Raw genomic sequence first — 55,256 nt, 5'->3', positions numbered from 1 at the left:
CCGAGGTGTGCGCCAGCAGATGCCGTACGGTCGAGCCCTCGGGCCCGGCGGGCTCGTCCAGCTCGACGGCGCCCTCCTCGTACGCGACCAGCGCGGCGTACGCGGCGAGCGGCTTGGTGACGGAGGCGAGCGGGAAGCGCTGCCCGGTGGGGCCGTGCGCGCCCGCGACGGTGCCGTCCGCCCGGACGACGGCGGCGGCCGCGTGCGGCACGGGCCAGTTCTCGATCAGCGCCAGGCTCTTCATGCGTACGAGCCTAAACGGTCCCGCGGGGACCTCCGCGAACGGTCGCGCGGGTACCTCTGCCGCACAATCCCCTTGCTTGGAGTGCACTCCAACCTTCTAGGTTGGGGGTCATGACGGTGATCGAGAGCATCCCTGTGAAGCCGGCGGTCGTGGACCTGTGCAAGGCCCGCCCGACGCACCCGCGCCCCGAGGGCCAGGACCGCTACACGATCAGCGAGGTCGCGGCGCTGAGCGGACTCACCGCGCACACCCTGCGCTGGTACGAGCGGATCGGCCTGATGCCGCACGTGGACCGCTCGCACACCGGGCAGCGGCGGTTCACCAACAAGGACCTCGACTGGCTGGCCTTCGTCGGCAAGCTGCGGCTGACGGGGATGCCGGTCGCGGACATGGTCCGCTACGCCGAGCTGGTCCGGGAGGGCGCGCACACCTTCGACGCCCGGCAGGAGCTCCTGGAGCAGACCCGGCGCGACGTCCTGACGCGCATGGCGGAGCTCCAGGACACCCTCGCCGTGCTCGACCACAAGATCAACTTTTACGCGGACGCCCGCCGGGTGTCGGAGACGGCCTGAACAGCCTGAACAGCGGGGGAAGGGGAGACGCCCCGAGCGGAAGGACCGCGGCGAGGCGACGCCGGACCGCGGCGAGAGGCGGCCCCGTCCTCACAGCTCCGCCAGCAACTCCGCCTTCTTCGCGCTGAATTCGTCGTCCGTCACCAGCCCGGCCCGGTGGAGTTCACCCAGGTGCCGGATCCTTTCGGCGATGTCGGCGGGATCACGCCGCCCCGCGGGCACGGTCGCCACCGGGACCGGGGCGCCGGCCCCCTCCCGGATCGCCTGGAGGACGGCCGCCGCGAACGGCAGCGACTCGTGGACCGGCCCGTACCCGAGGCCGAAGACGACCGCGGCCGGGTCCTGGTCGGCCTGCGGCGCGGCGGCCTCGGCATCGCGCCGCAGCAGGCGCAGATAGCCGTCGAAGACCTCCGGCGAGCGCCACTCGACCCCGCAGAGCGAGGCCAGCGGGAACGTCTGGTCGCCCGCCTTCCACTTCGCCGAGGAGGCACCCGTCCAGAACCAGCGGAACGACACCTGGCGGCCGTCGAAGGACGCCTTCCCGTCGTACGCCTTGAAGCTCTGCGGCAGCTCCGGCGCGGCCACCACGTACCGCTCGGACGGCTCCGCCGCGTCCGGGCCCAGCAGCGCGCGCAGCTCGTCCGCGTAGTACTCCGCGAGCGTCTCGCGCTCCGCCGGCAGCACCAGGCGGTACGGATCGCACCCGTCCTTCAGCTGTCCCGCCGCGGCCTCCATCAACGGATCGGCGCCGGGTCTCGGCACCGCGTGCAGCACCACCGTGCCGCGCTTTCCCGGGGTCAGCGTCACCGACTCCAACGCCTCGTGGGGGACGCGCCGTTCGCGCAGCGCCGTGAACAGCTTCGGCGTGCGGATCCCCCGTTCGAAGCGGATGAGTACGGAGTCGGACGCGAACTCCCAGGTGGCATGAATTCCGGCCAGCACATCACCCATGCGCCTCATCGTAGGCGGCGCGCGCCCGCGCGTCCCCCCTCGGCGCCGGCCGCAATGTCACACGTATGTATGCGGCGGCACCGATTTCTACGCGCGTCAGGCCGCGTCCGCGCCGGAAATACCGCGCTGGCAGGCCACATTGCCTTTGAGACAGCTGACGGACTCGTACGAACCGACGCCGATGGCGGCGAAGTTGGCGAGGCTCTGGGTGCCGGGCACGAAATAACCCGCGTGGCCCACCGCGCCGGACGCGGAGAGCACCCGCGCGCCGAACCCGGAGGAGACCGGGTCCGCGCCGTGGCCCAGGCCCGCGACGTCCAGGTGCGGCACGTCCTCGATCCAGTCGTCGCGGTCCCGCGTCGCCCAGACCCGGGCGGAGGTGCCCAGGTGGGAGGCGCTCTGGGTGCGCATGCCGGGGCTGCCCGCGACGGCGATGTCGACGACGCGGGGCGGCAGCCGGTGCGCGGCGACGCCGCACAGCACCGAGCCGTAGCTGTGGCAGAACAGGGAGACCGGCGCGTTGCCGGGCAGGGCGCGGACCAGGTGGTCGAGCCGGACCGCCCCCTCCTCGGCCAGCCGGCCGATCGCGGAGTCGATGCCGAGCCCGGCCGGGGTGGTGTAGTCGGCCCAGGCGATCACGGCGGTGCGGGTGCGCGGGCCCGCCGCGCGCTCCGCCGCGTACAGCGACTGCGCCATGCCCACCGGGGCGGAATACTGGCGCGAGGTCCTCTCGAACGTCATGACGTTGGTGTCGACGCCCGGGATGACCACCGAGACCCGCTCGGCGTGTTCGAGGTCGCCGAAGACCTCGGCGACCCGGCCGCTGTCCCACGGGTCGAAGGCGAGGATCTGGCGGTCGCCCGCGATCAGCGACTCGTACCGGTGCATCCGGCGGGCCGCGCCGCGGCGGCCGTCGACGGTGAGCCGGGCGTCGTGCATCCGGGCCCGCTCGGTGTCGCGCGCCTCGGCCAGGGCCAGCCGGTTCGCCTCGTAGCGCAGCGGGACCGGGGCGCCGTTGAGGTTGCCGACGACCAGCGGGTAGCGCCGGGCCAGGTCGGTGCGCTCGGGGGCGCTCAGGGAGGCGAAGAAGCGGGCGAGCCGGCGCGGTGAGGTGTCCGGGGCCGGGAGCTTCTGGCCGTCGAGCGTGCCCCGCGCCCAGGCGGCGAGGGCGACGGCACGCGGCTCCGTCGACCCCTGGTGGCCGCGGACCGCGGTCCAGCCCGAGGTCGCGAGCATCATGAACACGACGCCGAGCGCGAGCAGCGCGCGCCAGACGTTGAGGGTGGGGGAGGAGTCGAAGGAAGTCACTGCGGTACAGAGTATGAGGCGCGGGAGGCGCCCTGGGGTGACAGTGACTCAGATCACGTTTGAACAGGTCGTGGAGGGTGAGCCGGTGTCACCGCCCGCGCGCGCGGGCGCACGCTCCGTGCGGCGCGCGCCCGCGGTGATCAAGTACGCCGGGGATGCGCCCGCCACTCGGCCGAACGCCCTTTCCCCTCGGCTGAACGCCCTTTCCGCCTGGTCAGGAGCGCCCATCGGCTTACGGGTGCCGGGACCGGACGGCCGGGCCGGGCTCCGGTCGGCCGCCGCGACGCGCTCCCGTCCATGCTTCCGCGCCGCCTCCCGGACCGGTCCGCGACTCTCGTCACACCCGGGTGCCCCGCCCCCGGGGAGGCGGTCGGCGCGGCACGCCGGCGCGGTTCGTCGCCGCTGCCGTCACCCCCGCGGCGCCCTTCACCGGTCCGGGTGAATCCGGGCCGTACGGAAACCCGGGGCCGCCGGGGTGCGTTCTGTGATCAAGGAGGCCGCGACAACCGGGGCCGACGACACGGGGGTTGACCGATGACACGTACGACCACGGCGGCCGCGGCTGCGGCCGTCCTCGCCACCACGGCGTTCCTGCTGCCCGCTCCGGCGCACGCGGCCCCGCCGCGGCTCGGTGCTTGCGCGCCCGGCGAGCTGTGCCTGTGGAAGCAGCCGGACTTCCGGGGCGGCCGCCAGGTGTACGACCTGCGGACCGTCGAGATCGAGGGCTGCACGGCGTTACCGGCCGGCGTGGACGCGGTCTCCCTCGCCAACCGGACGGGCCGCCCGGTGACGGTGTACCAGTCGGGGGAGTGCGCGGAGACGGCCGAGTTCGCCACCTATCCCGGCGGCGGCTCCTGGGTGCCGCAGAATCCGTACCGGGTGCGCGCCTTCAAGGTCTGGGAGAGCTGAGCTGCCATGGGGGCCCCGGCTCACCCGGGCCACCCGGCCCCGTCGGCCGTCTCGGCTCACCGGGGCGACCCGGCCCCGTCGGCCGTCTCGGCCCCGCCGGGCGCCTCGGCTCACCCGGCCGTCTCGGCCCCGCCGTGCGCCTCGGCTCACCTCGGCGTCTCAGCTCAGGGGCGCGCCCCGGGTGCGCTGCCCGCAGGCGCACTCCGCCGCGCCCGTCAGCGCCGACACCTGCCCGCGCAGCGACCGCACCTCCTGGGTGAGCGTCTCCAGGAGGGCGGTCTGGCGCCGCTCCTCCGCGTCGTCGCGCTCGAAGCGGGAGATGAACCAGGCCGCGATGTTCGCCGTGACCACACCGAGCAGGGCGATGCCGGAGAGCATCAGCCCCACGGCGATGAGCCGCCCGAGCCCGGTGGTGGGCGCGTGGTCGCCGTAGCCGACGGTGGTCATCGTGGTGAACGACCACCACACCGCGTCACCCAGCGTCTTGATGTTCCCGTGCGGCGCGTCCCGCTCCACCTCCAGGACGGCCAGCGAGCCGAACATCAGCAGCCCGACCACCGCCCCGCCGACATAGACGGTCAGCTGTATCTGCGGGGCCATCCGCGCCCGCCGTCCCACCAGGGCGAGCGTGGAGACGACCCGGAGCAGCCGCAGCGGCTGGATCATCGGCAGGACCACCGCGAGCAGGTCCAGCCAGTGCGTCCGGACGAACAGCAGCTTCCGGCCCGACAGGGCGAGCCGCACCAGGTAGTCGCAGGCGAAGGCGCCCCACACCACCCACTCCACGGCGGCACACGCCCGGTGCACCCCGTCCCCCGCCCCGGGATGGACCACGGGCACGGTGTAGGCGAGGGCGAAGGCGACGGCCAGTGCGAGCAGCGGCCACTGGGTCCACCGCTCCCATCGGGTCTGCGCGGAGAGGTGCTTCATGGGTGCATGGTAAAAGCGTCCCCGCGCCCGTCAGGGGCGCGGGGAACGGCGCGACGCGCCCGGCCGGGCGCGCGGCGCGACGGTCACGCCGTCCCGCCGCGCACCCGGACCACGCGCTTCGCGCGGGGGTTACGCGTCGCCGCCCGCCGCGCCCGGGTCGGCGGCCGTGACGTCGAGCAGCTGGTAGCGGTCGACGGCCTGCTTCAGCACCGAGCGGTCCACCTTGCCGTCCCGGGCGAGCTCGGTGAGCACCGCCAGGACGATCGACTGGGCGTCGATGTGGAAGTGGCGCCGCGCCGCGCCCCGGGTGTCGGCGAAGCCGAACCCGTCGGCGCCCAGCGAGGTGTACCGGCCGGGCACCCAGCGCGAGATCTGGTCCGGCACGGCCCGCATCCAGTCCGAGACCGCGACGAACGGACCCTCGGCGTCGGCGAGCTTGCGCGTGACGTACGGGACGCGCTGCTCCTCCTCCGGGTGGAGCAGGTTGTGCTCCTCGGCCTCCACGGCGTCGCGCCGCAGCTCGTTCCAGGAGGTCGCGGACCAGACGTCGGCCCGTACGTTCCACTCCTCGGCGAGGATGCGCTGCGCCTCGACGGCCCACGGGACGGCCACGCCGGACGCCATGATCTGCGCCGGGATGGTGCCCGAGGTGCCCGGGGCGTAGCGGTGGATGCCCTTGAGGATGCCCTCGACGTCGACGTCCGCCGGCTCGGCCGGGTGCTGGATCGGCTCGTTGTAGACGGTGAGGTAGTAGAAGACGTCCTCGCCCGGCTTGCCGTCGGCGGTCTCGCCGTACATCCGGCGCAGACCGTCCTGGACGATGTGCGCGATCTCGTAGCCGAACGCCGGGTCGTAGGCGACACAGCCCGGGTTGGTCGAGGCCAGCAGATGCGAGTGGCCGTCGGCGTGCTGGAGGCCCTCGCCGGTCAGCGTGGTGCGGCCGGCGGTCGCGCCCAGGACGAAACCGCGCGAGAGCTGGTCCGCCATCTGCCAGAACTGATCGCCGGTGCGCTGGAAACCGAACATCGAGTAGAAGACGTAGACCGGGATCAGCGGCTCGCCGTGCGTGGCGTACGCCGAGCCCGCCGCGATCAGCGAGGCCGTGCAGCCCGCCTCGGAGATGCCGTCGTGCAGCATCTGACCGGTCGGGGACTCCTTGTAGGCGAGCAGCAGATCGCGGTCGACCGCCTCGTACTGCTGGCCGAGCGGGTTGTAGATCTTCGCGCTCGGGAAGAAGGCGTCCATGCCGAACGTGCGGTACTCGTCCGGCGCGATCAGCACGAACCGCTTGCCGATCTCCTTGTCCCGCATGAGGTCCTTGAGGATGCGGACGAACGCCATGGTGGTGGCGATCGACTGCGTTCCCGAACCCTTCTTCGCGGCCGCGTACGTCTTGTCCTCCGGCAGCGCCAGCGGCTTCGCGCGCACCACACGGGTCGGCACATAGCCGCCGAGGCCCTTGCGGCGGTCGTGCATGTACTGGATCTCTTCGGAGTTGCGGCCCGGGTGGTAGTACGGCGGGGCGCCGGCCTCCAGCTGGGCGTCCGTGATCGGGATGTGCAGCCGGTCGCGGAAGCGCTTGAGGTCCTCGACGGTCAGCTTCTTCATCTGGTGAGTCGCGTTGCGGCCCTCGAAGTTCGGGCCGAGCGTCCAGCCCTTGACCGTCTGCGCGAGGATCACGGTCGGCTGGCCCTTGTGCGCCTTGGCCGCCGCGTACGCCGCGTACACCTTCTTGTGGTCGTGACCGCCGCGGCCCAGGTGCTGGATCTGCTGGTCGGTCATGTTCTCGACCATGGCCCGCAGCCGGTGGTCGTCACCGAAGAAGTGCTCGCGGATGTACGCGCCGGTCTCCGTGGCGTACGTCTGGAACTGGCCGTCCGGCGTGGTGTTCAGCTTGTTGACCAGGATCCCGTCGCGGTCCTGGGCGAGCAGCGGGTCCCAGGAGCGGTCCCACACCAGCTTGATCACGTTCCAGCCGGCGCCGCGGAACTGCGACTCCAGCTCCTGGATGACCTTGCCGTTGCCGCGCACCGGGCCGTCGAGGCGCTGGAGGTTGCAGTTGACGACGAAGGTCAGGTTGTCCAGGCCCTCGCGGGCGGCGATGGAGAGCTGGCCGAGCGACTCCGGCTCGTCCATCTCGCCGTCGCCGAGGTAGGCCCACACGTGCGAGTCGGAGGTGTCGGCGATGCCGCGCGCCTCCATGTAGCGGTTCATCCGGGCCTGGTAGATCGCGCCGAGCGGACCGAGGCCCATCGAGACGGTCGGGAACTCCCAGAAGTCCGGCATGAGCCGCGGGTGCGGATAGGAGGACAGTCCGTACGGCGCCTTGGACTTCTCCTGGCGGAACGCGTCGAGCTGCTGCTCCGAGAGCCGGTCCAGGAGGTAGGCGCGGGCGTAGATACCGGGGGAGGCGTGCCCCTGGAAGAAGATCTGGTCGCCGCCCTTGCCGTCGTCCTTGCCCCGGAAGAAGTGGTTGAAGCCCACGTCGTAGAGGGAGGCGGAGGAGGCGAAGGTGGCGATGTGGCCGCCGACGCCGATGCCGGGGCGCTGGGCGCGCGAGACCATCACCGCGGCGTTCCACCGGGTGGCGTTGAGGACCTTGCGCTCGATCTCCTCGTTGCCGGGGAAGAACGGCTCGTCCTTGGTGGCGATCGTGTTGACGTAGTCCGTGCTGCGCATCTCCGGCACGGCCACGCGCTTCTCGCGGGCGCGTTCGATGAGGCGGAGCATCAGATAGCGGGCGCGCTCACGGCCCCGCTCGTCTACCGCCGCGTCCAGGGAGGCGAGCCATTCCTCGGTCTCCTCCGGATCGAAGTCCGGGACCTGGCTGGGAAGGCCGCCAATGATGATCGGGTTGCGATCGGATCCGGAAGCCACGCTGTTCCTTCGCTGTCGGGGGGCGTGCGGGGGTGGTGCGCCGCATCCCATCGTGGACCGCGAGGACGGAAACGTCATCTCTACCGAGGGGTAACGGGATGTGCGGCAGCCCAAATCGCAACCTTACGCCCAGGGCGTGTGTGTGTTCCCCAAAGGGCGCGTCACCCCGATTGGCGTACGCACGGAGCAGAAGCGTGCAAACTATCTGCAAGGGTGTGGGATGAATCACCACCGGGCCCGGGTTCGCCCCTGACCCGGGGCCGACTGCACCCCAAAGGGCGGGTTCGGGGGTCTGGTACTTGCGCGATTCGTCCCGCCCGTGTGGACTACGCCCAAGCCTCGCGCGTGCGTGGGGCCGCATTACTTACCTAATCAAGATCAGGAGGCAAGCCGTGAGCGCGACCGCGGACCACGCGGAGGAGCGGACCAACCCGGCTGCAAGGCTGGGGTTCGAGCCCGGACAGGTGGTCCAGGAGATCGGCTACGACGAAGACGTCGACCAGGATCTCCGTGAAGGCATCGAGTCCATCATTGGCCAGGATCTCGTGGATGAGGACTACGACGACGTCGCCGACGCCGTGCTGCTGTGGTTCCGCGACGAGGACGGCGACCTTACGGACGCCCTGGTCGATTCCATCGGCCTCCTGGAGGACGGCGGCGTCATCTGGCTGCTGGCCCCCAAGACCGGCCGGGACGGATACATCGAGCCCAGCGACATGAGCGACGCCGCGCAGACCGCCGGTCTCTCGCAGACCAAGAGCATCAGTGTCGGAAAGGACTGGACGGGCAGCCGTCTCGTCGCGCCCAAGCGCTGATCCTCCGCTCTCCCAGGGCCCCCGCCGGCGCACGCCGGCGGGGGCCCTTGCGTAGGGTGGGGCCCACCAGGACGGTCCACGGCGGCCCGCCGCCCGGGCCCACAGAAGGGATGGCGTTTCCATGGCGATCGAGGTCGGCACCAAGGCCCCGGACTTCGAGCTGAAGGACAACCACGGCCGGGCCGTGAAGCTCTCGGACTTCCGCGGCGAGAAGAACGTGGTGCTCCTCTTCTACCCGTTCGCCTTCACCGGCGTCTGCACGGGCGAGCTGTGCGCGCTGCGGGACAACCTGCCGCAGTTCACCGACCGCGACACCCAACTGCTCGCCGTCTCCAACGACTCGATCCACACCCTGCGCGTCTTCGCCGAGCAGGAGGGCCTGGAGTACCCGCTCCTGTCGGACTTCTGGCCGCACGGCGAGGTCTCGCGCGCGTACGGCGTCTTCGACGAGGAGAAGGGCTGCGCGGTGCGCGGCACCTTCGTCATCGACAAGGAGGGCGTGGTCCGCTGGACCGTCGAGAACGGCCTGCCGGACGCCCGGGACCTGAACGACTACGTCAAGGCGCTCGACACCCTGTGATCCATCGGTTCGAATCGCCTGTTGAGGCGGGAACCGGTCACTAGGATCCACACGTTGATCCGATGCCAACGCACGACGGGGACGCTGCACTGAGCCGGCCCCTCACACCATTGGGAGGACTCGTGGGAGTCAGCCTCAGCAAGGGCGGCAACGTCTCGCTGACCAAGGCCGCCCCCAACCTGACCGCGGTCATCGTCGGTCTGGGCTGGGACGCTCGTACCACCACCGGGGGTGACTTCGACCTGGACGCCAGCGCACTGCTGACCAACGACCAGGGCAAGGTCGCCAACGACTCGAACTTCGTCTTCTTCAACAACCTCAAGAGCCCCGACGGCTCCGTGGAGCACACCGGTGACAACCTCACCGGTGAGGGCGAGGGCGACGACGAGGTCATCAAGGTGAACCTGGCCGGTGTCCCGGCCGATGTTCACAAGATCGTCTTCCCGGTCTCGATCTACGAGGCGGAGAGCCGCCAGCAGTCGTTCGGCCAGGTCCGCAACGCGTACATCCGCGTGGTGAACCAGGCCGACAACACCGAGCTCGCCCGGTACGACCTGAGCGAGGACGCCTCGACGGAGACCGCCATGGTCTTCGGCGAGCTGTACCGCAACGGCGCGGAGTGGAAGTTCCGCGCCATCGGCCAGGGGTACGCGTCGGGTCTGCGCGGCATCGCGCAGGACTTCGGCGTCAACGTCTGAGCCGTCGCTCTCCCTCGTCCGGCGCCGCACACCCGTGCGGCGCCGGACGCGCTCAACCCTTCGTTCGCCATTCAGGGGAGGACACACGATCATGGGCGTCACGCTCGCCAAGGGGGGCAATGTCTCCCTCTCCAAGGCCGCGCCGAACCTCACCCGGGTGCTGGTCGGTCTCGGCTGGGACGCGCGGTCCACCACCGGAGCCGACTTCGACCTCGATGCCAGCGCGCTGCTGTGCCAGTCGGGCCGCGTCCTCGGCGACGAGTGGTTCGTCTTCTACAACAACCTCACGAGCCCCGACGGCTCGGTCGAACATACCGGTGACAACCTCACTGGTGAGGGTGAGGGCGACGACGAGTCGATCATCGTCGACTTGTCCCAGGTGCCGGCCCACTGCGACAAGATCGTCTTCCCGGTCTCGATCCATGAGGCGGACAACAGGGGCCAGACGTTCGGCCAGGTCAGCAACGCCTTCATCCGGGTGGTCAACCAGGCGGACGGCCAGGAGCTCGCGCGGTACGACCTGAGCGAGGACGCCTCCACCGAGACCGCGATGATCTTCGGCGAGCTCTACCGCTACAGCGGCGAATGGAAGTTCCGCGCGGTCGGTCAGGGGTACGCGTCCGGACTGCGGGGGATCGCTCTAGACTTCGGGGTCAACGTTTCGTAAAGCCGCGCCCAAGTCGGGTGCGGCGCGGGGGGAGACCCTCCCCCAGACACCGTCTGGGGGGACCCCGCCTAGCTAGATGGGGAAGTCAGTGATTCTGAAAACCTTCGGCTGGTCATTCGTGATCACTGCGGTCGGTCTTGCCCTGGCAGTGCTCTACGACGGCTGGACCGCCTTCGGGATCGTGGCGATCCTGTCCATCCTGGAGATCTCGCTGTCGTTCGACAACGCGGTGGTCAACGCCGGAATCCTGAAGAAGATGAACGCCTTCTGGCAGAAGATCTTCCTCACGGTCGGCGTGCTCATCGCCGTCTTCGGCATGCGGCTGGTCTTCCCCGTCGTCATCGTCGCCATCAGCGCCAAGATCGGCCCCATCGAGGCCGTCAACCTCGCGCTGAACGAGAAGGAGCACTACAAGGAGCTGGTGACCGACGCGCACGCGTCGATCGCCGCCTTCGGTGGCATGTTCCTGCTCATGATCTTCCTGGACTTCATCTTCGAGGACCGGGACATCCAGTGGCTGCGCTGGATCGAGCGGCCGCTGGCCAAGCTCGGCAAGGTCGACATGCTCTCGGTCGCCATCGCGCTCGCCGTCCTGCTCGTCTCCTCGATGACCTTCGCGACCCACGCCCACCTGCACGGCGGGGCACACGCGGACAAGGGCGAGACGGTCCTCATCTCCGGCATCGCCGGTCTGATCACCTACATGATCGTCGGCGGTCTCTCCGGCTACTTCGAGGACAAGCTGGAGGAAGAGGAGGAAGCCGAGCAGGAGGCCGAGGAGGAGGCCAGGAAGAGCGGCAAGGGCGCCGGCGCGGCGGTCCTGCTGGCCGGCAAGGCCGCGTTCTTCATGTTCCTCTACCTGGAGGTCCTGGACGCCTCGTTCTCCTTCGACGGCGTCATCGGCGCCTTCGCCATCACCAACGACATCGTCCTGATGGCGCTGGGCCTCGGCATCGGCGCGATGTACGTGCGGTCCCTCACCGTCTACCTGGTCCGCCAGGGCACCCTCGACGACTACGTCTACCTGGAGCACGGCGCGCACTACGCCATCGGCGCCCTCGCCGTGATCCTCCTGGTCACCATCCAGTACGAGATCAACGAGGTCATCACCGGTCTCGTCGGCGTCGTGCTGATCGCCTGGTCCTTCTGGTCCTCGGTCCGCCGCAACAAGCGGATCGCCGCCGGGGGCGGCGGGGACTTCAGTGAGAAGGCGGAAGTCCCCAGCGGGGTCTGAATCCATGGTGTGACCAGCCGACGATTGCGGAACGCTCTGAGCGGGGCGGCCGGAGGTCCGTGCCTCCTGGCCGCCCCGTCGTGTGCGGGGTGCGGGGCCGTCGACGTGTTTCGTAGAGGGGTGGGGAAGACATGGCCTTCTGGGACAGCCTGCGCGGCAGGCCGTCGGCGCAGTTCGACACGGGCAGCGCCGCGAGCAACGCCATCGAGCTGACCAAACGGCACCCGGTGATCTCGCTCGGCAAGCAGGGCGCCAACTCCGGGTCGCTGCGCGTCAACCTGTCGTGGCGGATGCGCACCTCCGACTTCGGCGGCCGCTCGCGCCCCAGCGTGCTGCGGCATCCGTTCAAGCTCTTCAAGCCCGACCTGGTCCAGGCGCACACCCAGGGCGTCGTCAACGTCGACCTCGACCTCGGCTGCCTCTACGAGCTCGCGGACGGCAGCAAGGGCGTGGTGCAGCCGCTCGGCAGCTTCCTCGGCGCCACCAACGCGGCGCCGTACGTCCAGCTCAGCGGCGACGACCGGTTCGGCTCGCCGTCCGGCGAGACGATCTACGTCAACCTCGACCACCGCGAGTCCATCAAGCGCCTGCTGGTCTTCGTCTACATCTACGACCAGACGCCCGCCTTCGACCGTACGCACGCCAAGGTCACGCTCTACCCGAGCAACGGCCCGCGCATAGAGATCGACCTGGACGAGCACGCCCCGCAGGCCCGGTCCTGCGCGGTCGTCACCATCGAGAACGTCAAGGGAGACATGGTCGTGCGACGCGAGGTGAAGTTCGTGTACGGCTTCCAGGCCGAGCTGGACCGGCTCTACGGATGGGGGCTCCAGTGGGGGCGCGGCTACAAGACGAGGGCCTGAGAGTGCGCGCGTGACCGGGCCCGGCGGGTGCCCGCCCGCCCGGCCCCGTGCCTCAGCTCCGGAGGAACTGCGGCCCCATCGGGGGCAGCGTGAAGTCGGGGTCCGCCGGGTGCGCGGCCGCCGGCTGCGGATAGCCGTAGCCGGGCCCCGCCGAGGCGGGCTGCGGATAGCCGTACGAGGGCTGGTGCGCCGGCGGGTGCTGGGGCGGCGCGGGCTGCGGATAGCCGTAGGAGGGCGGCGAGGAGGCCGGCAGCGGCGGCACATACGGCTGGGTGGTCTGCGGCTGCGGCTGCGGCTGCGCGGCGACCGGGACGGCCGACGGCAGGGGCTGCGACACGTGCGCGGAGGGCGCCGGGGCCGACCGGCCGTGCGTCCTCGCCCCGTCCGGGACCTGGCTCCGGGCGCCGCCGGAGGAGCCGCTGTCGGATCCCTCCGCCTCGTCCTCGTCCACCGAGATCCCGTGCTCGGTCGCCAGCCCCACCAGACCGGTCGGATAGCCCTGCCCGACCGCGCGGAACTTCCACGTCTCGCCGCGCCGGTAGAGCTCGCCGCAGATGATCGCGGTCTCCTCGCCGGTCTCCGCCTTCACGTCGAAGACCGCGAGTGGCTCGGCGCCGCCCTGCCCCGCGTCGTACAGCAGGATCCGCAGGTCGCGCACGTGGCCGAAGCTCGCGCCGTCCGAGGAGGCGGTGACCAGGACGCGGTCGACGGACGGGTCGAGCGCGGCCAGATCCGCCTCGATGGTGTCGGTCAGACCGTCCCCGGCCCGCTTCTTCGGCAGCCGCCGCACCAGGCCGGAGGGGTGGCGCGGCTGGTTGTAGAAGACGAAGTCCTCGTCGGAGCGCACACGGCCGTCGGCGGCCAGCAGCAGCGCCGAGGCGTCCACGTCCGGGACGTCGGCGCCCGGCGTCCAGCGGAGCACGGCGCGCACCGCCGTGGCGTCCAGCGGGACGTTGGATCCCTTCAGCATCGCGTGCGTCATGGTCGCCATCCTGCCTTCCCGCCGCCCGCACGGACAACGCGGGGGCCCGAGGGCGGCCTTGTCCCGCAGTCGAGCGGTACGTACCTTACGTACCGCGTCCGCGCGCGGCACCGGAAGGGCGCGGGCGGGTTACCTCGATTTCACGCCCTCGGGGAACTCCCGTCATGCGTTCGTACGTACTATTACCGGCCACCCGTCGCACTCAGTCCGGGCCATCGTTGCAGTACAGGGGAATCCATATGCGTCACTTCGGGCACGTTCCGCCTGCTGCTCGTAAGGACCTGTTCCACCGGGAGCCCGCCGAGTTCACCTCGGACTCTCCCGCGCGCGTGCTGTCGGCGGCCCTCGGGGCCACGCTCTACAGCCCCGCCACCCGCCCCGCGCTCGCCGACGACGTCCTCAAGCAGGCCCGCCGGGGCGTGGTCTCCATGGTGCTCTGCCTGGAGGACTCGATCGACGACGCCGAGGTCGCGGGCGCGGAGGCCAATCTGGTGCGCCAGTTCGCCGACCTCGACGCGCGCGACGCGCCTCTCCCGCTGCTCTTCATCCGGGTCCGCGAGCCCGCCCAGATCCCCGACCTGGTGCGCCGGCTCGGCTCCTCGGTCCGGCTGCTGTCCGGATTCGTACTGCCGAAGTTCACCGAGGAGCGCGGGGTGCCGTTCCTGGAGGCGCTGAGCGCGGCCGAGGCCGCGAGCGGGCGGCGGCTCTTCGCCATGCCCGTGCTGGAGTCGCCCGAGCTGCTCCACATGGAGACCCGCTGCGAGACGCTGACCGGCATCTCCCGAACCGTCGACAAGTACCGCGAGCGGGTGCTGGCGCTGCGGCTCGGCGTGACCGACTTCTGCTCGGCGTACGGGCTGCGCCGCTCGCCGGACATGACGGCGTACGACGTGCAGATCGTGGCCGGGGTGATCGCGGACGTGGTCAACGTGCTGGGCCGCGCCGACGGCACGGGCTTCACCATCACCGGCCCGGTGTGGGAGTACTTCCGGCTCCAGGAGCGCATGTTCAAGCCCCAGCTGCGGCGCAGCCCCTTCCTGGAGGGGCGCGCGGAGGAGCTGCGCGCCACGCTGATCGAGCACGACATCGACGGCCTGCTGCGCGAGATAGAGCTGGACCGCGCCAACGGACTGCTCGGCAAGACCTGCATCCACCCCTCGCACGTGGTGCCGGTGCACGCGCTCTCCGTGGTCAGCCACGAGGAGTACAGCGACGCCCGGGACATCCTGCGCCCCGACCGGGGCGGCGGCGGAGTGCTGCGCTCCGCGTATACGAACAAAATGAACGAAGTGAAGCCGCACCGCGCCTGGGCCGAGCGGACCCTGCTGCGCGCCGAGGTCTTCGGCGTCGCCAACGAGGACACCGGTTTCGTGGAGCTGCTCACCGCCGGCCTCGCCGGATGAGCGGGACGGGACGGCCGGGACGGGATGATCGAGGCGGGATGACCGAGGAGGAGAGTATCGACGGCGTGGGTGTCTGGTCGGGAAGATGGGTCGCCGAGCGGCTCGGAGTCGAACTCCAGGGCGACGAGCGGTTGCCCGAGCTGCTGGGCCTCGCCCTGCGCCGCAACCCCAAGCGCGCGCATCTGCTGGTCTCCAGCGTGCTGGGCAAGCATGTGCCGCAGTGGCCCTCGCGGGTGTACGGGGCGGGGTTCGCGCTGGGCGAGGAGGTGCGGGAGCTGCTGGGCCCGCAGGCGTCCGGCGCGGTCGTCCTCGGCTACGCGGAGACCGCGACGGGCCTCGGGCACGCGGTGGCGGACGGCATCGGCGTGGTGCCCTGCCTGCACTCCACCCGGCGCCCCGTCGAGGGGGTCGCCCGCGCGGGCGGCTTCGAGGAGTCCCACTCCCACGCGACCTCGCACCTGCTGCTGCCCGAGGACCCGGGGCTGCTCGCGGGGGACGGGGTGCTGGTGCTGGTCGACGACGAGTTCTCGACCGGCAACACGGTCCTGAACACGATCAGGGCGCTGCACGCGCGCTATCCCCGGTCGCGGTACGTGATAGTCGCCCTGGTCGACATGCGCTCCCCGGCGGACCGCGGCCGCCTGTCCGCGTTCGCCTCGGAGATCGGGGCGGAGGTGAACCTGGTGACCCTCGCGGCAGGAACGGTTCTCCTGCCGGAGGGGGTGCTGGAGCGGGGCATGGCCCTGGTGGCGGCGCACGAGGGCGCCGCCACCGGCCTGCGTGAGCGGGACGGGGCGCAGGCCGAGGGAACGTCGCCCGGCGACGGGGTCCCGCTGTGTCCACCCGCCCCGGCCGGCGGGACGACCGCTCACAGCGGGGCCGGGGCCGGAGGCGTACGTGCCGCCGGGGGCGGTGCGGGCCCGGGGGAGGGCGGACGCGGCGGAGCGGTCCGCTCCGATCCGGTCACCGTTGACCTCGCCTGGCCGCCCGGTCTCCCCGACGGCGGCCGGCACGGGTTCACCCCCGAGCACCGGGCCGCGCTCGAAGAGGCGCTTCCCGGTATGGCCGCACGGCTCAGGCGCGCCCTGGGCGACACCCCCGGCCGTACCCTCGTCCTCGGGTTCGAGGAGCTGATGTACGCCCCCCTGCGCCTCGCCCTCGCCCTGGAACACCTGGGCACGGACGTCCGCTTCTCCACCACCACCCGGTCGCCCGTCCTCGCCGTCGACGACCCCGGCTACGCCATCCGCACCCGCCTGGTCTTCCCCGCCCACGACACCCCCGGCGACGGCCCCGGCGAGCGCTACGCGTACAACGTGGCGGGCGCCGGCTTCGACAGCGTCGTGGCCGTCGTCGACTCCGTCGCCGACACCCCCGCCCTGCACGCCCCCGACGGCCTGCTGGCCCGGCTCGCCGCGCACATCCCGCACGTCGTGCTGGCCGTCGTCCCCTCGTACGTACCCGAAGGTGCCCCCATGCCCGAACCCCTGCCCGACCCCCTGCGGGGGCCCGCCTTCTCCTCGTACGCGCCGGACGAGGTGGGCTGGCTGCTCAAGGACCTGTCCGGGGTGGAGCTGGAGGCGCCGACCGAGGAGCGCGAGGAGGCGATCCAGAGCGGCGGCGCCCACTACGCGGAGTCGCTGCCGGTCGAGTACCAGCCCTCGCCCGAGTACCAGGAGCTCTTCCGCGCCGCCCTGGACTCCTCGGCCGAGCGCATCGCCCGCGCCGTGGGCGTCGTCACCGAGACGGTGCTCGCCGAGCGGACGCCCCGCCCGGTCCTGGTCTCCCTCGCCCGCGCCGGCACCCCCGTGGGCGTCCTGATGCGCCGCTGGGCCCGGCACCGGCACGGGCTGGACCTGCCGCACTACGCCGTCTCCATCGTGCGCGGCCGCGGCATCGACGCCAACGCGCTGCGCTGGCTCGCCGCCCACCACGACCCCGCCGACGTGGTCTTCGTCGACGGCTGGACCGGCAAGGGCGCCATCACGCGCGAACTGGCCGCGGCGGTCGACGAGTTCGCCGCGTCCTCGGGGGTCGACCGCTTCGACCCGGAGATCGCGGTCCTCGCCGACCCCGGCTCGTGTGTGCGCACCTACGGCACCCGCGAGGACTTCCTGATCCCGTCCGCCTGCCTCAACTCGACCGTCTCCGGGCTGATCTCACGCACCGTGCTGCGCGCCGACCTGATCGGCCCCGGCGACTTCCACGGCGCCAAGTTCTACCGCGAACTGGCCGGCGCCGACGTCTCCACGGACTTCCTGGACGCCGTCGCCGCCCGCTTCGACGAGGTCGCCGCCGACGTCGACCGCGAGGCCAAGGCGCTCCAGGGCACCGACCGCAGCCCCACCTGGGAGGGCTGGGCCGCCGTCGAGCGGATCAGCGAGGAGTACGGCATCCACGACGTCAACCTCGTCAAGCCCGGTGTCGGCGAGACCACCCGCGTCCTGCTGCGCCGCGTCCCCTGGAAGATCCTGGCCCACCGCGGCGCCGGAGCCGACCTCGACCACGTACGCCTGCTCGCCGAGCAGCGCGGGGTACCGGTGGAGTGGGTCGAGGACCTGCCGTACAGCTGCGTCGGACTGATCCACCCCCAGTACACGCGCGGGGCGACCGGCGCCGACGGCAAGGCGGTGGCCTCCCGATGAGCACCCTCATCGCCAGCGACCTGGACCGCACGCTGATCTACTCGGCGGCGGCCCTCGACCTGACCATGCCCGACCCCCGGGCCCCGCGCCTGCTCTGTGTGGAGATCCACGAGCACAAGCCGCTCTCGTACATGACCGAGAACGCCGCCACCCTGCTCGCCGCCCTCAAGACCGACCCGGACACGGTCTTCGTGCCCACCACGACCCGTACCCGCAAGCAGTACCAGCGCATCCAGCTGCCGGGTCTGCCCGCGCGGTACGCGATCTGCGCCAACGGAGGCCAACTCCTCGTCGACGGGGTCGCCGACCCCGACTGGCGGCGGCAGGTGGACCGGCGGATCGCCGACGAGTGCGCCCCCCTCGACGAGGTGCGCGCCCACATCTCGGCCGCCGCCGACGCGTCCTGGCTGCGCAAGGAGCGGGTCGCCGAGGACCTGTTCGCCTACCTCGTGGTGGAGCGCGCGCTGCTGCCCGGCCAGTGGGTCGAGGAGCTGGCCGCCTGGGCGGGGGAGCGCGGCTGGACGGTCTCCCTCCAGGGCCGCAAGATCTACGCCGTCCCCGGGCCGCTCACCAAGAGCGCGGCCGTCCACGAGGTGGCCCGGCGCACCGGCGCCCGGCTGACCCTGGCCGCCGGGGACTCGCTCCTCGACGCGGACCTGCTGCTCGCCGCCGACGAGGGCTGGCGCCCCGGCCACGGCGAGCTCGCGGACGCCGACTGGCGGGCGCCGCACGTCGACGCCCTCGACGAGCGGGGCGTGCTGGCCGGCGAGGAGATCGTGCGCCGGTTCGCCGCCCGCGCCACGGCGGCCCGGGTCGCGCCCGTGCGCCCCTGACCGGTCCATACTCGCCCCCATGAGCAAGGGAAACACGACCAGGATCACCGACGAGCTGTACGCGTACATGCTGGCGCACAACCCGCCCCTGGACGCGGTGCAGCGCGAGCTCGTGGAGACGACGTACGCCCGGCTGCCCGGCCACGCGGGCATGCAGTCGGCCGAGGAGCAGGCGCCGCTGCTGGAGTTCCTCGTCCGGATGGCGGGCGCGCGGCACGTGGTGGAGGTGGGGACCTTCACCGGGTTCTCCGCGCTCGCCATGGCGCGGGCACTGCCCGACGACGGAACGCTGATCGCGTGCGACATCTCGCGGGAGTGGACCGACTACGCGCGCGAGGCCTGGACGAAGGCGGGCGTGGCGCACAAGGTGGACCTGCGGATCGCCCCGGCGGCCGAGACCCTGCGGGCGATGCCGGCCGAGCCGCACATCGACTTCGCCTACCTGGACGCGGACAAGGACAACTACATCGCGTACTGGGAGGAACTGGTGCCCAGGATGCGGCAGAACGGCCTCATCGCCGTGGACAACGTGCTCTTCCACGGGGAGGTCGTGGACCCGGCGGCGACCGGTCCCGCCGCCGGGATCCAGCGGTTCAACGAGCACGTGCGGCAGGACGCGCGGATGGACAGCGTCATGCTCACCGTGGCGGACGGGCTGACGCTGGCCCGCAAGCGCTAGCCCTCAGCAACAGCCCCCGCCGCCGCAGCAGCCGCCCCCGCCGCCACCGGCGGAGGGCGCGGGCGCCGGCGCGTTCCTGGCCATGCCGCCCACGGACACCGTGGACAGCAGCTTCACGGTGTCCTCGTGCCCGGCCGGGCAGGTCGCGGGCGCGGCGGAGTCGGCCATCGGACGGCTGAGCTCGAACGTGTCGCCGCAGGAGCGGCAGCGGTAGTCATAGCGAGGCATGGCCCCAGGCTAACGGGCCCGGGGCGGCGAGGGGGAGCCGTTCGCGGCCCGCCGCCTCAGCGGATGGGCCGCTCCCGCACGGCCCCCGGCTCCGAGCGCGCCTCCGCCTCGCGCCGCGCCCGCCAGTACGGGTTGTCGTGCGGCAGGGCACTGCCGACCCGGCCGTACATCCCGAAGACCATCAGCGCCAGGCCCACCAGGAAGCTGAAGATCACGTTCTGCATCTTGAAGGCGAGGAAGTTCGCCGAGCCGCGGTCGAGCAGGGCCAGGTTCACGAACCCGCTGATCAGGAAGAGCACGCCGAGCGACATGTTCATCCAGGAGGCCACGTTGCCGCCCTTGACCATGCCGTACAGCAGCAGCGCCCCCACGACGATCGAGATCACGCTGAGCGTGCCGTTGGTGCTCAGCCCCGCGACCTCCTTGCCGCCGGTGTCGAAGAAGCCGATGTTGTGGGTGAGGCCCAGGATGCCGAAGACGAGCAGGAAGAGCCCCATGAGCCCGGCGCCGAACCGGTACACCCGGCTCAGCCGGTGGTCGACCGGCAGGTGCTCGTCGAGGGACACGTGGGGCGCGCGCCGCGGGTGGCGCAGGTGGTGAAGCGGCTGGGTGGCCATGGGCGGCCTCCTCGTCTCGTCCGTACCACCAAGGATCCGCCCGTGACGCGGGGGCGACAACTCCTCCGGTGACGCCCCGTGACGGCGCTCAGGCCCCGTGCCCCCGCTCCTCGCGGATCAGGGCCACCACGCCCGCGGCCGCGCGGCGGACCTCCTCGGTCTCGGTGAGGAAGTGCCAGTAGTCGGGGTGGCGGCCCTCCAGCGTGGCGATCGCGCGCTCCAGGCGCGCCACGGCCCCGTCCAGCGGGCCGGCGTGCCTCGGGTCGGGGGTGGAGCGGCCCGCCATCGCCAGGCGCTGCGCGTCCCGGATCGCGAACCGCGTCCGCTCGATCTCCTGCTGCGGGTCCTTCGCCACGGCGTCGAGGCGCCGCAGCCGGTCCCCGGCGGCCGAGACCGCCTCGTCGGTGGCGTTCAGGAGCGCCCTGACCGTGCTGAGCCGAGAGGTGGCGTCGGCCCAGCGCTGCTCGGCGCGCGCGGCGGCGGCCTCCTTCAGCTTCTCCTCGGCCTGCGCGACGTTCACCAGCGCCTGGTCGGGGACCTGCTGGAGGTCCTGCCAGCAGGCGGCCGAGAAGCGGCGGCGCAGCTCGCTGAGGACCGGCTCGACGGTGCCGGCGCGGGTGGTCAGCGCCTGCGCGCGGGTGCGCAGCGAGACCAGCCGGCGGTCGATCTCCGCGGCGCGCTCGGGCAGCCGGTCGGCCTCGGCGCGCACGCCCTCGGCCTCCCTCAGCACCCGGTCGGCCCGCTCCAGGGTCTCGGGCACGCCGTGCTGTCCGGCGCCCTGGTTGAGGCGGGTCAGCTCGGGGCCTAGCGCGGCGAGCCGGGCGGCGAGATCGTCTGCTCTCAGTCCGGACGCCCGCACCGAATCGAGAGCGGTGCTCGCGGCGAGGAGCGCCTGTCGCGCCCGCTCCACGGCCGGCGCGAGGCGGGCCAGCTGCGTCTCGGCGGTCGAGAGCAGCGGCCCCAGGCTCTGCTCGAACCGGTCGAGCTCGCCCTTGACCCGGACGAGGTCGTCCTTGGCCTTCGTCAGCTCGCCCCGGGCCCGGGCGGCCACCGAGGCGTCCAGATCGTCGCGGTCCAGGTCGTGCGCGTCGACGGCGGTGATGTAGTCGTTGCTCACCTCGTCGATCCGCCGGCCGAGCGCCGCGAAGTCGTCCACGGCCTTGCGGGCGCGCGGCGAACTGTCCACGGCGGTGATCGTCTCGATGGAGATCCGCAGGTCGCGCTGGGCGGTGTCCAGCTCGTAGAAGGCGGCGGCCGCCGCGTCCTTGGCCGCCTGCGCGTCCGCCCGGACGCTCTCCCCGCGCCCGCCGAACCACCGCCGCGTCCCGCCGCCGGCGAAGGCCCCGGGCAGCAGCGCCGCCCCGAGCACCAGCGGCAGCGCGACGAGCGCGAGCGCGTCCGCGAGGGTCCGCCGGGCTCCCGCTCCGGCACCGGGGACGATGGCACCCGCTCTGCTGTACGGCCGCGCGTGTGTCGCCGTCACATCCCTCTCCCGTGCCGTGTCCGCCTGCCGGTTCATTCTCCCACCAGGTAAGGACGAACACACCGGCCGATTAGTTCGCACCGCCCGCAGCGGCCCCCACCACCGCCCCCGCCCGCCCCGCGGCCGCGAACGGGTTTGCGGCCCCGCCCGGGGGGCCATGTACGCTGTTCCCTCATCCACGGATGCCACGGGCGTGTAGCTCAGGGGTAGAGCGCTGCTCTTACAAAGCAGATGTCGGCGGTTCGAAACCGTCCATGCCCACCCAAAACCGAAGGCCCCCGCCGACCACGGCGGGGGCCTTCGGCGTGCCCGGCGCCCCCCGAGGACCGGCTCTCAGCCGCCCGCCGGGCGCCCGCACCGCAGGTTCCAGCGGCCCGAGCGGCCCGAGAGTTCGGTCAGGGTCAGCGGGGCCACGTCCAGCCGCCAGAACGAGGCGGGGGGCAGGACCAGGGCGTGGGTGACGGCCGCGCGGACCACCGCCGGGGAGGCGACCGCGAGGACGCGCCCGCCCGCCGCGGGCAGCGTGTCCAGCCACGCGCCCACGCGCGCGACCAGCGCGAGCAGGCTCTCCCCGCCGTGCGGCGCCGCCGCCGGATCGGTGAGCCAGGCCCGTACCCCCGTCGGCTCCTCGGCGCTCAGCTCGTCGAGGCGCCGCCCCCGCCAGGTGCCCAGGTCCCAGTCGGCCAGGGCCGGTTCGTCGCCGGTGGGCAGGCCGTCCGCCAACACGTAGCGGGAGGAGGGCGGTTTCAGCCGGCGGGCCGGCACCGGCAGCGCCGCCACCGCGTCCTTGACCCGGCGCAGCGCGTCCTCGTCCGGACAGGCCGCGTCGTCGCCGACTCTCGCCTCGCGCGCGTAGCGGTCGGCCGGGGGTGAGATCAACATCACGCGTACGGTCATGGGACAAGCAGAGCACGGCCGTTCAGGCACGCGGCGCGGGGGCCGCGCCCCCGCGCGCCGTAGCGGCGCGGTCCGCCACGCGGTACGGTCTCGTCGACATAAAGACGGTGTGAAGGAAGCCCGGTGAGATTCCGGCACGGTCGCGCCACTGTGAACCCGGCCGGCCCCCAACAGGGGGCGCGGACGGGGAAGTCAGACCCACCACCGTCGACAAAGGCACCAATGACCGGGACGCGTGTTCCCCAGGAGGTTCTGCCGTGGCTCTCTCCGCCCCTGCGCCCAGCGCCGAAGCAACGCCGGCCATCACCCCCATCTCGCTCAAGGCCATCGCTCCCTGGGCCCTCTTCTTCGGCATCCTGATGCTGGTGCTGCTCTACTTCGTCGGCTCCGAGCAGGGCGCCACCAGCGTCTTCTCCGGCGAGAACGTCCACGAGTGGCTGCACGACGGACGCCACCTGCTCGGCTTCCCCTGCCACTGAGACCAGGGGAACCACACGTGAACTCCCTGTCCGTCAGAGCCCTGCTGGTGCGGGGCATGATCGCCGGACTCGCGGCGGGCGCCCTGGCGCTCGTCGTGGCGTACCTCCTGGGTGAGCCCCGGGTGGACGCGGCGATCGACTTCGAGGAGGCGCACGCCCACGAGCACGGCGAAGAGGTGTTCAGCCGCACCCTCCAGGCCACCGGCGGCCTCGCCACCGGTGTGCTCGTGTTCGGCGTGGCCATCGGCGGTATCGCCGCGCTCGCGTTCTGCGTCGCGCTCGGCCGTATCGGCCGGTTCGGTCCGCGCGCCACGGCGGCGTTCGTCTCGCTCGGGGCCCTCCTGACCGTCTACGTCGTCCCGTTCCTGAAGTACCCGGCGAACCCGCCGTCCGTCGGCGACCCCGACACCATCGGCAAACGCACCGCCCTGTACTTCCTGATGATCGCCCTGAGCGTGCTGCTCGCCGTCGCCGCCGTACTCCTCGGCAGACGGCTCGCGCCGCGCCTGGGCAACTGGAACGCCACCGTCGCCGCCTCGGCCGCCTTCCTCGTCGCCGTGGGGCTCGCGTACGCGTTCCTGCCCGCCGTCAACGAGGTGCCCAAGGACTTCCCGGCGATGCTGCTGTGGAAGTTCCGCCTGGCCGCGCTCGCCATCCAGGCCACCTTGTGGACCGGCTTCGGACTGGTCTTCGGCCACCTCGCCGAACGGCTCCTGGTGCCCGGGCCCGCCCGGGCCGAACGCGGGGGCACGGGCACACCGGCCGACACCGCCGAAAGCGTCCAGGGCGTCCCGAGCGTCCAGGGCGTCGACGGCAAGGCCGCGCCCGCCCACTGACCGGCGCCGTATGCGCGAGGGCCCCGGACCGTCAGCGGTCCGGGGCCCTCGCGCGCGTGGATCGTGCCCGGGCGCCCGCCGCGCTGGGCGGCGGCGCCCGGTGGCGCTCGGTCAGTCGGGGCGGCGCGCGGAGAACAGACGGATGTGCCGCTCTCTGCGGTATCGCCGCTCCCACCGGGCCATCTGGTCCCGGCGGGCGCGATAGGTCCGGTAGTCCGTGTCGGTGCCGCGGCCGGCTCCGGACGAGCCGCCGGACGGTGCCGTGGAGCGGCCACGGCGCCGGGCGCTGAAGAGTACGGCCACCACGGCGACGCAGACCACCACGCCGCCGGGACTGAAGCCGAAGCCGTACAGGACCAGCGCCAGGACGAGAAGCAACAGGATCATGGCGTGTTCCTCTGGGGACGGATCGGGGGCTCCCCTGGCCCCCGGCGCCCTCCAAGCTACTCCGCGGCGGCGGGAGTTGGCCTGCGCGTTATGTACGAGCCGGCGCCCCGCGAATCCCTGTGACCTCCGCGAACCCCTACAGCCCCCGCAGCCGCTCCATCTCCCGGCGGTCCCGCTTGGTCGGGCGGCCCATGCCCCGGTCGCGGACGCCGGCGGCCAGCACGTCCGCGCGGGCGGGCGGCGGCGGGCTGTTGTCGACGTAGGTCTCGGCCGCGACGGCCGCGCCCACCCGCTTGCGGATGACCTTGGCGACCACGACGATCCGCTCCCGCCCGTCGAGGCGCAGCCGCACCTCGTCACCCGGCTTCACGGTGTGCGCGGGCTTGACGCGCTCGCCGTTGAGCTGGACGTGCCCGGCCCGGCAGGCCGTCGCCGCCTGGGAACGCGTCTTGGTGAGCCGGACCGACCAGATCCAGCTGTCGATGCGCACGGGCTCCGTGGGCCCTACCGGTGCCGGCGCCACCGCCGGTGTGCCCGGCGCCCCGGCCCGCTCTGCCTTCGCCTCGTCTGCTGCCGCCATGCCTGTGACTCTACCGAGGCCGTTGTCCACCGAGACCGTTGTCAGTGGTACCCGTCACACTTGAGGCATGTGCAGAAGCATCAAGACACTCAGGCCGCCGGCCCTCCCCGAGGAGGCCACCGATGACGAGATCCGCGCGGCGGCTCTCCAGTACGTGCGCAAGGTGTCCGGCTTCCGGGCGCCGGCCGCCCACAACCAGGAGGTCTTCGACCGGGCGGTGGACGCGATAGCGCGGGCCACGGCCGAGCTGCTGGAGGGCCTGGAGATCCGGGGAGTGCCGGTCAGGACGCCGGCGTAGGCGCGCCCGCGGGCGCGGGGCGGCGCATGACGTAGGCGGCGAGGGAGCCCGCGGCGAACAGGGCGAGGACGGAGATGCCCGTGCCCAGCCAGGTCGCGCCGAGCCAGCGCCCGCCGAAGTAGCCGAGGCCGACGCTGTATCCGGCCCAGGCCACCCCGGCGAGGGCGGACCACGGCAGGAACTCCTTGGGGGTGCGGTGCGCCGCGCCCGCGCCGAGCGAGACGACGGACCGGCCCGCCGGGGCGAACCGGGCGATGACGACGAGCGCGCCGCCGCCCCGGCTCAGGGCGGCGCCGAGACGTTCCTGTGCGCGGGTCAGCCGGCGGGAGCGGGCGATGGCGCGGTCCAGCCGCGCCCCGCCGCGCCAGGCGAGGCGATACGCGACGAGGTCGCCGAGCACGGAGGCCGCGGCGGCGCAGGCGGCGAGGAGCAGCAGGTCGGGGACGTCGCGTATGGCGTGCGGGGCGCCCGCGGCGGTGGTCGACCCGGCCGCCGCCGAGGTCGCGGCGGTGATCACCAGGACCCCGCTGGGCAGGACGGGGAGGAACACGTCGAGGAGGACGGAGACAGTCACCACGGCATAAATCCATGGGCTGCCGGTCAGCAACCCCACACTCTCCAGCACCACGACCCCCGAACGGAATGCGTCCCGCTGCCGCTGTCCGCGGCCGGGTCGCTGTACAGCCGTACAGCGTACGCCTGGGGCGCGTGGGGATTCCGTTCGGGGGTGGGAAGCGGCCGGCGGGCCGGTGGACGGCCGCGCGGGTGCCGGTGCGTCAGCGGGCGGTGCCCGCAGGGGCCGCGGCGGCGGTGGCGTTCGGCGCGCCGGCGGTGGCGCGGCCGCGGCGCAGCCCGTCGAGGGCGAGCGCGCCGGGGCCGGTGAAGACGAGCAGCAGGAAGGCCCAGGCGTACATCGCGGACGCCTCGCCGCCGTTCTGGAGCGGGAGCAGCGCGCTGGACTGGTGTACGTCGAAGTAGGCGTACGCCATGGAGCCCGAGGAGAGGAAGGCGGCCGGGCGGGTGAGGAATCCGGCCATGATCAGCACACCGCCGACGAGCTGGATGACGGCCGCGTACCAGTTGGGCCAGGCGCCGGTCGCGACGGTGCCGCCGGTCCCGGCCGCGCCGCCGAACCAGCCGAAGAGCGAGGCGGCGCCGTGGCAGGCGAAGAGGAAGCCGGTGACGATGCGGAAGAGGCCCAGGACGTAGGGCTTGGCGCGCTCGACGGGCAGCGCGGGGACGAGGGTGGGGGAAGCCATGGGGGACGGGCTCCTTCGGTGTGGGGGACGGGGCCGTGGAGCCATCAGGTTAGGTAGACCTGACTAGTGCTTGCAAGTTCAAGTTTAAGTAGATGACTCAATTCCGGTTGATGTTGGCCGGAATTCATCTTTACGGGGGCCCTACGGGACATGTGGCAAACACGCCGGGGCGCGGGGTCACGGGGCTTCGCGGTCACGGGGGTGGTCCGGTGGCGGCGCGGGGTCCGCACATGCCGCCGCCCTCCCCGGCGCCGTGGTGGACGCCGGGGAGGGCGGGGGAGGAGGTGCGGTGCGGGAGGCCCGGTGCGGGGATCCGCCGGTCCGGGCCGCGGGCTGTCAGCAGCCGTTGAGCACGGACTGGAGCGCGGACTTCTCGGCGGAGTCGACGGTCAGGTTGTAGTAGTGCTTCACGTCCACCCACATCCGGGCGTACGTGCAGCGGTACGCCGTGCGCGAGGGAAGCCACTCGGCCGGGTCCTTGTCGCCCTTCGCCTGGTTGACGTTGTCGGTGACGGCGATCAGCTGCGGCCGGGTCAGGTCGTTGGCGAAGCCCTGGCGCTGCGCGGTCGTCCAGGAGCTCGCGCCCGAGCGCCAGGCCTCGGCGAGCGGGACGACGTGGTCGATGTCGAGGTCGGCGGCGGCCGTCCAGGTGGCGCCGTCGTATTCGGAGTACCAACTGCCGCCGGTCGCCGCGCAGCTGGAGTCCGTGGTGACGTTGCTGCCGTCGCGTTTGAGGACGACCTCACGGGTGTTGCAGGTGCCGGACTGGGTGATCCAGTGCGGGAACTTGGAGCGGCTGTAGCCGTCCGACGAGCCCTCGGCGGTGGCGGGCATGGCGGCGAGATAGCCGCGCGCGGTCGCGGCGCTGACCGGGGCGGGGGGCGCGGCCTGGGCGCCGGGGGCGGCGAGCAGGCCCGCCGTGGCGAGCAGGGCGGCGGAGGCGGTGAGCGCGGAGACCCTGGCGGCGTGACGCGCGTAGACACCTGACATGCGAACTCCCTTGACGTGGGGGGACCTTGGCCGGGCGCGGGGGTGCGCGGCCCGGTCATCGTGGCGGCACCGGGTTTCGGCCAGGTGGGCGCCAGGTAACAGAGTGACGACATGGGCACGTCACATCAAGGGCCGCGGCGCTTCCCGCCCTCCTTGATCACCCTTGTCCCGCAAGGGAACTGACGCCCTGTATGCCGGGTTGCGCCACCCGGTGCGGAGGCCTTTCCCGGCCCCTTCCCCGGCGTACGGTGGGCGCGTGCTGCTGCCCGTGAATGTCACGCTCGGGGTCGTTCTCGCCGTACTGCTCCTGGTCGCTGCCGGTGTCGCCGGACTGGCGCGGCTGGGCCGGGCGCGGGAGATCCTGGTCGCGGGGGTGCGGGCGGCCGTCCAGCTCGCGGCGGTGGCGAGCGCGATCCGCTGGGTGGTCGGCTCCGTGCCGCTGCTGCTCTGCTTCCTGCTGCTGATGTACGCGGTGGCGGCGCGTACGGCAGGGCGGCGGCTGACGCCCAACACCACCTGGCGGTGGGCCGCGCTGCCGACCGCCGCCGGGGTGGCACCCGTGGTCGGCGCGCTCCTGCTCACCGGGCTCGTCCCCGTCAGGGGCATCGCGCTCATCCCCGTCACCGGCATCCTCATCGGCGGCGCGCTCACCGCGACGGTCCTGGGCGGGCGGCGCGCGCTGGACGAGCTGACCGTGCGGCGCGGGGAGGTGGAGGCGGGGATGGCGCTCGGCCTCCCCGACCGGGACGCCCGCCTCGAGGTGGCCCGGCCCGCCGCATCGGACGCGCTGCTGCCCGGGCTCGACCAGACGCGGACCGTGGGGCTGGTCACGCTGCCCGGCGCGTTCGTCGGCATGCTGCTCGGCGGGGCGTCGCCGGTGCAGGCGGGCGCGGTGCAGCTGTTCGTACTGGTCGCGCTGATGGCGGTGCAGGCGGTGGCGGTCTCGGTGGTGCTGGAGCTGGTGGCGCGGGGGAGGGTGCACCGGGAGGGGTGACGCGGCGGGCGCGGCGCGAGGCGCGCGGCGCGAGGCGCGCGGTGCGGGGGGCGCGGTGCGGCGGGCGCGGTGCGTCCGGATGGTGGGAGGGGACCTTGGTCCCTGCCGGGTGCGGGCCGGGGTCACGTATCCTGGACGAGCAGAAGGGGAGTAGCTCTTCGCCGGACCGTCGACATACTGCTGGAACCTCCCCAGGGAGCGACCGGCCGGCGCCCGGAGGCAGGCCCGCGAGGGTCCGCCAGCGAGACCTTCGGCCGCAGTGTCCATGTCCGTGATTGCTTCATGGCGCTGCCGTGCCGAAGCGACCCCGGATTCCCTTTCGCGAAACGCTCTCGGTACGGCCGCGCCGCGCCCGACCGATTGAGGAACTTCTCCGTGTTCAGCTTCACCGTCCTGGCGATCACCTTCGGTGTGGTCTTCCTCGCCGAGCTTCCCGACAAGACCGCGCTCGCGGGTCTGATGCTCGGCACCCGCTACAAGGCGTCGTACGTGTTCGTCGGCGTCGCGGCGGCCTTCCTGCTGCACGTGGCGCTCGCCATCGCGGCGGGCAGCGTGCTGACCCTGCTGCCGCACCGGCTGCTCCAGGCCATCGTGGTTGTCCTCTTCCTCGCGGGCGCGGCGATGCTGCTCTTCAAGAAGGACGAGGAGGAGGACGGGGTGAGGGCTCCGGCCGACCAGTCGTTCTGGAAGGTGTCCGGGGCGGGGTTCATGCTGATCCTGGTCGCCGAGTTCGGGGACCTGACGCAGATCATGACGGCGAACCTGGCCGCCCGGTACGACAGCCCGCTGTCGGTGGGGCTGGGCGCGGTGCTGGCGCTGTGGGCGGTCGCGGGGCTCGGGATCGTGGGCGGGCGCACGCTGATGAAGTACGTACCGCTGCGGCTGATCACGAAGGTGGCGGCGGCGCTGATGGCCGCGCTGGCGGGGTTCAGCCTGTTCGAGGCGGTCACTGGCTGACGGGCGCGTGTCCCTGGGGGGCCGGGGCCGGGGGGCCGGGCGGGTGGTTTTTGGCCGCGGGCCGTGGTGGCTGGTCGCGCAGTTCCCCGCGCCCCTGGGGGTGCCGCCCCCCGGGGGCGTCCTTGCGGGACGGCCCCTCCGGGGCGCCGGCTACGGCGTGATCGTGAGGGTGAGCTCCCCTGTACGGGTCTGCGTCACAGTGACGTGCTTCAGGTCCGGGACGTGCGTCGTCGGGTGGTGGGCCGCCGCCCGGGGGCCCACGCCCACGACCCGCATGCCCGCCGCGAGGCCCGCCTCGATACCCGCCTGCGAGTCCTCGAAGACGACGCAGTCCGCCGGGTCGAAGCCCAGCTCGGCGGCGCCCTTGAGGAAGCCCTCCGGGTCCGGCTTGCTCGCGCCGACGTGCTCGGCCGTGACGCGTACGGCCGGCACCGGCAGTCCGGCCGCGCCCATCCGGGCCTGGGCCAGCGGCTCGTTCGCCGAGGTCACCAGGGCGTGCGGGAGCCCGGCCAGGGAGGCCATGAAGGCGGGGGCGCCCGGGACAGGGACGACGCCGTCGGTGTCGGCCGTCTCCTCGGCGAGCATCACGCGGTTGTCCGCGAGGTTCTGCTCCATCGGGCGGTCGGGGAGGAGGACCGCCATCGTGGCGTAGCCCTGGCGGCCGTGGACGACCTTCATCGCCTCCTCGGGGTCCAGCCCGTGCTCCACGGCCCAGCGGCGCCAGCAGCGCTCGACGACGGCGTCGGAGTTGACGAGCGTGCCGTCCATGTCGAGGAGGAGGGCGCGGGCGGTGAGGGTGGTGGGCGTGGCCGTCATCGGCGGACTCCTGGGTGCGGGAGCGGAGACAAGTGGCTCCGCCCGCCGGTCAGGGAATACGGGCGGAACCACTTTGTTCCATCACGATACAAAACAAAGGGCGGAATGGTCCAACCGGGAGGCGTGGGGGCGTGGGGATGTGGGGGCGTGCGGGGGTGCCCGGGGGCGGCGTCCGGGGCCCGTGCCCGGTGCCCGGGGGCGGGTGCCTTGTGGCCGCCTAGGAGGTCTGCGCCTCCAGGGCCCTGCGGGTCTCCGGGCCGTAGACGCCCGGGGGGTCGCTCTGGAGGCCCATGTACGACTGGTACGTCCGCACCGCGTTCTCCGTCTTGGAGTTGAAGCGGCCGTCGATCCTCCCGTTGTAGATCGTCAACTGGGCCAGCCGGTCCTGGAGTTCCGCGACCTCGGGGCCGCTGTCGCCACGGCGCAGTACGGGGGCGGTGGCGGGGGGCGGGGCCGGGGCGGTGGTGGTGGTGTCGACGGTGCCGGTGATCTGGGACGGGGTTGTCGCGGCGGGTGCGGCGGGGCGGCGGGGCTGGGTGGGGGTCGGCTGGTGCTTGGCCGTACGGGTGGGGGTGGGGGAGGAGGAGGGCTTGCGGGGGGCGGTGGTGCCGGTGGGGGTGCGGGGGGTGTGGGTGCTGCTCGGTGCGGAGGAGGTGGTGGGGGTGGCTTCTGTGTAGGGGGCGGTGCTGACGGTGGTGGCCGCGCCTGCTTCGTCGCCGTCGCCGTCGCCGTCGCCGCCGCCGAGGAGGGCGTTCGTGGCGAAGGCGGTGGTGGTTATCGCTGCGGCGGCGAGGGTGAGCCAGAGGGGGCGGTTCCGGGTGCGGGTGCGGGTGCGTTTCCGGGTGCCGTTGCCGTTGCCGTTGCCGGTGGTCGGGTGCGGGTTGTGTGTGGCTGGGCGCGCAGTTCCCCGCGCCCCTGGGGACTGGGCGTGGTTCGTCGGGTGCCGGTCGTCGTGGGCTGAGCGCGCAGTTCCCCGCGCCCCTGGGGGGTTGGCGTGGTTCGTCGGGTGTCGGTTGTCGTGGGCTGGGTGCGCAGTTCCCCGCGCCCCTGGGGGGTTGGGGTGATCCGTGTTGGAGGGTGCGGCCGGGGTGTGGTTCGTCGGGTGCGGGTTGTCTGTGGACGGCCGCGCCGTTCCCCGCGCCCCCGGGGGTGTGGCCGGGGGGTGGGTCAGGGGGGTCAGGGTTACGTACGGCCTGATGCGCAGGGGGTCGAAGTCCTGCGGCGGTGCCGGTGCCGGGCACGTGCAGTTCGGGCTGCCCGTGGGCTCGCCGTAGGCGTCGCATTCAGGACATGCGTGTCCCGTCATCTTGGGTCCCCTCCCCTTGAGCTGCCTGCGATTATGCAGGTCCCGGGCGGGGCGTCGGAGGCGGCCCCGGGCTGCCCGGCAGGCCATATTCGGACATTGCTATCAGGATGGAGAGAGGCGGCCCGCGGACGGCGACAGAGAGGGGCGGCCCATGGCTCAGGAAACGGCCCCCACCGCACTCTCCCCGGGAGGCGGGCCCGGCGCCGGGCACGAGCGGCGGACCGTGCTCGTCGCCATCGGCGCGCTGCTCCTCGGCATGCTGCTGGCCGCGCTCGACCAGACCATCGTCTCCACCGCCCTGCCGACCATCGTCAGCGAGCTCGGCGGGATGGAGCACCTGTCGTGGGTCGTCACCGCGTACATGCTCGCCTCCACCGCCGCGACCCCGCTGTGGGGCAAACTCGGTGACCAGTACGGCAGGAAGAAGCTGTTCCAGGCCGCCATCGTGATCTTCCTGGTCGGCTCGGCGCTGTGCGGGATCGCGCAGGACATGGGGCAGTTGATCGCCTTCCGGGCGCTCCAGGGCCTCGGCGGCGGCGGGCTGATGGTGCTGTCCATGGCGATCGTGGGCGACCTCGTCCCGCCCCGCGAACGCGGCCGGTACCAGGGTCTTTTCGGGGCCGTCTTCGGCGCGACCAGCGTCCTCGGCCCGCTGCTCGGCGGGCTCTTCACCCAGCACCTCAGCTGGCGCTGGGTGTTCTACGTCAACCTGCCGGTGGGCGTCGTCGCGCTCCTGGTGATCGCGGCGGTCCTGCACATCCCCGTCCACCGCACCCGCCACACCATCGACTACCTCGGCACCTTCCTGATCGCCTCCGTCGCCACCTGCCTGGTCCTCGTCGCCTCGCTCGGCGGTACCACCTGGGCCTGGGGCTCGGCGCAGATCATCGGGCTCGCGGTGCTCGGGGCGGTGCTGCTCGGCGCGTTCGTCGCCGTCGAGCGCAAAGCCGCGGAGCCTGTCCTTCCGCTGAAGCTGTTCCGTATCCGCACCTTCACGCTCGTCGCCGTCATCAGCTTCGTCATCGGCTTCGCGATGTTCGGCGCGATGACCTATCTGCCGACGTTCCTCCAGGTCGTCCAGGGCGTCACCCCCACCATGTCCGGCGTGCACATGCTGCCGATGGTGTTCGGGCTGCTGCTGACCTCGACCGTGTCCGGCCAGATCGTGTCGCGTACGGGCCGGTGGAAGGTCTTCCCGATCGCCGGCACGGCCATCGTCACCGTCGGCCTGCTCCTGCTGCACCGGCTCACCGAGGCCAGCTCCACGTGGGAGATGAGCCTGTACTTCTTCGTCTTCGGCGCGGGGCTCGGCCTGGTGATGCAGGTGCTCGTCCTGGTCGTCCAGAACGCGGTGGCCTACGCCGACCTGGGCGTCGCCACCTCCGGGGCGACCTTCTTCCGCTCGATCGGCGCCTCCTTCGGCGTGGCGATCTTCGGCACGATCTTCACCAACCGGCTGAACGGCAAACTCGCCGACGCGCTGGCGGGCCGCGAGCTCCCGGCCGGCACGGGGCCCTCGCAGCTCGCCGCCGACCCGCGCACGATCGCCCAACTGCCGCCGCCGTTGCGTCCCCCGGTGCTGCACGCGTATGCGCAGTCGATCACGGATGTCTTCCTCTACGCGGTCCCGGTGACGCTGCTCGCCTTCGCCATCGCCTGGTTCCTGCGCGAGGACAAGCTGCGGGGCGCGGTCACCGCGCCCGACGCCAGCCAGACCGTGGCGTCCAACCCCGTCGAGCGTTCGTCGTACGACGAGTGCGCGCGGGCGCTGTCGGTGCTCGGCACCCGTGAGGGCCGGCGCGCGGTCTACGAGAAGATCACCGCCAGGGCCGGACTCGATCTGCTACCCGCCGCGAGCTGGCTGCTGCTGCGCGTCCAGCGGCACGGCTCCGCCGAACCGGCGGCCCTGGCCGAGCACACGCCCGTACCGCTCACCGTGATCACGGAGGGCGGGCGGCAGTTGGAGGAGCGCGGGTTGGCCCGCCGCGAGGGGAGGCTGCTGGTCGCCACCGAGAGCGGGCGCGCGACCGCCCTGCTGCTCGGCCGGGCCCGCGAGGAGTCCCTGGCGGAGCTGCTCGGCGACTGGTGGGGCCCGGACCGCCCGACCGACCTGGTCAGGCTGGTGGAGGAGCTGACGGCCGAGCTCTCCGGCTCGGACGGGGAGCTGCCGCGGGGGCCGCGGCCGCACCGCGACCACATGCGGTGAGAGGGGTGCCGCATGCGGGGCGCGGGGCGCTTCGTGTGGCGCGCGGGACGCTTGGTGTGGCGCGCGGGCCGATTCGGGCGGTACGCGATGCGCCTTCCCGCTCCGGGCCTCGCCCCTCCCGCGCTCGCCGCTCCCGCGCTCACAACTCCTTGGCGAACCACCGTTCCGCGTACGGGCGTTGGGCGTAGGCATCGATCTCGCGATAGCCGTTGCGCGCGTACAGCGCCCGCGCCTCGACCAGGTCGTGGCGGGTGTCCAGGGCCACGCGGCGCGCGCCCAGCCGGCGCGCGACCGTCTCCAGGGCGGTCAGCAGGGCCGCGCCGCCCCCGGTGCCGCGCAGGTCAGGGCGTACGTAGACGCGGGTCAGCTCGGCGGTGGCCGGGGCGGAGCCGTCGATGACCGGGGCGGTCTCGCAGAGCAGGACCCCGCCGCACGCCCCGGCCACCCCGTCGCGGCGGCCGACCACGAAGTCGCCCAGCGGAGGCCGCAGCCGGTCGGCGCCGTCGTCCGCCAGGCCCTGCTCGATCTCCTCGGCGGTGGCCGGGCGGCCGTACCAGCGGCTGGCCACCTCGTCGTAGTACTCGCGGCGGAGCAGCGCCGCGTCGGGGGAGTCGTACGGCTCGCGGTTCATGATCCAACTCATGGCGTCTGCCTACCCGACGCAGGCACCGTTTGGCCACCGAATTCCAGGCAACCCGGCGGACAAGGACCAACTCACCGGGAAGGCACACATGTCCACGATCGTGATTGTCGTCCTGATCGCGGTGCTCGCCCTCGCCGTGCTCGCCGTCGTCGTCCGGTTCGCGCTGCGCGGGTCGGCGACCGGGGGGCGCGGGCTGCGCAAGCGCTTCGGTCCCGAATACGACCGGGCGGTCGTCCTGCACGACGGGGACCGCCGGGCCGCCGAACGCGAACTCACCGAGCGGCTGAAGCGGCACGGTGCGCTCTCCGAGCGTCCGCTGACGCCCGAGGTCCGCGAGCACTACCTCGCCCGCTGGGCGGGCATCCAGGAGCAGTTCGTCGACTCGCCGCGGCGGGCCGCCGAGGCGGCCGACCAGCTGGTGGCCGCGCTCGCCGAGGAGCGGGGCTTCCCGGCGGCGAAGGCGTACGAGGAGCAGATCGCGGCGCTGTCCGTGCACCACGCCGGGCAGCTCGACGGCTACCGCCGGGTGCACCGCGCGGCGCGGGGCACCGGTGACACCGAGGAGATACGGGAGGCGGTCATCGAGGCCCGCAGCCTGTTCGAGGAGCTACTGACGGCCGGGCCGCGCCACGCCCAGCCGACGCGCCGCCCGGTTCTGCCGCGGCGCCATGCGAAGGGGGCGGTGTGATGCGGCACCACGACGACTCGGCGGCAGCGGGTGCGGGGGCGGTGCCCCGGCCCGAACGGGGCGGCCCGGACGAGGCCGCGGCCCCGGCCGCGCCCCAAGTGGCCCCGGCGGTACGGGCGTCCGACCCGGGGATACGGGATGCCGGCGCGGGTTCCGGTTCGGGTGTGCCGGGGTCCGGTGCGGGGTCCGGTGCGGGTTTGCCGGGGTCCGGTGCGGGTTCCGGTGCGGCGGGTCGGGCTCCGGAGCCGGGGCTGAGCGTCCCCGAGCCGGGCACGGGCGCGTCGGCCTCGGCCACGGCGATGGTGCCGGGCGAGCAGCCCGCGCCGCCTCCGCCGACCGAACTCGCGCCGTCCGCCCTGCTCCCCACGGAGGAGCGCGACAAGTGGGCGCTGCGGCTGCACCGGGCGGTGACGGGGTTCGTCGACGAGCCCCGCAAGTCGGTGGAGGAGGCCGACGCCGTACTGGGCGAGACGGCCGCGCGGATCGCGGAACTCGTGAAGGAACGCCGACGGGATCTGTCCGCGAAGGGCGACACGGAGGAGTTGCGGTTGGCGCTGCGGGAGTGCCGTGAGCTGACGGAGCGGATGCTGGAGCTGTAACCGGGTGGTGCTGAGGCTGCGTCCCGGGCTGCGGTGAACCCCCAGGGGCGCGGCCCCGGCGGACCCCCGGACGAACTCGGACGGTCGCGGTGGCTTGCTCGCGCAGTTCCCCGCGCCCCTGGATGCCCGTGCCTGGGCCGGATTTCCGGCCTCGGGCGGGCGTGTTTGTGTGGACCCTTGGATGTAGTCGGACGGTTGTGGTGGGTTGCTCGCGCAGTTCCCCGCGCCCCTAGGCGGACGAGGCGCGCCCAGCCGTGCCACCCGGCCACCCCGGCTTCGCCCCGGCCTCCTGTTCACCTGCGGGCCGGTGGGTGGCCGCTCGCGCAGTTCCCCGCGCCCCTAGGAGGACGGGGTGCGCCCAGCCGTGCCACCCGGCCACCGCGCGGCTTCGCCCCGGCCTTCTGTTCACCTGCGGGCCGGTGGGTGGCTGGTCGCGCAGTTCCCCGCGCCCCTAGGAGGACGGGGTGCGCCCAGCCGTGCCACCCGGCCACCGCGCGGCTTCGCCCCGGCCTCCTGTTCACCTGCGGGCCGGTGGGTGGCTGGTCGCGCAGTTCCCCGCGCCCCTAAAAGCAGGCACCTCCTGCCTCCCCGGCGAGGCACGGCATTCCAGCCCCTCCGGCGTTTGAGGAGCGGGGTCCGGGGCGGAGCCCCGGGAGGGGCCGCAGGCCCCTTCAGGGGCGCGGGGAACTGCGCGGCCAGCCCCCGCCGGGCCCGCAGACGAAAGCAAACCCCCCAGGGGCGCGGGGAACTGCGCGGCCAGCCCCCGCCGGGCCCGCAGGCGAAGGCAGACCCCCAGGGGCGCGGGGAACTGCGCGGTCGGCACCCGCCGGCCCGCAGGCGAAGGCATCCCCACAAGTCACCGCAACCCCGCCACAGCTCACCCCCGCGGCGGCGGCACCACCACCCGTGCCGGTGGGGTGACCGGGCGGTGGCGGGTGCGGTGTGTGAGCAGCAGCAGTACCGTCGTCACCCCGGCCACCACCCCGCCCCCCACCGAAACCAACCACGCCGGCACACCCCCCACCCGCATCAACCGGTCCCGGTAGATCACCCGTTGGAACGGGGCGTCGTCCGTCGCCCGGACCAGTTCGTGGTCGCCCGTGATCCGCGACGGGCGCTCGAACGTCTGGTTCAGCGCCGTCAGGTAGGGGGTTCCGGTCACGCCCCCGGTCTCCGCCCCCGCCCCGAACCTCCCCAGCGCGGCCGAATCCTCCGGCACCCGTCCCGCATACAGCACCTCCAGCGCCCCGCCCCCGATCGTCGACTCCGGTTGCATCCGGTGCGGCGCGACCACGTACAGCCGCAGTGACTGCGCCGTCTTCGCCAGGCGGGACAGCCGCATCGGGTACACCAGCCGCTCGCTCGCGAACGTCAGCTTCAGGGGGTCGAGCGTGCCCCGCAGGGGGCCGTTCCCGGACGCGGGGGCGAGGCGGACCGCCACGTACTCCCACTTGGCGTCGACGTACGGCCGCAGCTCGGTGGAGAGCGCGGGCGGGAGCCGGAAGCCGTTCGCCGTCAGCCAGTCGCGCAGCGCGTCCGGGTCCGTGGCCGTGAGGCGGGCCACGTCGAAGGGGCCGAGGCGTTCGCGGCCGACCACGCCGACCGGGGGCGCCGCCGCCCTCGGGGCCGCGGCGCCGTCCCCGACCGTGCGGCGGCCGTGGGAGGAGGAGAAGGGCCAGTCGCCGTCCTCCGGCCAGAAGTGGTGGCGGTCCCGGTGCACCGGCGCCACCGCGTGCTCCAGCTCGGAGAAGAGCGCGCGTTCGCCGAGCGTCACCGTCGCCCGGTGCGGCACCGGCATGATCCACGCCGCGTTCGGGGCGTCGCCGTCGACCGTGAGACTCATCACGATCTGCTCGCCGCGTCCGTCCCACCGCACCGCCGACGTCTCCTGACGCACGGCCAGCCGCGTGCCCGGTCCATGGACCATCGCGCCGCACCCGCAGGCGTAGGCGGGTGACACCAGCGAGCCGAGTTGCAGCGCCAGCAACGCCCCCGTGACCAGCCATATCCGCTGTCCCGTGCCTCTGCCGCGCATGCCCCCGCCTTTCGTCCGCCACGCGTCGGCGAGATCGCCGACGCGAGCTACGACGGCGTCGCGGCGAGTCCGGTTCCGGTACGCCGTGGACGCCGGACGACGCGATTCCGGTCAAAACACGGGTGACAGTCAGGCGAAGTGGGGGTTGCCTGAGTCTCTTGAACGGGGTGGTGCGAGGCTCTGAGGGCAGGCCGCCCCACGGCCGAGGGCCGTGCGGCGGACGAACAGCGGGCCAACGACAGACGGTGGGAGGTTCGGCGGGGCGTGGCGAATGCGGAGCACGGCAGACGCGGCAGCACGGTGGACTTGGACGCGGACGCGGCCGACACCCGGGCGGGCATCGCCCGGGTGGTCATGTGGCTCCTGGCGGCCGTTCTCGCGGTACGGCAGATGGCCCACGTCCTGCGGCTCCCACCCGGGGAACGGCTCACCGACCTGGAGACCTGGACGGGCGCCGCCGGAGCCGACGGTGTGCTGCACGTGCGCGGCGACCTGTACGACACCGAGGACTTCACCGGCACCCCCTTCGCCGGGCTCGTCCTCAAACCGCTGACCCACGCGGCGGAACAGGCCCTCGGCGTGGCCTGGACGCTGTCCACTCTCCTCCTGGTCGCCGTGCTCGGCGCCGTGGCCGTCCGCGCGCTGCCGGGGCCGCCGCCGGGGCCGTTGGCGCGCGGCGGCGCGCTGCCGGCCGTGCCCGTCGCCATCAGTCTGCTCATGGTCTCGCTGCCGGTCCGCAACGCCCTCACCACCGGTCAGACCAGCATCATCCCCGTCCTGCTCGTCCTGCTCGGCTGCTTCGCCGTACGGGGGGAGCGCTGTTCCGGGGTGCTCATCGGCGCCGGCGCGGCCCTCCAGCCCACCGTGCTGCTCTTCGTTCCGCTGCTGTGGTTCACCGGCCGCCGGCCCGCGGCCCTGTCCACCACCGCCACCTTCGCCGGCGCGACCGCCCTGGCCTGGGCGTTCATGCCGCACGACTCCTGGACGTACTGGGTGCACCACGTGGCGGGCGCCGGGCTCGGCGCGCGCCCCGACGGCCTCGCCAACCAGTCCCTGCACGGGGCCCTGCTCCGCCTCGGCCTCGAAGGCCCGCTGGAGATAGCCCTGTTCGTCGCCCTCGCCGCCGCCGTGACCGTCGTCGGGCTGCGCCGGGCCGTGCGGTACGCGCGCGACGGCCAGTTACTGCTCGCGGTCGCCCTCACCGGCTGTGTCGCGGTCGCCGTCTCGCCCACGGCCTGGCAGCACCAGCTCCTGTGGGTGCTGCTCGCGATGGTCGGCCGGGCCGGGACCAAGGCGCGCGACCGGCCCGCCTGGCCCGCCGTGGTCGTCCTGGTGATGACGCTCCCGGGCGCGGTGCTGCTGCCCAACGTGGGATTGCTCCAGCCGCTGCGAGAAAACGTTCCGCTGCTGACCGCGCTGGCGGCGGCCTGTCTGGTCCCGTTCCTGCCGCGCACCAGCGAGCACTTCCGTACGCCGGTCCCCACCACGTACGCGCGCCCCCTCCCCGCGCGCTGGGCCCGCGTCCCGCTGCTGCCGTTCTGGCGCCGGGTGCTCAGCCGCCCCAACCTGCTCCTGGAACTCCTCGTCATCCGCGTCGGCTACTCCGCGTACTCCCACATCCGGCTGGAGGCCACCGCGGGGCGGGAGACCGCCCAGGCGCACGGCCGGACCATCGCGGCCATCGAGCGCGCCCTCCACATCGACATCGAGCACTGGGCCAACCACGCGATCCAGCACGTGAAGTGGCTCGGCTCGTTCTTCGACTTCTACTACGAGACGTTCCACTTCATCGTGCCGCTGGCGATCCTCGCCGTGCTGTACGTCCGCCGCCCGGTGGACTACCGCTGGGCCCGCTCGGCCCTCGGCTTCGCCACGCTCCTCGGCCTGCTCGGCTTCTGGTTCTTCCCCCTGGCCCCGCCGCGCCTGATGCCGGGCATGGACTTCATCGACACCGTCCACGGCCCGCAGGACCTGGCGAACCCGGACTACGGGGCGATGACGCAGGTCACCAACCAGTACGCGGCGATGCCCTCGCTGCACTTCGGCTGGTCGCTGTGGTGCGGGATCGTGATCGCGGTGGTCGCCCCCAAGCTGTGGATGAAGGTCCTGGGCCTGCTCCACCCGCTCTTCACGGTCTGCGCGATCGTCGTCACCGCCAACCACTGGGTGCTGGACGCGGTGGGCGGCGCGACGGTCGTCGGCGCGGGCTTCGCCCTGGTGTACGTACTGGCGGGCCCGCGCGGCGTTCAGCTCCCCGAGCCGCCCGGGCCCAGGGCGGCGACATGGGGCGGCAGCGCGATGCCGGCGGGCAGAGCCGGATCGGGCTCCGGCGCGCCGAAGTAGGTCCGCAGCGGCACCACACCCGCCCACAGCCCGAGCTCGCCGTCCGGCCCGTCCCCGTCCTGGGGCGGGCCGGACGCGGTCTTCACGGACGCCTCCTCCAGCGTCAGCGCGAGCAGCGCGGTGGCGGCGAGCTCCTTGCGGCTGGGCTCGCGCGCGTACTCCCACTGCCCCGGCGCGCAGTTCTCGGTCACGATCCGCAGCCCGTGCAGGAGTTCATCGCCGTCCGTGACCGGGCGCGGCACCCCGTAGACCATCGCGCTGCGGTAGTTGACCCCGTGCTCGAAGACCGACCGGGCGAGGACGAGCCCGTCGATGTGCGTCACGGTCACGCACACCGTGCTGTCCGGCGCCTGCACGAGGCTGCGGCTGGCCACGGACCCGTGGACGTAGAGGGTACGGGTGGCGAAGTCCACGCCGTACACCGTGGGAACGGCCATCGGCGTGCCGTCGACCACCACGCCGAGGTGGCAGACGAACCCGGCGCGCAGGATCGCGTCGAGGTCGGCCACCTCCGTGCTGCCCTGCTCCCGCAGCCGCCGGTGCCGGGTCCGCCCGGTCACCGCGAGCTGCCCCGATTGCTGCTGATTCTGCTCCTGGAAGCTCATTCCCCCACCGATTCCGTTGACACGCAGTGCACAGACAACTATTTCAGTCGCCATGCGGGCAATCAAGGGGTGAGGTCATCCCCTGCCTCGTCGGCGCACGAGCGCCGGCGTCGGCGCGAGCTCGCGGGCGCGCGGTCACGGGTGGCGCGGAAGGTGATCCGCGACTACGCGGGCTGAATTTCTGGGCGACGGCCTGTTGACGGGGGAGGTGGCGGGGGCCGGGGCAGCAGCCGGTGCGCTGCCGCACTCGAACCAGACCGTCTTGCCGACCGTGACCTGCCCCGGCGTCACCCCCCACCTGTCGACCACCGCATCGAGGAGTACGAGCCCGCGCCCGAACTCGTCCTCCTCCGACGCGTCGCGAGGGAGCGGAAGCTGCGGATGGCGATCCGACACCTCCACGCGGACGCCGTGCGGGCGGCGTTGGAGCAGCAACTCGCAGTAGCGGTCCGGCACATGCCGCACCACATTGGCGAGCAGCTCCGTCACGGCGAGTTCGACCGCGTCCACGAGGTCGGACATGGCCCAGAGGTCGAGGTGCATACGGACGATCCTGCGGACGTGCCGGGCGGAGTGCGCACCGACCGTCAAGCGCATGCCGTACTGGGAATTGTCGTTCACGGTACGAGCGTCCCGCGCGCTGGCTACTCTCGGCTACGAAACGAATACAACCCGCGCACATGTCAGCGGAGTTGAGCCCGAGGGGGTACCCGCCGTGGTCCACATCAACGTCCTCGACCCGAGCGCGTCGCCGCTCGACTACTACGGATACGAGCTCCGCCGCTACCGCGAGGCGGGCGGGCTCACCCAGAAGCAACTGGGCGCGATCATCGCGTACACCGGCTCGCTCATCGGCCAGATCGAGACAGCGAGAAAGCTGCCGACGGCGGACTTCAGCGAGCGCGCGGACGCGGCGCTCGGCACGGGCGGGTTACTGTCCCGGCTGCTCCCCCTCGTCCTGCGGAGCCAGCTTCCGGCGTGGTTCCAGCAGGTGGCCGAGCTGGAGGCTCGGGCGACCGAGATCTATACGTTCCAGACGCACATGGTGCATGGGCTGCTTCAGACGGAGGGGTACGCGCGGGCGGTGCTGGGCACGGTGGACACCACCAATTTGGATGACCGGACGGCGGTCCGGCTCGCTCGCCAGCGAATCCTGGAGAAGGCCGTGCCCCCGGTGTTGTGGTCGATCCTGAGTGAGGCTGCATTGCACCAGGACATTGGTGGGCGGGCGGTGATGCGGGAGCAACTTGCCCGTCTGTTGGGTTATCAGGGCAACCGGTACGTCAACGTCCAGGTGCTCCCGTACGAGGTCGGAGCGCATGCCGGGCTGCAAGGCTCTTTCACCCTGTTCCGCTTCTCGGATGACCCGGCGATTCTCTACACGGAGGGCTATGGAATGGGGCACCCCACGGCCAATCCAGAGACTGTCAAGGACTGCTCGCTCCGATACGATCATCTCCAGGCAGCCGCCCTGTCCTTGAGGGACTCGGCACAGCTGATCCGGCGGGTGATGGAGGAGCGCTATGGGGAGCAACAACTCTGAGCTGGCCGCCCAGTGGCGTAAGTCGAGCTACAGCGGTGATCAGGGCGGCGAGTGCGTCGAGTGCGCCACCCTCCACGGTGCCGCCTGGCGCAAGTCCTCGCACAGCAGCGACCAGGGTGGCTCCTGCATAGAGGTCGCAGACCTCCCCCACTCCGTCGCCGTCCGCGACTCCAAAGTCCCGGACGGCCCGGTCATCACGCTCTCTCCCGCCGCGTTCGGCGCGTTCGTCAGATCCGTTACGGCGTGACCTGAAGCTCCTTGATGCCGTTCAGCCACGCTGAGCGGAGGCGGCGCGGGTCGCCCGCGAGGGTGAGGTTCGGCAGGGCGTCCGCGATGGCGTTGAAGATCAGGTTGATTTCCAGCACCGCCAGCGACTTGCCGAGGCAGAAGTGGGGGCCTCCGCCGCCGAAGCCGAGGTGGGGGTTGGGGTCGCGGAGGATGTCGAACCGCTCGGGCTCGTCGAAGAGTTCGGGATCGTTGTTGGCGGAGGAGTAGAACAGGCCGACGCGGTCGCCCGCCTTGATCTTCTGGCCGCCGAGTTCGGTGTCCTGGACCGCCGTACGCTGGAAGGACACCACGGGTGTCGCCCAGCGCACGATCTCCTCGGCGGCGGTCTCGGGGCGCTCGCGTTTGTAGAGTTCCCACTGGTCGGGGTGGGTGAGGAACGCGTGCATGCCGTGGCTGATGGCGTTGCGGGTGGTCTCGTTGCCCGCGACCGCCAGCAGGATGACGAAGAAGCCGAACTCGTCGGCGAGCAGGTTGCCCTCGCCCTCGGCGGCGACCAGCGTGGAGACGATGTCCTTGGCCGGGCACTCCTTGCGCGCCGCCGCGAGGTTCATCGCGTAACTGACGATCTCCATGGCGGCTTCGGCGCTGATCTCCTCGGTGAGGGCGTACTCGGGGTCGTCGTAGGCCGCCATCTTGTTGGACCAGTCGAAGATCTTCGTACGGTCTTCCTGCGGTACGCCGATGAGTTCCGCGATCGCCTGGAGCGGCAGCTCGACGGCGATGTTGGTGACGAAGTCGAAGGAGTCGCGGCCCCGGGAGGCGGCGAGGGCCGTGTCGACGATCCGGCGGGCGCGGTCGCGCAGGGCGGATTCCAGCGAGCGGATCGCGCGCGGGGTGAAGCCGCGCTGGACGATCTGGCGGACGCGGGTGTGTTCCGGCGGGTCCATGTTCAGCATGATCAGCCGCTGGGCCTCGATCTGGTCCCGGGTGATGTTCTCGTTGAAGCGGATGATCGCGGTGTTGGTGGTGGAGGAGAACAGCTCCGGGTGGGTGGAGACGTATTTGACGTCGGCGTGCCGGGTCACCACCCAGTAGCCGTCGTCACCGAAGCCGGCGAGACCGTGCGGCTGCGAGCACCAGAAGACCGGGGCGGTCTGCCGCGCCTCGGCGAACTCCGGGTACGGGACGCGGTCCTGGAGCAGGTCGGGGTCGGTGAAGTCGAACCCCTCGGGAAGGCGGGGGCAGCGCATCGGCAGCTCCATCCGGTCGGCACGTTCGGACACGTTCCTGACGACCCATCAGAATTGTCTGAAAGGTAGTAACGGGTTCTACAAGTCGCAAGGGCGCGGGGGGTGTTCGTTCTCGCGCGGGAGCGCGCGCGGTACGTGCACAACCCTTGCGTACCGGGGGTAGCCCTCACCAGACTGCAAGCAGAACTAGAACGCGTACTAGTTCGGTCCGCGGCGGCTCCGGGAGGCCCCGCGGCCGGGCTTGGAGTCGTTGAGGAGAGGACGAGCTCATGGCCGCGGAACCCGTCATCGTCGAAGCCGTACGCACGCCGATCGGCAAGCGCGGAGGCGCTCTCGCCAATCTCCACCCCGCCTATCTGCTCGGCGAGACCTACCGCGAGCTGCTGGGGCGCACCGGCATCCACGCGGACTGTGTGGAGCAGATCGTCGGGGGGACGGTCACGCACGCCGGCGAGCAGTCGATGAACCCGGCGCGCAACGCGTGGCTGGCGATGGGGCTTCCGTACGAGACGGCGGCGACCACGGTCGACTGCCAGTGCGGCTCCTCCCAGCAGGCGAGCCACATGGTCGCGAACATGATCGCGGCGGGGGTGGTGGACGTGGGCATCAGCTGCGGGGTGGAGGCGATGTCGCGGGTGCCGCTGGGGTCGGGGTCCAAGCACGGGCCGGGCAAGCCGTTCCCGGACGAGTGGAACGTGGACCTGCCGAACCAGTTCGAGGCGGCGGAGCGGATCGCCCGGCACCGGGGGCTGACGCGCGAGCGCGTCGACTCGCTCGGGCTGCTCTCGCAGGAGCGGGCGGGGGTGGCGTGGGCGGAGGAGCGGTTCAAGCGGGAGACGTTCGCGGTGCAGGTGCCGACGACGGAGGAGGAGCAAGCGGCCGGGCAGGGGATGTGGCGGCTGGTGGACCGGGACGAGGGGCTGCGGGACACGTCCATGGAGGCGCTGGCCCGGCTCAAGCCGGTGATGCCGACGGCGGTGCACACGGCCGGGAACTCCTCGCAGATCTCCGACGGGGCGGCGGCGATCATGTGGGCGTCCAAGCGGATGGCGCGGGCGCTGAAGCTGCGGCCGCGGGCGCGGATCGTGGCGCAGGCGGTGGTGGGCGCCGATCCGCACTTCCACCTGGACGGGCCGATCGACGCGACGCGGGCGGTGCTGGGGAAGGCGGGGATGTCGCTGCGGGACATCGACGTGGTCGAGATCAACGAGGCGTTCGCGTCGGTGGTGCTGTCGTGGGCGCAGGTGTTCGACCAGGACCTGGAGAAGGTGAACGTGAACGGTGGGGCTATTGCGCTGGGGCATCCGGTGGGGGCGACGGGGGCTCGGTTGCTGACGACGGCGCTGCATGAGCTGGAGCGGGGGGGTGGGGAGGTGGGGTTGGTGACGATGTGTGCGGGGGGTGCGTTGGCGACGGCGACGATTTTGCAGCGGCTGTAGCCGGCTCTTGGGGCTTCGCCCCTGCGCCCCTGGTGTTTTGCCTGCGGGCCCGGTGGGGGCCGGCCGCGCAGTTCCCCGCGCCCCTGGGTGGTTAGGGGCGCGGGGAACTGCGCGAGTGAGCCAGCACGGTCCGCGGGCGAAAGAGGTCCCGTGGTGAAGCCGCAGTGGCCGGGCGGCGCGGTCCGGGGTACCCCGACCCCCAGAGGCGCGGGGAACTGCGCGGCCAGCCCCCGCCGGGCCGCAGGCGAAGGCTCGGTGGGGGACCCCCCGTGGGGGGTGTGGGGGGCCGGTACAGTGAAGGCGTCGTGCATGACCGTATGGGGGGAAGCCGGTGCGAATCCGGCGCTGACCCGCAACCGTGAGCCGCCACCCAAGAACAAGGAGCGGCGAGCCGGATCACCCCGACGGACATGACCGGCTCAACGGTCACCGGCAAGCCGCCGATGACCGGCCCGTCGAGGTACACGGGACCGGAGCCGGCGTGCCCCCGCGCCCGCCTGCCGCCCGGCCCCCGCAGGAGAGGCACCGCCCACCCATGACCGTACGCCGCCGCACCGCAGCGCTCGCCGCCTTCACCGTCGTCCTCGGCGGCGCCGCCGCCACCGCCACCCCCGCCTTCGCCGACGGCACGCTCCCCCCGGGGCTGTACGGGACGAAGGACCCGGCGTACGACGGCGTCTGGCGGCAGTCGCTCGCCCTGCTCGCCCAAGGCACGGTCGGCGTGAAGCCCGCCGCCCAGTCGGTCACCTGGCTGACCGGCCAGCAGTGCGACACCGGCGGGTTCGCCTCGTACCGCCCCGACGCGGCCAAGCCGTGCGACGCCAAGACGGTCCTCGACACCAACGCCACCGCCGCCGCCGTCCAGGCCCTCGTCGCCCTCGGCGACCACACGGACACCGTGAAGAAGGGTGTCTCCTGGCTGAAGACCGTCCAGAACGACGACGGCGGCTGGTCCTACAACCCCGGCGGCAAGAGCGACGCCAACTCCACGTCCGTGGTCATAGGCGCCCTCGCCGCCGCCGGCGAGAAGCCCGCCGACACCAAGTCCGCCAAGGGCGGCAAGTCCCCGCTCGACGCGCTGCTCACCTTCGCGCTGCCGTGCGACGGCACGCCGGGCGCGGGCGCGTTCGCGTACCAGCCGGACCTCAAGACGGCGAAGCTGTACGCGAACGCCGACGCCAGCGCCGCCGCCGTCACCGCCGCGTACGGCAAGGGCCTCGCCGCCACCGCCGGTCAGCCCGACGCCAAGGGCACCACCTGCGAGAAGCCGGCCACGCCCGAGCAGGCCGCGCACAACGGCGCCGCGTACCTGGCCAGGACCATGGCCAAGACCGGCCACCTCAACTCCGCGATGCCGGGCGCCGAGAGCCAGCCCGACTACGGCAACACCGCCGACGCCGTCGTCGCCCTTGCCGCCTCCGGCCAGAAGGCCCAGGCCGAGGCGTCCCTGAAGTGGCTGGAGAAGAACACGTCCGGCTGGGCGAAGGAGAACGGCCCCGCCGCCTACGCCCAGCTCGTCCTCGCCGCGAACGCCACCGGCGCCGACCCGAGGGAGTTCGGCGGCGCCGACCTGGTCGCCCAGCTGAACGCGACCGGTCCGGCCCCGGCGGGCACCTCGGCCGCCGAGGCGGGCAAGGCGGCCAAGTCCGCCGACTCCGACAAGAAGGACGACTCCTCCGGCATGTCGGTGTGGTGGATCGTCGGCGTCTTCTTCGTCGCCAGCGTGGGCGTCGGCTTCCTGGTCAGCGCGCGCAAGAAGAACGCGCAGAAGTGACACCGGTCCGCCGTCGCAGCCGCCGGCCGGTCCCGGCCGGGTCCGCCTTCGCCTTCGCCCTCGCCCTCGCCGTCGTGCTGACGCTCGGCGCGGGGGCGGTGGCGGGGCCCGCCCGGGCCGCCGGGTACCGCTACTGGTCGTTCTGGGAGCGGCAGGGCACGACGTGGACGTACGCCACGCAGGGCCCGGCCACCGCGCACCCCTCGGACGGTGACGTCCAGGGCTTCCGCTTCGCGGTCAGCGCCGACTCCAAGGACGCGGCGGTGCCGCGTTCGGCACCGACGTTCGCCGAGGTGTGCGCGGCCACGCCCGCCGAGCCCGGCAGGAAGCGCGTCGCCCTCGCGCTCGACTTCGGCACCCCGCAGGACGCGCCCGGCGGCGAGACGCCCCCGGCGGCGCGTACGGCGTGCGCGCGGGTCCCGGAGAACGCGACGACGGCGGACGCCCTGGCGGCGGTGGCCAAGCCGCTGCGCTACAACAGCGCGGCCCTGCTGTGCGCCATCGCGGGCTACCCGAGGACCGGCTGCGGCGAGCAGGTGTCGGGGAAGACCACGCACAAGGCGGCACCGAAGACGTCCGACAGCGGCCCCTCGGTGGGCCTGCTGGCGGGCGGGGCGGCGGTCCTGGCGGTCGCCGCGGCCGCGCTGTGGCAGTCCCGCCGCCGCCACCGGAACTGACGGCGCACCCGACCGATGCCCACCGCCGACGACCACCACGAGCCACCCACGCCGCCCCGCGCAAGTCCCCGCACGGACCCGGCCGGAGGCCCGGCGCCTGCCGCGGCCCCGCAGCCGCAGGACCCGCCCGCCCGGGGCCGGGCGCCCCGGCGGTCCACCGCCGACGACCACCACGAGCCACCCACGCCGCCCCGCGCAAGGCCCTGCACGGACCCGGCCGGAGGCCCGGTGCCTGCCGCGGCCCCGCAGTCGCAGGACGCGCCCGCCGGAGGCCGGATGCCCCGGCGGTCCGTCGCCGACGGCCATCGCGAGCGGCCCGCGCCGCCCCGCGGTAGGCCCCGCACGGATCCGGCCGGAGAGCCGGCGCCCCGGCGGTCCGTCGCCGTGCGGCGACGCGTCCCGGGGCGTTCGGGTGCGTCCCGTGCCCCGTACGCGAGTCGGGCCAACGTCCTGCATCCCGTGGCCTGGTGGCTCTGGGCGCTGGGGCTCGCCACGGCTGCCTCGCGGACCAGCAACCCCCTCCTGCTCACCCTCCTCGTCACCGTCGCCGGCTACGTCGTCGCGGCGCGGCGCACCGACGCGCCCTGGGCCCGTTCGTACACCGCCTTCGTCAAGCTCGGCCTCGCCGTCGTCGCCATCCGGCTCGTCTTCAACATCGCCCTCGGCTCGCCGATCCCCGGCACCCACACCCTTCTCGCGCTCCCCGAGGCGCCCCTGCCCGACTGGGCCAAGGGCATCCGCGTCGGCGGGCGCGTCACCGCCGAGGGCATGCTCTTCGCGTTCTACGACGGCGCCCGCCTCGCCGCCCTCCTGATCTGCGTCGGCGCCGCCAACGCCCTCGCCAACCCGGCCCGTCTGCTGAAGTCCCTGCCGGGCGCGCTGTACGAGGCGGGCGTGGCCGTGGTCGTGGCGATGACGTTCGCGCCGAACATGGTCGCCGACGTCGCCCGCCTCCGTACCGCCCGCAGGCTGCGCGGCCGTCCCACCGGCGGGATCCGGGCGGTCCTCCAGATCGGGCTGCCGGTCCTGGAGGGCGCTCTGGAGCGCTCGGTGGCCGTCGCCGCCTCGATGGACGCCCGCGGCTACGGCCGCACCGCGCGCGTCCCGGCCGCCGTCCGCCGCACCACCACCGTCCTCACCCTGGGCGGACTCCTCGGCGTCTGCGCCGGTACGTACGGACTCCTCGCCGCCGAGGGCGCCCGCTACGGTCTGCCGGTGCTGCTCGCCGGGCTCGCCGCGGCGCTCGCCGGCCTGCGCCTGGGCGGCCGCCGCACCGTCCGCACCCGCTACCGCCCCGACCGCTGGGACGCCCGCGCCTGGCTGGTGGCCGGATCCGGCGCGGCGGTGGCGGCGGCCATGATCTGGGCGGGTACGTACGCACCGGACGCCCTGCACCCGGGCGTGGTCCCGCTCACCGCCCCCACGCTCCCGCTCCTGCCCGCCCTCGCCACCCTCCTCGGCCTGCTCCCGGCCTTCGTCACCCCCGCCCCGCACCCGGCCCCGGCCCCCCACCCGGCACCCGCCCCGCCCGAGCCCCAGGAGTCCCGATGATCCGCTTCGACGAGGTGTCGGTCACGTACGAGGGCCGCCCCGCCCCCACGATCCGGGACGTCGACCTCACCGTCCCCGAGGGTGAGCTGGTCCTGCTGGTGGGGCCCTCCGGCGTCGGGAAGTCCACGCTCCTGGGGACGGTCTCCGGTCTCGTCCCGCACTTCACCGGCGGCACCCTGCGCGGCCGGGTCACCGTCGACGGCCGCGACACCCGGACCCACAAGCCGCGCGAACTCGCCGACGTGGTCGGCACGGTGGGCCAGGACCCGCTCGCCCACTTCGTCACCGACACGGTCGAGGACGAGCTCGCGTACGGCATGGAGTCGCTGGGCCTCGCCCCGCACGTGATGCGCCGCCGCGTCGAGGAGACCCTCGACCTGCTCGGCCTCGCGGACCTGCGCGACCGCCCGATCGCCACCCTCTCCGGTGGCCAGCAGCAGCGCGTGGCGATCGGCTCGGTCCTGACCCCGCACCCCAAGGTCCTGGTCCTGGACGAACCGACGTCCGCGCTGGACCCGGCGGCGGCCGAGGAGGTCCTGTCCGTCCTCCAACGCCTCGTCCACGACCTCGGCACGACCGTCCTCATGGCGGAGCACCGCCTGGAGCGCGTCGTGCAGTACGCGGACCGGGTGATCCTCCTGGCAGCCGCGGGCGAGCCCCCGCTCCTGGGCACCCCCGCCGAGATCATGGCCACGTCCCCGGTCCATCCGCCGGTGGTGGCCCTGGGGCGCCTCGCGGGCTGGAGCCCGCTGCCCCTGTCGGTACGGGACGCGCGGCGCCGGGCGCACGACCTGCGCGCGAGTCTCGCCGCCCACGTCCCGGGGCCGCCGACGGGGGACGGCCGGCGGCCGGCCGAAGGCCGCGTACGCCCGCATGGCCCGCACGCCCCGCACGGCCCCCTGGAGCCGACGGGCCTGCGGGCCGCCCTCGCCCGTCTGCGCCGGGGCACCCGCGCCGCCACGCCCCCGGCGACGGCGACCGCCGTGGTCAGCGGTCTGGGTGTGCGCCGGGGCCGTATCGAAGCCCTGCGTCATGTGGACCTCACCGTCACGCCCGGCGAGACCGTCGCCCTCATGGGACGCAACGGCGCCGGCAAATCCACCCTCCTCACCACCCTCGTCGGCATGACCGAACCCACCACCGGCACGGCGACCGTCAACGGCCGCACCCCGCACCGCACACCCCCGCGCGAGCTGATCCGCGAGGTCGGACTCGTACCGCAGGAGCCCCGCGACCTGCTGTACGCGGACACGGTCGAGGCCGAGTGCGCGGCCGCCGACGCGGACGCGGACGCCACCCCCGGCACCTGCCGCGACCTGGTCACCGCCCTGCTCCCCGGCGTCCCCGACGACACCCACCCCCGCGACCTGTCCGAGGGCCAGCGCCTCGCGCTCGCCCTGGCCATCGTCCTGACGGGCCGGCCCCCGCTGCTGCTCCTCGACGAGCCGACGCGCGGTCTGGACTACGCGGCGAAGGCGCGCCTCGCGGACGTCCTGCGCGACCTCGCCGCCGAGGGCCACGCGATCGTCCTCGCCACCCACGACGTGGAGCTGGCCGCCGAGATCGCCCACCGGGTGGTGATCCTCGCGGACGGCGAAGTCGTCGCGGACGGCCCGACCGCCGACGTGGTCGTCTCCTCGCCCTCCTTCGCCCCCCAGGTCGCCAAGGTCCTGGCGCCCGACCCGTGGCTCACGGTGACCCAGGTACGGGAGGCCCTCGCATGACGGCGCCACCGCGTGACCTGCCCCCCACGCCACCGCGTGACCTGCCCCCGACCCGCCAGGTGAAGGCGGTCCGGCTCGGCCCGCGCGGGATCACCGCCCTCGTGCTGATCAGCCTCGTCGGGGTCGCCGCCTTCGGCTGGCCGCTGCTGGCCGACGCGGACTCGGGGCTCGCCCACTCCCAGGACGCCCCCTGGCTCTTCGCCGCGCTCCTGCCGCTCCTCGTGGGCGTGGTGGTCGCCACGATCGCGGACGAGGACGGCGGGATGGACGCCAAGGCCGTCGCCATGCTCGGCGTCCTCGCGGCGGTCGGCGCCGCGCTGCGGCCGCTGGGAGCGGGTACGGCGGGCCTGGAGCCGATGTTCTTCCTGATGGTCCTGAGCGGCCGCGTCCTCGGGCCGGGCTTCGGCTTCGTGCTGGGCGCGGTCACGATGTTCGCGTCCGCGCTGCTCACCGGGGGTGTCGGTCCCTGGATGCCGTTCCAGATGCTGGCGATGGGCTGGTTCGCGATGGGTGCGGGCCTGCTGCCTGGCCCGCACCGGCTGCGCGGCCGGGGGGAGCTGGCGCTGCTCGCGGTCTACGGCTGCGTGGCGTCCTTCGCGTACGGCACGGTCATGAACCTCCAGGGCTGGACGTACATCGGGGGGATGTCGTCCGGGATCTCCTTCCACCCCGGCGACCCCCTGGGGGAGAACCTGCTGCGCTTCGCCGCGTACTGCGCGACGACGTCGCTGGGGTGGGACCTGGGGCGGGCGGTACTGACCACGGTCCTGACGCTGGGGCTGGGGTCGACCGTGCTGAGGGCGTTGCGGCGGGTGACGCGGCGGGCGGCGTTTGAGGCGGGGGGGAGGTTCGAGGGGGCGTGAGTGGCCGGGGGTTCGTCTGCGGGTTGGTGGTGGGTTGCCCGTTGCCCGCGCAGTTCCCCGCGCCCCTGATGGGCTCGTTTTTTGTCTGCGGGTCGGTGGTGGGCCGGTCGCGCAGTTTCCCCGCGCCCCTGGGGGACGGGGTGTGGCCGGGCCGCTTTGTTCGGGGGTGCGGGTTCGGCCCGGGTGCCGTCTTCTGTCTGCGGGTCGGTGGTGGGCTGATCGCGCAGTTCCCCGCGCCCCTCAAGGCACCTCCGGCCGCTGCAACTCCAGGGTTCACCCGGCCCCCTCAGGGGCGCGGGGAACTGCGCGGGCAACCCAGCACGGTCCGCAGACGAACACGTGGCGGGAGGAACCCCTTCAGGGGCGCGGGGAACTGCGCGGCCAGCCGATCACCGGTCTGCTGGTGACGACGTAGGTGGGTGGCCGGGCCGGAGGGCAGGGCTTTTCAGGGGCGCGGGGAACGGCGCGAGCGGCCGGCCACCGGTCTGCTGGTGACGACGTAGGTGGGTGGCTGGGCCGGAGGGCAGGGCTTTTCAGGGGCGCGGGGAACTGCGCGAGCGGCCGACCACCGGTCTGCAGGTGACCACGTAGCTGGATGGCCGGGCCGGAGGCCAGGGCCTCTGAGGGGCGCGGGGAACTGCGCGAGCGGCCGGCCACCGGTCTGCTGGTGACCACGTAGGTGGGTGGCCGGGCCGGAGGCCAGGGCCTTTGAGGGGTGCGGGGAACTGCGCGGCCAGCCGGCCACCGGTCTGCTGGTGACCACGTAGGTGGGTGGCCGGGCCGGAGGGCAGGGCCTTTGAGGGGTGCGGGGAACTGCGCGGGTAACCCATCGCCGGGGCGCAGGTGGCGGTGTAGCCGGGGGGCGGGGCCGCAGGCCCGGGGGCTATGTCGCGCGGTACGACACCGGGTGCGTGCCCGGGATCGGCTCCGCCCTCCCCCCTTTCACCAGCCGCCGCACATGCGCCTCCGCCTCCGCCACCGCGATGTTCCGCGAGCCGTACGGGATCTCGGACCACGGGCGGTTCCACTCCATCCGTACCGCCAGCTCCCACGGTGTGAGCGGTTCCGACGCCAGGAGCGCCAGCAGGCCCGTCAGGCGTGACTCGTGGTGGGCCAGGAGTTCGCGGACCCGTGACGCCGCGTCCGTGAACGCGTGCTGGTGGGCGGGCAGGACCTCCGCCACCCCGAGGCGGCCCACCCGCTCCAGGGAGGACACGTAATCCCCCAGCGGGTCCGTCACCGTCGCGTCGTCGGGGTCCTCGTACAGCCCGATGTGCGGACTGATCCCCGGCAGCAGGTGGTCGCCGGAGAAGAGGCGGCCGTGGCCCGGCCGCCCGGACGGGTGGCGCTCCTCCAGGTGCAGGCAGACGTGGCCCGGGGTGTGCCCCGGCGTCCACACCGCCCGCAGCCGGCGGCCGGGCAGCGGCAGCAGGTCGCCGGGGACGATCTCCCGGTCCGGCAGCGCCGCCCGCAGCCCGGGCAGCGCCCGTGCCGCACCGCGCGCCCGCGCCTCCCGCAGCGGCCCGAGGTGCGACTCCGGCGCCCCCACCGCCGCCAGCTTCGCCGCCAAGTAGTCCAGCCAGGCGCCCGGTTCGGCCTCGCGCGTACGCCGTACGACCGCCGTGTCCGCCGCGTGCATCGCCAGCCACGCCCCGGACGCCTCCCGGACCCGGCCCGAGAGCCCGTGGTGGTCGGGGTGGTGGTGGGTCAGGACGACGCCGTGGATGTCGGCGACGTCCGTGCCCAGGCGCCGCAGGCCCTCGGTCAGCGTGTCCCAGGACGCCGGGTCGTCCCAGCCGGTGTCGACCAGGACCGGACCCCGGTCGGTGTCGACGACGTACACCAGCGTGTGGCCCAGGGGGTTGTCCGGGATGGGCACCTCGATGGACCGGACGCCCCCGCCGTGATCGGCCGTCCCCGTCGCCCGCCCCCGCGTCCCCTGCGTCATGCCGCCCACAGTAGAACGTGTTTCAGTCAGTCCTCAAGCCCTGTCCGTCGCCCTTCCCGGCCCGTGGACTCCTCGTAGGGGAACTGGTATCAGTTCAGGCAGATCTGATAAGCCGTCAGGAATGTCGCCAGGGACGGCGTCGGCGACGTCGTCGGAGAGCCGCCTCGGGGCGGTCGAGCGGGAGGCCCCCAGCCATGACCCATGCCACCAACGACCTGGTCGAACACGAACAGCTCTACATCGGCGGGAAGCTGACCGACCCCCGCGGATCCGACGTCATCGAGGTGGTCTCCCCGCACACCGAACAGCTCATCGGCCGCGTACCGCACGGCTCGCGCGCCGACGTCGACCACGCGGTCGCCACCGCCCGCCGCGCCTTCGACGAGGGGCCGTGGCCCCGGCTGCCGCTCGCCGAACGCATCGAGGTCGTCTCCCGTATCAAGGACGCCATCGCCCTGCGCCACGAGGAGATCGCCCGCTCCATCAGCGCCCAGAACGGCTCCCCGTACTCCTGGAGCGTCCTCGCGCAGGCGCTCGGCGCGATGATGGTCTGGGACGCGGCGATCACCGTGGCCCGGGACTTCCCGTACGAGGAGCCGCGCGCCGGCGTCCTCGGGCCGATCCTGGTGCGGCGCGAACCCGTGGGGGTCGTCGCGGCCGTCGTCCCGTGGAACGTCCCGCAGTTCGTGGCCGCCGCCAAACTCGCGCCCGCGCTGCTCGCCGGGTGCGCGGTGGTGCTCAAGCCGTCCCCGGAGACGCCGCTGGACGCGTACATATTGGGCGACATCGCCCGGGAGGCCGGGCTGCCGGAGGGCGTGCTCTCGATCCTGCCCGCCGACCGCGAGGTCAGCGAGTACCTGGTCGGGCACCCGGACGTCGACAAGGTGTCGTTCACCGGGTCGGTGGCCGCCGGGCGGCGCGTGATGGAGGTCGCCGCGCGCAACCTCACCCGGGTCACCCTGGAGCTGGGCGGCAAGTCCGCCGCGGTCGTGCTGCCCGACGCCGACCTGGAGGCGACCGTCGCCGGGGTCGTCCCGGCCGCGTGGATGAACAACGGGCAGGCGTGCGTCGCCCAGACCCGCATCCTGGCGCCCGCGAGCCGCTACGACGAGTTCGCCGAGGCCTTCGCGGCCGCCGCCGGGCAGCTCGTCGTCGGCGACCCGCTCGACCCCGCGACCCAGGTCGGCCCGCTGGTCGCCAGGCGCCAGCAGCAGCGCTCGCTCGACTACATCCGCATCGGCCAGGAGGAGGGCGCCAAGATCCTGGCGGGCGGCGGCCGTCCGGCCGGGCGGGACCGGGGCTGGTACGTCGAGCCGACGCTCTTCGGCGGCGTCGACAACTCCATGCGGATCGCCCGCGAGGAGATCTTCGGGCCGGTGATCTGCCTGCTGCCGTACGACGACGAGGCAGAGGCGCTGCGGATCGCCAACGACTCCGAGTACGGCCTCAGCGGCAGCGTGTGGACCGGTGACGTGGAGCGCGGCCTCGCGTTCGCCCGCCGGGTGCGCACGGGGACGTTCAACGTGAACACCTTCAGCCTGGACATGTTCGGCCCGTTCGGCGGCTACAAGAACTCGGGCCTGGGGCGGGAGTTCGGGCCCGAGGGGCTGAGCGAGTACCTGGAGCACAAGATGATCCACCTCCCGGCCGGGTACGGGGGCGGGGCGTGATGGGCGACCGCTGGCACGTCGAGGTCGACCGGAGCGTGTGCATCGGGTCGGGGATGTGCGTGGGCACCGCGCCGGGGTCGTTCGCGCTGGACACGGCTCGCCAGTCCCGGCCCCGAAGCCCGGACGCCGACGCCAGTGAGCAGGTGCTCGCCG

Annotated in this window: 54 protein-coding genes, 1 tRNA gene and 1 riboswitch (2 of these 56 only partly in view); of the genes, 32 read left to right on the top strand and 23 right to left on the bottom strand. The window is 73.0% G+C overall.

All coding sequences use genetic code 11. The features are described from left to right. Positions 1-244, bottom strand: partial view of a serine hydrolase domain-containing protein gene (locus AC069K_RS23225; protein WP_478619264.1) — the start only. Its footprint begins 569 nt before the window's first position; 244 of the gene's 813 nt are visible here — the first part of the coding sequence; it begins with the start codon at positions 242-244; its stop codon lies beyond the left edge, outside the window. Between the two features lie 110 nt (positions 245-354). Here AC069K_RS23225 and AC069K_RS23220 point away from each other — a divergent pair, with 110 nt between their 5' ends. Further along, positions 355-816, top strand: coding sequence for a MerR family transcriptional regulator (locus AC069K_RS23220; protein WP_478619261.1), 462 nt, complete (start codon positions 355-357; stop codon positions 814-816). Positions 817-906: 90 nt separating this feature from the next. Here AC069K_RS23220 and AC069K_RS23215 read toward each other — a convergent pair whose 3' ends face one another. Both AC069K_RS23215 and AC069K_RS23210 read right to left on the bottom strand, forming a co-directional pair. Continuing rightward, a complete protein-coding gene (locus AC069K_RS23215; protein ID WP_365111404.1) occupies positions 907-1,767 on the bottom strand; it encodes a DUF4429 domain-containing protein in 861 nt (286 codons plus the stop codon). 96 nt (positions 1,768-1,863) lie between these two features. Further along, entirely contained in the window at positions 1,864-3,075 is a 1,212-nt protein-coding gene (locus AC069K_RS23210) for an alpha/beta hydrolase (RefSeq protein ID WP_365111406.1), read from the bottom strand. A 534-nt stretch (positions 3,076-3,609) separates the two neighbouring features. On the opposite strand from AC069K_RS23210, the gene AC069K_RS23205 reads away from it, so the two are divergent. Beyond that, positions 3,610-3,984, top strand: coding sequence for a peptidase inhibitor family I36 protein (locus AC069K_RS23205; RefSeq protein WP_478619255.1), 375 nt, complete (start codon positions 3,610-3,612; stop codon positions 3,982-3,984). Between the two features lie 159 nt (positions 3,985-4,143). Here AC069K_RS23205 and AC069K_RS23200 read toward each other — a convergent pair whose 3' ends face one another. After that, positions 4,144-4,914: a potassium channel family protein gene (locus AC069K_RS23200; RefSeq protein WP_365111411.1), complete on the bottom strand. Its 771-nt coding sequence runs from the start codon at positions 4,912-4,914 to the stop codon at positions 4,144-4,146. Positions 4,915-5,043: 129 nt separating this feature from the next. Continuing rightward, entirely contained in the window at positions 5,044-7,791 is a 2,748-nt protein-coding gene (gene aceE, locus AC069K_RS23195; protein ID WP_365111414.1) for a pyruvate dehydrogenase (acetyl-transferring), homodimeric type, read from the bottom strand. Positions 7,792-8,183: 392 nt separating this feature from the next. Between aceE and AC069K_RS23190 the strand changes: the two genes are divergently transcribed. The 6 genes from AC069K_RS23190 (at position 8,184) to AC069K_RS23165 (ending at position 12,648) form a co-directional block, all read left to right on the top strand. After that, on the top strand, positions 8,184-8,606 hold the full coding sequence (locus AC069K_RS23190; protein WP_358837365.1) for a DUF3052 domain-containing protein: 423 nt from the start codon (positions 8,184-8,186) through the stop codon (positions 8,604-8,606). A gap of 121 nt (positions 8,607-8,727) precedes the next feature. Further along, complete coding sequence (locus AC069K_RS23185; protein WP_358837364.1) at positions 8,728-9,186, top strand: peroxiredoxin; 459 nt, start codon at positions 8,728-8,730, stop codon at positions 9,184-9,186. A 122-nt stretch (positions 9,187-9,308) separates the two neighbouring features. Continuing rightward, positions 9,309-9,884 carry a TerD family protein gene (locus tag AC069K_RS23180; RefSeq protein WP_101392355.1) on the top strand — a complete coding sequence of 192 codons (576 nt, stop codon included), beginning with the start codon at positions 9,309-9,311 and terminating at the stop codon, positions 9,882-9,884. A 91-nt stretch (positions 9,885-9,975) separates the two neighbouring features. Then, positions 9,976-10,551, top strand: a complete 576-nt coding sequence (locus tag AC069K_RS23175) for a TerD family protein (RefSeq protein ID WP_358835648.1) — start codon at positions 9,976-9,978, stop codon at positions 10,549-10,551. Between the two features lie 88 nt (positions 10,552-10,639). Then, complete coding sequence (locus AC069K_RS23170; protein ID WP_365111418.1) at positions 10,640-11,785, top strand: DUF475 domain-containing protein; 1,146 nt, start codon at positions 10,640-10,642, stop codon at positions 11,783-11,785. Between the two features lie 131 nt (positions 11,786-11,916). Then, positions 11,917-12,648, top strand: a complete 732-nt coding sequence (locus tag AC069K_RS23165) for a TerD family protein (protein ID WP_365111421.1) — start codon at positions 11,917-11,919, stop codon at positions 12,646-12,648. A 52-nt stretch (positions 12,649-12,700) separates the two neighbouring features. On the opposite strand, the gene AC069K_RS23160 is transcribed toward AC069K_RS23165, so the two are convergent. Beyond that, positions 12,701-13,630: a TerD family protein gene (locus AC069K_RS23160; protein ID WP_478619247.1), complete on the bottom strand. Its 930-nt coding sequence runs from the start codon at positions 13,628-13,630 to the stop codon at positions 12,701-12,703. A gap of 239 nt (positions 13,631-13,869) precedes the next feature. On the opposite strand from AC069K_RS23160, the gene AC069K_RS23155 reads away from it, so the two are divergent. From AC069K_RS23155 to AC069K_RS23140, 4 genes are read left to right on the top strand one after another with little or no spacing between them, the layout of a single operon-like run. Continuing rightward, positions 13,870-15,033 carry an HpcH/HpaI aldolase/citrate lyase family protein gene (locus AC069K_RS23155; protein ID WP_365111427.1) on the top strand — a complete coding sequence of 388 codons (1,164 nt, stop codon included), beginning with the start codon at positions 13,870-13,872 and terminating at the stop codon, positions 15,031-15,033. Between the two features lie 38 nt (positions 15,034-15,071). Beyond that, on the top strand, positions 15,072-17,678 hold the full coding sequence (locus AC069K_RS23150; RefSeq protein ID WP_478619244.1) for a phosphoribosyltransferase: 2,607 nt from the start codon (positions 15,072-15,074) through the stop codon (positions 17,676-17,678). After that, the gene (locus tag AC069K_RS23145) at positions 17,675-18,511 is read left to right on the top strand and encodes an HAD family hydrolase (protein ID WP_478619241.1); all 837 of its coding nucleotides are present in this window, start codon (positions 17,675-17,677) and stop codon (positions 18,509-18,511) included. The genes AC069K_RS23150 and AC069K_RS23145 overlap by 4 nt, the downstream gene beginning before the upstream one ends. 19 nt (positions 18,512-18,530) lie before the next feature. Beyond that, positions 18,531-19,190, top strand: coding sequence for an O-methyltransferase (locus AC069K_RS23140; protein ID WP_358835655.1), 660 nt, complete (start codon positions 18,531-18,533; stop codon positions 19,188-19,190). Between the two features lie 3 nt (positions 19,191-19,193). On the opposite strand, the gene AC069K_RS23135 is transcribed toward AC069K_RS23140, so the two are convergent. From AC069K_RS23135 to AC069K_RS23125, 3 genes are all read right to left on the bottom strand, one after another. Then, the gene (locus AC069K_RS23135) at positions 19,194-19,418 is read right to left on the bottom strand and encodes an FmdB family zinc ribbon protein (protein WP_365111440.1); all 225 of its coding nucleotides are present in this window, start codon (positions 19,416-19,418) and stop codon (positions 19,194-19,196) included. A 56-nt stretch (positions 19,419-19,474) separates the two neighbouring features. Continuing rightward, positions 19,475-20,035 (bottom strand): DUF4383 domain-containing protein, encoded by a 561-nt coding sequence (locus tag AC069K_RS23130; RefSeq protein ID WP_358835657.1) that lies wholly within the window; start codon positions 20,033-20,035, stop codon positions 19,475-19,477. A gap of 88 nt (positions 20,036-20,123) precedes the next feature. Beyond that, on the bottom strand, positions 20,124-21,518 hold the full coding sequence (locus tag AC069K_RS23125) for a hypothetical protein (RefSeq protein ID WP_478619234.1): 1,395 nt from the start codon (positions 21,516-21,518) through the stop codon (positions 20,124-20,126). A gap of 189 nt (positions 21,519-21,707) precedes the next feature. Between AC069K_RS23125 and AC069K_RS23120 the strand changes: the two genes are divergently transcribed. Continuing rightward, positions 21,708-21,779, top strand: a tRNA-Val gene (locus tag AC069K_RS23120). Between the two features lie 72 nt (positions 21,780-21,851). Here AC069K_RS23120 and AC069K_RS23115 read toward each other — a convergent pair. Then, on the bottom strand, positions 21,852-22,415 hold the full coding sequence (locus tag AC069K_RS23115) for a histidine phosphatase family protein (RefSeq protein WP_365111447.1): 564 nt from the start codon (positions 22,413-22,415) through the stop codon (positions 21,852-21,854). Positions 22,416-22,672: 257 nt separating this feature from the next. Between AC069K_RS23115 and AC069K_RS23110 the strand changes: the two genes are divergently transcribed. Then, positions 22,673-22,894 carry a CbtB domain-containing protein gene (locus AC069K_RS23110; RefSeq protein ID WP_358835660.1) on the top strand — a complete coding sequence of 74 codons (222 nt, stop codon included), beginning with the start codon at positions 22,673-22,675 and terminating at the stop codon, positions 22,892-22,894. Positions 22,895-22,911: 17 nt separating this feature from the next. After that, positions 22,912-23,730: a CbtA family protein gene (locus AC069K_RS23105; RefSeq protein ID WP_365111450.1), complete on the top strand. Its 819-nt coding sequence runs from the start codon at positions 22,912-22,914 to the stop codon at positions 23,728-23,730. 111 nt (positions 23,731-23,841) lie between these two features. On the opposite strand, the gene AC069K_RS23100 is transcribed toward AC069K_RS23105, so the two are convergent. Further along, positions 23,842-24,117, bottom strand: a complete 276-nt coding sequence (locus tag AC069K_RS23100) for a hypothetical protein (protein ID WP_365111453.1) — start codon at positions 24,115-24,117, stop codon at positions 23,842-23,844. A gap of 136 nt (positions 24,118-24,253) precedes the next feature. After that, positions 24,254-24,697 carry an RNA-binding S4 domain-containing protein gene (locus tag AC069K_RS23095; RefSeq protein ID WP_478619228.1) on the bottom strand — a complete coding sequence of 148 codons (444 nt, stop codon included), beginning with the start codon at positions 24,695-24,697 and terminating at the stop codon, positions 24,254-24,256. Between the two features lie 67 nt (positions 24,698-24,764). Here AC069K_RS23095 and AC069K_RS23090 point away from each other — a divergent pair, with 67 nt between their 5' ends. Beyond that, a complete protein-coding gene (locus tag AC069K_RS23090; RefSeq protein ID WP_365111459.1) occupies positions 24,765-24,995 on the top strand; it encodes a DUF2277 domain-containing protein in 231 nt (76 codons plus the stop codon). On the opposite strand, the gene AC069K_RS23085 is transcribed toward AC069K_RS23090, so the two are convergent. The 3 genes from AC069K_RS23085 to AC069K_RS23075 all read right to left on the bottom strand — a co-directional run bounded on the left by AC069K_RS23085 (position 24,979) and on the right by AC069K_RS23075 (position 27,244). Then, positions 24,979-25,620 carry a DedA family protein gene (locus AC069K_RS23085; protein ID WP_358991614.1) on the bottom strand — a complete coding sequence of 214 codons (642 nt, stop codon included), beginning with the start codon at positions 25,618-25,620 and terminating at the stop codon, positions 24,979-24,981. The two genes, AC069K_RS23090 and AC069K_RS23085, sit on opposite strands and share 17 nt — an antisense overlap. A gap of 151 nt (positions 25,621-25,771) precedes the next feature. Further along, positions 25,772-26,254 carry a DoxX family protein gene (locus tag AC069K_RS23080; RefSeq protein WP_365111462.1) on the bottom strand — a complete coding sequence of 161 codons (483 nt, stop codon included), beginning with the start codon at positions 26,252-26,254 and terminating at the stop codon, positions 25,772-25,774. Positions 26,255-26,590: 336 nt separating this feature from the next. Then, positions 26,591-27,244 carry an HNH endonuclease family protein gene (locus tag AC069K_RS23075; RefSeq protein WP_365111465.1) on the bottom strand — a complete coding sequence of 218 codons (654 nt, stop codon included), beginning with the start codon at positions 27,242-27,244 and terminating at the stop codon, positions 26,591-26,593. A gap of 256 nt (positions 27,245-27,500) precedes the next feature. On the opposite strand from AC069K_RS23075, the gene AC069K_RS23070 reads away from it, so the two are divergent. Together AC069K_RS23070 and AC069K_RS23065 are read left to right on the top strand one after the other, a co-directional pair. Further along, on the top strand, positions 27,501-28,238 hold the full coding sequence (locus tag AC069K_RS23070; protein WP_478619223.1) for an ABC transporter permease: 738 nt from the start codon (positions 27,501-27,503) through the stop codon (positions 28,236-28,238). Between the two features lie 375 nt (positions 28,239-28,613). Further along, the gene (locus AC069K_RS23065; RefSeq protein WP_478619220.1) at positions 28,614-29,195 is read left to right on the top strand and encodes a TMEM165/GDT1 family protein; all 582 of its coding nucleotides are present in this window, start codon (positions 28,614-28,616) and stop codon (positions 29,193-29,195) included. 150 nt (positions 29,196-29,345) lie between these two features. Here AC069K_RS23065 and AC069K_RS23060 read toward each other — a convergent pair whose 3' ends face one another. Together AC069K_RS23060 and AC069K_RS23055 are read right to left on the bottom strand one after the other, a co-directional pair. Further along, positions 29,346-30,011 carry an HAD family hydrolase gene (locus AC069K_RS23060; protein WP_478619217.1) on the bottom strand — a complete coding sequence of 222 codons (666 nt, stop codon included), beginning with the start codon at positions 30,009-30,011 and terminating at the stop codon, positions 29,346-29,348. Positions 30,012-30,228: 217 nt separating this feature from the next. Beyond that, positions 30,229-31,317, bottom strand: a complete 1,089-nt coding sequence (locus tag AC069K_RS23055; RefSeq protein ID WP_478619215.1) for a peptidoglycan-binding domain-containing protein — start codon at positions 31,315-31,317, stop codon at positions 30,229-30,231. A gap of 151 nt (positions 31,318-31,468) precedes the next feature. On the opposite strand from AC069K_RS23055, the gene AC069K_RS23050 reads away from it, so the two are divergent. Then, on the top strand, positions 31,469-33,523 hold the full coding sequence (locus tag AC069K_RS23050) for an MDR family MFS transporter (RefSeq protein ID WP_478619212.1): 2,055 nt from the start codon (positions 31,469-31,471) through the stop codon (positions 33,521-33,523). Positions 33,524-33,662: 139 nt separating this feature from the next. Here AC069K_RS23050 and AC069K_RS23045 read toward each other — a convergent pair whose 3' ends face one another. Then, entirely contained in the window at positions 33,663-34,166 is a 504-nt protein-coding gene (locus AC069K_RS23045; protein WP_478619209.1) for a GNAT family N-acetyltransferase, read from the bottom strand. 88 nt (positions 34,167-34,254) lie between these two features. On the opposite strand from AC069K_RS23045, the gene AC069K_RS23040 reads away from it, so the two are divergent. Together AC069K_RS23040 and AC069K_RS23035 are read left to right on the top strand one after the other, a co-directional pair. Then, positions 34,255-34,854: a hypothetical protein gene (locus AC069K_RS23040; RefSeq protein ID WP_365111485.1), complete on the top strand. Its 600-nt coding sequence runs from the start codon at positions 34,255-34,257 to the stop codon at positions 34,852-34,854. Further along, the gene (locus tag AC069K_RS23035) at positions 34,854-35,453 is read left to right on the top strand and encodes a hypothetical protein (RefSeq protein WP_478619206.1); all 600 of its coding nucleotides are present in this window, start codon (positions 34,854-34,856) and stop codon (positions 35,451-35,453) included. The genes AC069K_RS23040 and AC069K_RS23035 overlap by 1 nt, the downstream gene beginning before the upstream one ends. Before the next feature lie 877 nt (positions 35,454-36,330). Here AC069K_RS23035 and AC069K_RS23030 read toward each other — a convergent pair. Next, the gene (locus AC069K_RS23030) at positions 36,331-37,488 is read right to left on the bottom strand and encodes a DUF2330 domain-containing protein (RefSeq protein WP_478619203.1); all 1,158 of its coding nucleotides are present in this window, start codon (positions 37,486-37,488) and stop codon (positions 36,331-36,333) included. A 264-nt stretch (positions 37,489-37,752) separates the two neighbouring features. On the opposite strand from AC069K_RS23030, the gene AC069K_RS23025 reads away from it, so the two are divergent. Further along, positions 37,753-39,831, top strand: coding sequence for a bifunctional glycosyltransferase 87/phosphatase PAP2 family protein (locus tag AC069K_RS23025; RefSeq protein WP_478619200.1), 2,079 nt, complete (start codon positions 37,753-37,755; stop codon positions 39,829-39,831). Here the strand turns inward: AC069K_RS23025 and AC069K_RS23020 are convergent. Continuing rightward, positions 39,735-40,436 (bottom strand): pyridoxamine 5'-phosphate oxidase family protein, encoded by a 702-nt coding sequence (locus tag AC069K_RS23020; protein WP_478619197.1) that lies wholly within the window; start codon positions 40,434-40,436, stop codon positions 39,735-39,737. The two genes, AC069K_RS23025 and AC069K_RS23020, sit on opposite strands and share 97 nt — an antisense overlap. 135 nt (positions 40,437-40,571) lie before the next feature. After that, entirely contained in the window at positions 40,572-41,057 is a 486-nt protein-coding gene (locus AC069K_RS23015) for an ATP-binding protein (protein WP_478619194.1), read from the bottom strand. Between the two features lie 94 nt (positions 41,058-41,151). Here AC069K_RS23015 and AC069K_RS23010 point away from each other — a divergent pair, with 94 nt between their 5' ends. Together AC069K_RS23010 and AC069K_RS23005 are read left to right on the top strand one after the other, a co-directional pair. Continuing rightward, on the top strand, positions 41,152-41,979 hold the full coding sequence (locus tag AC069K_RS23010; RefSeq protein ID WP_478619191.1) for a helix-turn-helix domain-containing protein: 828 nt from the start codon (positions 41,152-41,154) through the stop codon (positions 41,977-41,979). Beyond that, complete coding sequence (locus AC069K_RS23005; RefSeq protein WP_478619188.1) at positions 41,960-42,226, top strand: DUF397 domain-containing protein; 267 nt, start codon at positions 41,960-41,962, stop codon at positions 42,224-42,226. The genes AC069K_RS23010 and AC069K_RS23005 overlap by 20 nt, the downstream gene beginning before the upstream one ends. On the opposite strand, the gene AC069K_RS23000 is transcribed toward AC069K_RS23005, so the two are convergent. Next, complete coding sequence (locus tag AC069K_RS23000) at positions 42,216-43,457, bottom strand: cytochrome P450 (protein ID WP_478619415.1); 1,242 nt, start codon at positions 43,455-43,457, stop codon at positions 42,216-42,218. The two genes, AC069K_RS23005 and AC069K_RS23000, sit on opposite strands and share 11 nt — an antisense overlap. A 269-nt stretch (positions 43,458-43,726) precedes the next feature. Between AC069K_RS23000 and AC069K_RS22995 the strand changes: the two genes are divergently transcribed. The 6 genes from AC069K_RS22995 to AC069K_RS22970 all read left to right on the top strand — a co-directional run bounded on the left by AC069K_RS22995 (position 43,727) and on the right by AC069K_RS22970 (position 51,485). Then, complete coding sequence (locus AC069K_RS22995) at positions 43,727-44,896, top strand: steroid 3-ketoacyl-CoA thiolase (RefSeq protein WP_365111722.1); 1,170 nt, start codon at positions 43,727-43,729, stop codon at positions 44,894-44,896. A gap of 321 nt (positions 44,897-45,217) precedes the next feature. Further along, positions 45,218-45,298, top strand: a riboswitch (cobalamin riboswitch). Positions 45,299-45,431: 133 nt separating this feature from the next. After that, positions 45,432-46,670 carry a prenyltransferase/squalene oxidase repeat-containing protein gene (locus tag AC069K_RS22990; protein WP_478619183.1) on the top strand — a complete coding sequence of 413 codons (1,239 nt, stop codon included), beginning with the start codon at positions 45,432-45,434 and terminating at the stop codon, positions 46,668-46,670. After that, positions 46,667-47,347: an SCO2322 family protein gene (locus AC069K_RS22985; RefSeq protein ID WP_478619180.1), complete on the top strand. Its 681-nt coding sequence runs from the start codon at positions 46,667-46,669 to the stop codon at positions 47,345-47,347. Before AC069K_RS22990 ends, AC069K_RS22985 begins: the two co-directional genes overlap by 4 nt. Positions 47,348-47,623: 276 nt before the next feature. Beyond that, positions 47,624-48,898, top strand: coding sequence for an energy-coupling factor transporter transmembrane component T family protein (locus AC069K_RS22980; RefSeq protein WP_478619412.1), 1,275 nt, complete (start codon positions 47,624-47,626; stop codon positions 48,896-48,898). Beyond that, the gene (locus tag AC069K_RS22975; RefSeq protein ID WP_478619178.1) at positions 48,895-50,622 is read left to right on the top strand and encodes an ABC transporter ATP-binding protein; all 1,728 of its coding nucleotides are present in this window, start codon (positions 48,895-48,897) and stop codon (positions 50,620-50,622) included. The genes AC069K_RS22980 and AC069K_RS22975 overlap by 4 nt, the downstream gene beginning before the upstream one ends. Then, entirely contained in the window at positions 50,619-51,485 is an 867-nt protein-coding gene (locus AC069K_RS22970) for an ECF transporter S component (protein ID WP_478619175.1), read from the top strand. The genes AC069K_RS22975 and AC069K_RS22970 overlap by 4 nt, the downstream gene beginning before the upstream one ends. An 883-nt stretch (positions 51,486-52,368) precedes the next feature. Here AC069K_RS22970 and AC069K_RS22965 read toward each other — a convergent pair. Beyond that, positions 52,369-53,433, bottom strand: coding sequence for an MBL fold metallo-hydrolase (locus AC069K_RS22965; protein WP_365111710.1), 1,065 nt, complete (start codon positions 53,431-53,433; stop codon positions 52,369-52,371). A gap of 194 nt (positions 53,434-53,627) precedes the next feature. Here AC069K_RS22965 and AC069K_RS22960 point away from each other — a divergent pair, with 194 nt between their 5' ends. Both AC069K_RS22960 and AC069K_RS22955 read left to right on the top strand, forming a co-directional pair. After that, positions 53,628-55,103, top strand: coding sequence for an aldehyde dehydrogenase (locus tag AC069K_RS22960; RefSeq protein ID WP_478619172.1), 1,476 nt, complete (start codon positions 53,628-53,630; stop codon positions 55,101-55,103). Then, on the top strand, positions 55,103-55,256 hold the 5' portion of the coding sequence (locus AC069K_RS22955) for a ferredoxin (RefSeq protein WP_365111705.1). 80 nt of this gene lie beyond the right edge of the window; the window shows 154 of its 234 coding nt (coding positions 1-154); its start codon is at positions 55,103-55,105; its stop codon lies beyond the right edge, outside the window. The genes AC069K_RS22960 and AC069K_RS22955 overlap by 1 nt, the downstream gene beginning before the upstream one ends.

The sequence above is a fragment of the Streptomyces sp. NPDC043908 genome (genome assembly GCF_056435525.1).
The sequence above is the reverse complement of the archived record's forward strand: the minus strand, read 5'-3'. Positions and strand labels throughout refer to the sequence as shown.

Excerpts from the sequence above, each read along its gene's own strand:
- AC069K_RS23220 (WP_478619261.1), top strand. The coding sequence starts at position 355 with ATGACGGTGATCGAGAGCATCCCTGTGAAGCCGGCGGTCGTGGACCTG.
- AC069K_RS23215 (WP_365111404.1), bottom strand. The coding sequence starts at position 1,767 with ATGGGTGATGTGCTGGCCGGAATTCATGCCACCTGGGAGTTCGCGTCC.
- AC069K_RS23205 (WP_478619255.1), top strand. The coding sequence starts at position 3,610 with ATGACACGTACGACCACGGCGGCCGCGGCTGCGGCCGTCCTCGCCACC.
- AC069K_RS23200 (WP_365111411.1), bottom strand. The coding sequence starts at position 4,914 with ATGAAGCACCTCTCCGCGCAGACCCGATGGGAGCGGTGGACCCAGTGG.
- AC069K_RS23185 (WP_358837364.1), top strand. The coding sequence starts at position 8,728 with ATGGCGATCGAGGTCGGCACCAAGGCCCCGGACTTCGAGCTGAAGGAC.
- AC069K_RS23175 (WP_358835648.1), top strand. The coding sequence starts at position 9,976 with ATGGGCGTCACGCTCGCCAAGGGGGGCAATGTCTCCCTCTCCAAGGCC.
- AC069K_RS23165 (WP_365111421.1), top strand. The coding sequence starts at position 11,917 with ATGGCCTTCTGGGACAGCCTGCGCGGCAGGCCGTCGGCGCAGTTCGAC.
- AC069K_RS23160 (WP_478619247.1), bottom strand. The coding sequence starts at position 13,630 with ATGACGCACGCGATGCTGAAGGGATCCAACGTCCCGCTGGACGCCACG.
- AC069K_RS23155 (WP_365111427.1), top strand. The coding sequence starts at position 13,870 with ATGCGTCACTTCGGGCACGTTCCGCCTGCTGCTCGTAAGGACCTGTTC.
- AC069K_RS23150 (WP_478619244.1), top strand. The coding sequence starts at position 15,072 with ATGACCGAGGAGGAGAGTATCGACGGCGTGGGTGTCTGGTCGGGAAGA.
- AC069K_RS23145 (WP_478619241.1), top strand. The coding sequence starts at position 17,675 with ATGAGCACCCTCATCGCCAGCGACCTGGACCGCACGCTGATCTACTCG.
- AC069K_RS23140 (WP_358835655.1), top strand. The coding sequence starts at position 18,531 with ATGAGCAAGGGAAACACGACCAGGATCACCGACGAGCTGTACGCGTAC.
- AC069K_RS23135 (WP_365111440.1), bottom strand. The coding sequence starts at position 19,418 with ATGCCTCGCTATGACTACCGCTGCCGCTCCTGCGGCGACACGTTCGAG.
- AC069K_RS23130 (WP_358835657.1), bottom strand. The coding sequence starts at position 20,035 with ATGGCCACCCAGCCGCTTCACCACCTGCGCCACCCGCGGCGCGCGCCC.
- AC069K_RS23115 (WP_365111447.1), bottom strand. The coding sequence starts at position 22,415 with ATGACCGTACGCGTGATGTTGATCTCACCCCCGGCCGACCGCTACGCG.
- AC069K_RS23100 (WP_365111453.1), bottom strand. The coding sequence starts at position 24,117 with ATGATCCTGTTGCTTCTCGTCCTGGCGCTGGTCCTGTACGGCTTCGGC.
- AC069K_RS23095 (WP_478619228.1), bottom strand. The coding sequence starts at position 24,697 with ATGGCGGCAGCAGACGAGGCGAAGGCAGAGCGGGCCGGGGCGCCGGGC.
- AC069K_RS23090 (WP_365111459.1), top strand. The coding sequence starts at position 24,765 with ATGTGCAGAAGCATCAAGACACTCAGGCCGCCGGCCCTCCCCGAGGAG.
- AC069K_RS23080 (WP_365111462.1), bottom strand. The coding sequence starts at position 26,254 with ATGGCTTCCCCCACCCTCGTCCCCGCGCTGCCCGTCGAGCGCGCCAAG.
- AC069K_RS23075 (WP_365111465.1), bottom strand. The coding sequence starts at position 27,244 with ATGTCAGGTGTCTACGCGCGTCACGCCGCCAGGGTCTCCGCGCTCACC.
- AC069K_RS23060 (WP_478619217.1), bottom strand. The coding sequence starts at position 30,011 with ATGACGGCCACGCCCACCACCCTCACCGCCCGCGCCCTCCTCCTCGAC.
- AC069K_RS23055 (WP_478619215.1), bottom strand. The coding sequence starts at position 31,317 with ATGACGGGACACGCATGTCCTGAATGCGACGCCTACGGCGAGCCCACG.
- AC069K_RS23050 (WP_478619212.1), top strand. The coding sequence starts at position 31,469 with ATGGCTCAGGAAACGGCCCCCACCGCACTCTCCCCGGGAGGCGGGCCC.
- AC069K_RS23045 (WP_478619209.1), bottom strand. The coding sequence starts at position 34,166 with ATGAGTTGGATCATGAACCGCGAGCCGTACGACTCCCCCGACGCGGCG.
- AC069K_RS23040 (WP_365111485.1), top strand. The coding sequence starts at position 34,255 with ATGTCCACGATCGTGATTGTCGTCCTGATCGCGGTGCTCGCCCTCGCC.
- AC069K_RS23035 (WP_478619206.1), top strand. The coding sequence starts at position 34,854 with ATGCGGCACCACGACGACTCGGCGGCAGCGGGTGCGGGGGCGGTGCCC.
- AC069K_RS23030 (WP_478619203.1), bottom strand. The coding sequence starts at position 37,488 with ATGCGCGGCAGAGGCACGGGACAGCGGATATGGCTGGTCACGGGGGCG.
- AC069K_RS23020 (WP_478619197.1), bottom strand. The coding sequence starts at position 40,436 with ATGAGCTTCCAGGAGCAGAATCAGCAGCAATCGGGGCAGCTCGCGGTG.
- AC069K_RS23005 (WP_478619188.1), top strand. The coding sequence starts at position 41,960 with ATGGGGAGCAACAACTCTGAGCTGGCCGCCCAGTGGCGTAAGTCGAGC.
- AC069K_RS23000 (WP_478619415.1), bottom strand. The coding sequence starts at position 43,457 with ATGCGCTGCCCCCGCCTTCCCGAGGGGTTCGACTTCACCGACCCCGAC.
- AC069K_RS22995 (WP_365111722.1), top strand. The coding sequence starts at position 43,727 with ATGGCCGCGGAACCCGTCATCGTCGAAGCCGTACGCACGCCGATCGGC.
- AC069K_RS22990 (WP_478619183.1), top strand. The coding sequence starts at position 45,432 with ATGACCGTACGCCGCCGCACCGCAGCGCTCGCCGCCTTCACCGTCGTC.
- AC069K_RS22980 (WP_478619412.1), top strand. The coding sequence starts at position 47,624 with ATGCCCCGGCGGTCCGTCGCCGACGGCCATCGCGAGCGGCCCGCGCCG.
- AC069K_RS22975 (WP_478619178.1), top strand. The coding sequence starts at position 48,895 with ATGATCCGCTTCGACGAGGTGTCGGTCACGTACGAGGGCCGCCCCGCC.
- AC069K_RS22970 (WP_478619175.1), top strand. The coding sequence starts at position 50,619 with ATGACGGCGCCACCGCGTGACCTGCCCCCCACGCCACCGCGTGACCTG.
- AC069K_RS22965 (WP_365111710.1), bottom strand. The coding sequence starts at position 53,433 with ATGACGCAGGGGACGCGGGGGCGGGCGACGGGGACGGCCGATCACGGC.
- AC069K_RS22960 (WP_478619172.1), top strand. The coding sequence starts at position 53,628 with ATGACCCATGCCACCAACGACCTGGTCGAACACGAACAGCTCTACATC.